Annotated in this window: 57 protein-coding genes and 1 tRNA gene (2 of these 58 running past the window's edge); 11 read left to right on the top strand and 47 right to left on the bottom strand. The window is 69.3% G+C overall.

Going from position 1 to position 56,306, the window contains the following annotated elements:
* Nucleotides 1-1,182, bottom strand: partial view of an NDMA-dependent methanol dehydrogenase gene (gene mdo, locus H4281_RS30125; RefSeq protein WP_182894269.1) — the 5' portion only. Its footprint begins 111 nt before the window's first position; 1,182 of the gene's 1,293 nt are visible here — the first part of the coding sequence; it begins with the start codon at nt 1,180-1,182; its stop codon lies off the left edge, out of view.
* A gap of 444 nt (nt 1,183-1,626) precedes the next feature.
* On the opposite strand from mdo, the gene nicT reads away from it, so the two are divergent.
* Nucleotides 1,627-2,772, top strand: coding sequence for a Nickel transporter NicT (gene nicT, locus H4281_RS30120; RefSeq protein ID WP_182894268.1), 1,146 nt, complete (start codon nt 1,627-1,629; stop codon nt 2,770-2,772).
* 209 nt (nt 2,773-2,981) lie between these two features.
* Here the strand turns inward: nicT and H4281_RS30115 are convergent, their stop codons facing one another.
* Nucleotides 2,982-3,791 carry a hypothetical protein gene (locus tag H4281_RS30115; RefSeq protein ID WP_182894267.1) on the bottom strand — a complete coding sequence of 270 codons (810 nt, stop codon included), beginning with the start codon at nt 3,789-3,791 and terminating at the stop codon, nt 2,982-2,984.
* A 269-nt stretch (nt 3,792-4,060) separates the two neighbouring features.
* Between H4281_RS30115 and H4281_RS30110 the strand changes: the two genes are divergently transcribed.
* Nucleotides 4,061-4,630, top strand: a complete 570-nt coding sequence (locus tag H4281_RS30110; RefSeq protein ID WP_182894266.1) for a D-alanyl-D-alanine carboxypeptidase family protein — start codon at nt 4,061-4,063, stop codon at nt 4,628-4,630.
* A 4-nt stretch (nt 4,631-4,634) separates the two neighbouring features.
* Nucleotides 4,635-5,270 (top strand): TetR/AcrR family transcriptional regulator, encoded by a 636-nt coding sequence (locus tag H4281_RS30105; RefSeq protein WP_182894265.1) that lies wholly within the window; start codon nt 4,635-4,637, stop codon nt 5,268-5,270.
* 178 nt (nt 5,271-5,448) lie between these two features.
* On the opposite strand, the gene H4281_RS30100 is transcribed toward H4281_RS30105, so the two are convergent.
* Nucleotides 5,449-5,892, bottom strand: coding sequence for a MarR family winged helix-turn-helix transcriptional regulator (locus H4281_RS30100; protein WP_182894264.1), 444 nt, complete (start codon nt 5,890-5,892; stop codon nt 5,449-5,451).
* A gap of 165 nt (nt 5,893-6,057) precedes the next feature.
* Here H4281_RS30100 and H4281_RS30095 point away from each other — a divergent pair, with 165 nt between their 5' ends.
* Nucleotides 6,058-7,278: an MFS transporter gene (locus H4281_RS30095; RefSeq protein WP_182894263.1), complete on the top strand. Its 1,221-nt coding sequence runs from the start codon at nt 6,058-6,060 to the stop codon at nt 7,276-7,278.
* A 1,206-nt stretch (nt 7,279-8,484) separates the two neighbouring features.
* On the top strand, nt 8,485-10,104 hold the full coding sequence (locus H4281_RS30090) for an alpha/beta hydrolase (protein WP_182894262.1): 1,620 nt from the start codon (nt 8,485-8,487) through the stop codon (nt 10,102-10,104).
* A 582-nt stretch (nt 10,105-10,686) separates the two neighbouring features.
* On the opposite strand, the gene H4281_RS30085 is transcribed toward H4281_RS30090, so the two are convergent.
* The 8 genes from H4281_RS30085 to H4281_RS30050 form a co-directional block, all read right to left on the bottom strand.
* Nucleotides 10,687-11,205, bottom strand: coding sequence for a hypothetical protein (locus H4281_RS30085; RefSeq protein WP_182894261.1), 519 nt, complete (start codon nt 11,203-11,205; stop codon nt 10,687-10,689).
* Nucleotides 11,205-11,807 carry a hypothetical protein gene (locus tag H4281_RS30080; RefSeq protein WP_182894260.1) on the bottom strand — a complete coding sequence of 201 codons (603 nt, stop codon included), beginning with the start codon at nt 11,805-11,807 and terminating at the stop codon, nt 11,205-11,207. Before H4281_RS30080 ends, H4281_RS30085 begins: the two co-directional genes overlap by 1 nt.
* A 4-nt stretch (nt 11,808-11,811) precedes the next feature.
* Nucleotides 11,812-13,158, bottom strand: a complete 1,347-nt coding sequence (locus tag H4281_RS30075; protein WP_182894259.1) for a putative T7SS-secreted protein — start codon at nt 13,156-13,158, stop codon at nt 11,812-11,814.
* Nucleotides 13,155-13,526: a DUF6317 family protein gene (locus H4281_RS30070; protein WP_512699000.1), complete on the bottom strand. Its 372-nt coding sequence runs from the start codon at nt 13,524-13,526 to the stop codon at nt 13,155-13,157. The genes H4281_RS30075 and H4281_RS30070 overlap by 4 nt, the downstream gene beginning before the upstream one ends.
* Before the next feature lie 117 nt (nt 13,527-13,643).
* Nucleotides 13,644-14,390, bottom strand: a complete 747-nt coding sequence (locus tag H4281_RS30065) for an ESX secretion-associated protein EspG (RefSeq protein ID WP_182894257.1) — start codon at nt 14,388-14,390, stop codon at nt 13,644-13,646.
* A 3-nt stretch (nt 14,391-14,393) separates the two neighbouring features.
* A complete protein-coding gene (locus tag H4281_RS30060; RefSeq protein WP_182894256.1) occupies nt 14,394-15,692 on the bottom strand; it encodes a hypothetical protein in 1,299 nt (432 codons plus the stop codon).
* Nucleotides 15,692-16,303: a DUF3558 domain-containing protein gene (locus H4281_RS30055; protein ID WP_312872206.1), complete on the bottom strand. Its 612-nt coding sequence runs from the start codon at nt 16,301-16,303 to the stop codon at nt 15,692-15,694. Before H4281_RS30055 ends, H4281_RS30060 begins: the two co-directional genes overlap by 1 nt.
* A 4-nt stretch (nt 16,304-16,307) precedes the next feature.
* The gene (locus tag H4281_RS30050; RefSeq protein WP_220508008.1) at nt 16,308-16,919 is read right to left on the bottom strand and encodes a PE domain-containing protein; all 612 of its coding nucleotides are present in this window, start codon (nt 16,917-16,919) and stop codon (nt 16,308-16,310) included.
* A 1,799-nt stretch (nt 16,920-18,718) separates the two neighbouring features.
* Between H4281_RS30050 and H4281_RS30045 the strand changes: the two genes are divergently transcribed.
* The gene (locus tag H4281_RS30045; RefSeq protein ID WP_246412397.1) at nt 18,719-19,099 is read left to right on the top strand and encodes a hypothetical protein; all 381 of its coding nucleotides are present in this window, start codon (nt 18,719-18,721) and stop codon (nt 19,097-19,099) included.
* A 1,598-nt stretch (nt 19,100-20,697) separates the two neighbouring features.
* On the opposite strand, the gene H4281_RS30040 is transcribed toward H4281_RS30045, so the two are convergent.
* Nucleotides 20,698-21,372, bottom strand: a complete 675-nt coding sequence (locus H4281_RS30040) for a class I SAM-dependent methyltransferase (RefSeq protein WP_182894254.1) — start codon at nt 21,370-21,372, stop codon at nt 20,698-20,700.
* A 407-nt stretch (nt 21,373-21,779) separates the two neighbouring features.
* On the bottom strand, nt 21,780-22,856 hold the full coding sequence (locus tag H4281_RS30035; protein ID WP_182894253.1) for a FadR/GntR family transcriptional regulator: 1,077 nt from the start codon (nt 22,854-22,856) through the stop codon (nt 21,780-21,782).
* A gap of 41 nt (nt 22,857-22,897) precedes the next feature.
* On the opposite strand from H4281_RS30035, the gene H4281_RS30030 reads away from it, so the two are divergent.
* Nucleotides 22,898-23,131 carry a transposase gene (locus H4281_RS30030; protein ID WP_182894252.1) on the top strand — a complete coding sequence of 78 codons (234 nt, stop codon included), beginning with the start codon at nt 22,898-22,900 and terminating at the stop codon, nt 23,129-23,131.
* 76 nt (nt 23,132-23,207) lie between these two features.
* Here the strand turns inward: H4281_RS30030 and H4281_RS30025 are convergent.
* Nucleotides 23,208-23,283, bottom strand: a tRNA-Asn gene (locus H4281_RS30025).
* Nucleotides 23,284-23,448: 165 nt separating this feature from the next.
* On the opposite strand from H4281_RS30025, the gene H4281_RS30020 reads away from it, so the two are divergent.
* The gene (locus H4281_RS30020; protein WP_067586600.1) at nt 23,449-23,628 is read left to right on the top strand and encodes a hypothetical protein; all 180 of its coding nucleotides are present in this window, start codon (nt 23,449-23,451) and stop codon (nt 23,626-23,628) included.
* Between the two features lie 12 nt (nt 23,629-23,640).
* Here the strand turns inward: H4281_RS30020 and H4281_RS30015 are convergent, their stop codons facing one another.
* From H4281_RS30015 to dnaG, 4 genes are read right to left on the bottom strand one after another with little or no spacing between them, the layout of a single operon-like run.
* Nucleotides 23,641-24,216, bottom strand: coding sequence for a methyltransferase domain-containing protein (locus H4281_RS30015; protein WP_182894251.1), 576 nt, complete (start codon nt 24,214-24,216; stop codon nt 23,641-23,643).
* Nucleotides 24,216-24,983, bottom strand: a complete 768-nt coding sequence (locus H4281_RS30010; protein WP_182894250.1) for a trans-aconitate 2-methyltransferase — start codon at nt 24,981-24,983, stop codon at nt 24,216-24,218. The genes H4281_RS30015 and H4281_RS30010 overlap by 1 nt, the downstream gene beginning before the upstream one ends.
* A gap of 51 nt (nt 24,984-25,034) precedes the next feature.
* Entirely contained in the window at nt 25,035-25,556 is a 522-nt protein-coding gene (locus H4281_RS30005) for a hypothetical protein (protein ID WP_182894249.1), read from the bottom strand.
* 1 nt (nt 25,557) lies between these two features.
* Nucleotides 25,558-27,471, bottom strand: a complete 1,914-nt coding sequence (dnaG, locus tag H4281_RS30000) for a DNA primase (RefSeq protein ID WP_376771962.1) — start codon at nt 27,469-27,471, stop codon at nt 25,558-25,560.
* Nucleotides 27,472-27,522: 51 nt separating this feature from the next.
* Between dnaG and sigJ the strand changes: the two genes are divergently transcribed.
* Entirely contained in the window at nt 27,523-28,464 is a 942-nt protein-coding gene (sigJ, locus tag H4281_RS29995; protein ID WP_182894247.1) for an RNA polymerase sigma factor SigJ, read from the top strand.
* 21 nt (nt 28,465-28,485) lie between these two features.
* On the opposite strand, the gene H4281_RS29990 is transcribed toward sigJ, so the two are convergent.
* The 13 genes from H4281_RS29990 to H4281_RS29930 all read right to left on the bottom strand — a co-directional run bounded on the left by H4281_RS29990 (nt 28,486) and on the right by H4281_RS29930 (nt 41,947).
* A complete protein-coding gene (locus H4281_RS29990; protein ID WP_182894246.1) occupies nt 28,486-29,052 on the bottom strand; it encodes a carboxymuconolactone decarboxylase family protein in 567 nt (188 codons plus the stop codon).
* Nucleotides 29,053-29,115: 63 nt separating this feature from the next.
* A complete protein-coding gene (locus H4281_RS29985; RefSeq protein WP_246412423.1) occupies nt 29,116-30,849 on the bottom strand; it encodes a glycosyl transferase in 1,734 nt (577 codons plus the stop codon).
* 92 nt (nt 30,850-30,941) lie between these two features.
* The gene (locus H4281_RS29980; RefSeq protein ID WP_182894244.1) at nt 30,942-32,015 is read right to left on the bottom strand and encodes a serpin family protein; all 1,074 of its coding nucleotides are present in this window, start codon (nt 32,013-32,015) and stop codon (nt 30,942-30,944) included.
* A gap of 34 nt (nt 32,016-32,049) precedes the next feature.
* The gene (locus H4281_RS29975) at nt 32,050-33,348 is read right to left on the bottom strand and encodes a deoxyguanosinetriphosphate triphosphohydrolase (RefSeq protein ID WP_182894243.1); all 1,299 of its coding nucleotides are present in this window, start codon (nt 33,346-33,348) and stop codon (nt 32,050-32,052) included.
* Nucleotides 33,349-33,480: 132 nt separating this feature from the next.
* A complete protein-coding gene (locus H4281_RS29970) occupies nt 33,481-34,128 on the bottom strand; it encodes a YdcF family protein (protein ID WP_370648200.1) in 648 nt (215 codons plus the stop codon).
* A gap of 87 nt (nt 34,129-34,215) precedes the next feature.
* Nucleotides 34,216-34,821: a response regulator transcription factor gene (locus H4281_RS29965; RefSeq protein ID WP_182894241.1), complete on the bottom strand. Its 606-nt coding sequence runs from the start codon at nt 34,819-34,821 to the stop codon at nt 34,216-34,218.
* Nucleotides 34,818-36,047, bottom strand: a complete 1,230-nt coding sequence (locus H4281_RS29960; protein WP_312872204.1) for a sensor histidine kinase — start codon at nt 36,045-36,047, stop codon at nt 34,818-34,820. The genes H4281_RS29965 and H4281_RS29960 overlap by 4 nt, the downstream gene beginning before the upstream one ends.
* A gap of 23 nt (nt 36,048-36,070) precedes the next feature.
* Nucleotides 36,071-36,811: an ABC transporter permease gene (locus tag H4281_RS29955; protein WP_182894239.1), complete on the bottom strand. Its 741-nt coding sequence runs from the start codon at nt 36,809-36,811 to the stop codon at nt 36,071-36,073.
* Nucleotides 36,808-37,737, bottom strand: coding sequence for an ABC transporter ATP-binding protein (locus H4281_RS29950; protein WP_182894238.1), 930 nt, complete (start codon nt 37,735-37,737; stop codon nt 36,808-36,810). The genes H4281_RS29955 and H4281_RS29950 overlap by 4 nt, the downstream gene beginning before the upstream one ends.
* A gap of 153 nt (nt 37,738-37,890) precedes the next feature.
* Entirely contained in the window at nt 37,891-39,279 is a 1,389-nt protein-coding gene (locus H4281_RS29945) for a glycine--tRNA ligase (protein WP_182894237.1), read from the bottom strand.
* 85 nt (nt 39,280-39,364) lie between these two features.
* Nucleotides 39,365-40,024 carry a class F sortase gene (locus H4281_RS29940; RefSeq protein WP_182894236.1) on the bottom strand — a complete coding sequence of 220 codons (660 nt, stop codon included), beginning with the start codon at nt 40,022-40,024 and terminating at the stop codon, nt 39,365-39,367.
* 171 nt (nt 40,025-40,195) lie between these two features.
* Nucleotides 40,196-40,834, bottom strand: a complete 639-nt coding sequence (locus tag H4281_RS29935; RefSeq protein ID WP_182894235.1) for a class F sortase — start codon at nt 40,832-40,834, stop codon at nt 40,196-40,198.
* A 3-nt stretch (nt 40,835-40,837) separates the two neighbouring features.
* Nucleotides 40,838-41,947 carry a hypothetical protein gene (locus H4281_RS29930; RefSeq protein ID WP_182894234.1) on the bottom strand — a complete coding sequence of 370 codons (1,110 nt, stop codon included), beginning with the start codon at nt 41,945-41,947 and terminating at the stop codon, nt 40,838-40,840.
* Nucleotides 41,948-42,822: 875 nt separating this feature from the next.
* On the opposite strand from H4281_RS29930, the gene H4281_RS29925 reads away from it, so the two are divergent.
* Nucleotides 42,823-43,194 carry an ArsR/SmtB family transcription factor gene (locus tag H4281_RS29925; protein ID WP_182894343.1) on the top strand — a complete coding sequence of 124 codons (372 nt, stop codon included), beginning with the start codon at nt 42,823-42,825 and terminating at the stop codon, nt 43,192-43,194.
* A 2-nt stretch (nt 43,195-43,196) separates the two neighbouring features.
* Nucleotides 43,197-43,610 (top strand): Fur family transcriptional regulator, encoded by a 414-nt coding sequence (locus H4281_RS29920; RefSeq protein WP_162473063.1) that lies wholly within the window; start codon nt 43,197-43,199, stop codon nt 43,608-43,610.
* A 506-nt stretch (nt 43,611-44,116) separates the two neighbouring features.
* Here H4281_RS29920 and H4281_RS29910 read toward each other — a convergent pair.
* The 16 genes from H4281_RS29910 to H4281_RS29835 form a co-directional block, all read right to left on the bottom strand.
* Nucleotides 44,117-44,872: a TIGR03943 family putative permease subunit gene (locus H4281_RS29910; protein ID WP_182894233.1), complete on the bottom strand. Its 756-nt coding sequence runs from the start codon at nt 44,870-44,872 to the stop codon at nt 44,117-44,119.
* Nucleotides 44,869-45,888: a permease gene (locus H4281_RS29905; RefSeq protein ID WP_182894232.1), complete on the bottom strand. Its 1,020-nt coding sequence runs from the start codon at nt 45,886-45,888 to the stop codon at nt 44,869-44,871. Before H4281_RS29905 ends, H4281_RS29910 begins: the two co-directional genes overlap by 4 nt.
* Nucleotides 45,889-46,542: 654 nt before the next feature.
* Complete coding sequence (locus H4281_RS29900; protein ID WP_037813576.1) at nt 46,543-46,962, bottom strand: YbjN domain-containing protein; 420 nt, start codon at nt 46,960-46,962, stop codon at nt 46,543-46,545.
* A complete protein-coding gene (locus H4281_RS29895; RefSeq protein ID WP_182894231.1) occupies nt 46,959-47,777 on the bottom strand; it encodes an isoprenyl transferase in 819 nt (272 codons plus the stop codon). The genes H4281_RS29900 and H4281_RS29895 overlap by 4 nt, the downstream gene beginning before the upstream one ends.
* Nucleotides 47,778-47,803: 26 nt before the next feature.
* Nucleotides 47,804-48,580 carry a DNA repair protein RecO gene (gene recO / locus H4281_RS29890; protein WP_043837421.1) on the bottom strand — a complete coding sequence of 259 codons (777 nt, stop codon included), beginning with the start codon at nt 48,578-48,580 and terminating at the stop codon, nt 47,804-47,806.
* 49 nt (nt 48,581-48,629) lie between these two features.
* Complete coding sequence (locus H4281_RS29885; RefSeq protein WP_182894230.1) at nt 48,630-49,091, bottom strand: CD225/dispanin family protein; 462 nt, start codon at nt 49,089-49,091, stop codon at nt 48,630-48,632.
* A 46-nt stretch (nt 49,092-49,137) separates the two neighbouring features.
* Nucleotides 49,138-50,193, bottom strand: a complete 1,056-nt coding sequence (locus H4281_RS29880) for an RDD family protein (RefSeq protein ID WP_182894229.1) — start codon at nt 50,191-50,193, stop codon at nt 49,138-49,140.
* A 175-nt stretch (nt 50,194-50,368) separates the two neighbouring features.
* Entirely contained in the window at nt 50,369-50,824 is a 456-nt protein-coding gene (locus H4281_RS29875; RefSeq protein WP_182894228.1) for a DUF2752 domain-containing protein, read from the bottom strand.
* The gene (locus tag H4281_RS29870; RefSeq protein WP_182894227.1) at nt 50,815-51,144 is read right to left on the bottom strand and encodes a CD225/dispanin family protein; all 330 of its coding nucleotides are present in this window, start codon (nt 51,142-51,144) and stop codon (nt 50,815-50,817) included. The genes H4281_RS29875 and H4281_RS29870 overlap by 10 nt, the downstream gene beginning before the upstream one ends.
* A gap of 76 nt (nt 51,145-51,220) precedes the next feature.
* Nucleotides 51,221-52,120, bottom strand: coding sequence for a GTPase Era (era, locus tag H4281_RS29865; protein WP_037813591.1), 900 nt, complete (start codon nt 52,118-52,120; stop codon nt 51,221-51,223).
* Nucleotides 52,117-52,455 (bottom strand): cytidine deaminase-like protein, encoded by a 339-nt coding sequence (locus H4281_RS29860; protein ID WP_182894226.1) that lies wholly within the window; start codon nt 52,453-52,455, stop codon nt 52,117-52,119. Before H4281_RS29860 ends, era begins: the two co-directional genes overlap by 4 nt.
* A complete protein-coding gene (locus H4281_RS29855) occupies nt 52,448-53,773 on the bottom strand; it encodes a hemolysin family protein (RefSeq protein ID WP_182894225.1) in 1,326 nt (441 codons plus the stop codon). Before H4281_RS29855 ends, H4281_RS29860 begins: the two co-directional genes overlap by 8 nt.
* 9 nt (nt 53,774-53,782) lie before the next feature.
* Nucleotides 53,783-54,334 carry an rRNA maturation RNase YbeY gene (ybeY, locus tag H4281_RS29850; protein WP_043837412.1) on the bottom strand — a complete coding sequence of 184 codons (552 nt, stop codon included), beginning with the start codon at nt 54,332-54,334 and terminating at the stop codon, nt 53,783-53,785.
* A complete protein-coding gene (locus H4281_RS29845; RefSeq protein WP_182894224.1) occupies nt 54,331-55,377 on the bottom strand; it encodes a PhoH family protein in 1,047 nt (348 codons plus the stop codon). The genes ybeY and H4281_RS29845 overlap by 4 nt, the downstream gene beginning before the upstream one ends.
* A gap of 94 nt (nt 55,378-55,471) precedes the next feature.
* The gene (locus H4281_RS29840; protein WP_182894223.1) at nt 55,472-55,849 is read right to left on the bottom strand and encodes a histidine triad nucleotide-binding protein; all 378 of its coding nucleotides are present in this window, start codon (nt 55,847-55,849) and stop codon (nt 55,472-55,474) included.
* A gap of 404 nt (nt 55,850-56,253) precedes the next feature.
* Nucleotides 56,254-56,306, bottom strand: the 3' portion of a protein-coding gene (locus H4281_RS29835; RefSeq protein ID WP_182894222.1) for a 16S rRNA (uracil(1498)-N(3))-methyltransferase. It continues 700 nt past the right edge of the window; 53 of the gene's 753 nt are visible here — the last part of the coding sequence; the start codon falls outside the window, past its right edge — the gene reads right to left on this strand; it ends in the stop codon at nt 56,254-56,256.

The raw sequence follows: 56,306 nt of genomic DNA, 5'->3' as shown, positions 1-56,306 counted from the left end.
GTGGTTGGTGATGCGGTCTGCGTCCGCGTCGTCGCCCTTGATCGTCTTCGCTCGCTCGTAGTACTTGGTCGGGCCCTGGCCGAGCCGGTTCTTCGAGTAGGAATCAGCGGTGACATCGGTGAACTTCTCCGGAATGCCGACGTCGCGCAGCAGCCGGACGGCCGCGGCCAGCGCCGCGTCCGCAGCCTGCACATCGGTCTTGCCGTAGGTGTCGACGCCGAGCGCCTCGGCGATGTCCGCGAACCGCTTGTACGCCGCCGGCATGTTGAACGCCCACACGCGAGGCAGCGCGATCGCGTTGTTGAGGCCGTGGTGGGTGTCGTAGAACGCGCTCACCGCATGCGAGATCGAGTGGATGATGCCCAGCCCGCCGGAGTTGAACGCTTGGGCGGCGATGTACTGGGCGTACATCATGCCCTCGCGCCCGGCCAGGTCCTGGCCGTTCCACACCGCGGCGCGCAGGTTCTGCCCGGTCAGTTTGATCGCGTGCAGCGCGTTGCCCAGCGACGGCTCGAAATTCAGCCGGGACACGTACGGCTCCGAAGCGTGCGCCAGCACGTCGAACCCGCACTGCGCGGTGTAGTCGATCGGGCAGTCGTAGTAGAGCACCGGATCGTCGATCGCCAGCGTGGTCACCGACGCGTCGTCGAACGCCACGTACTTGTGCGGGTTCTCCGGGTCGGTCGTGGTGTCGGTGATGACGTACGCCCACGATGTCTCGGAGCCGGTGCCCGCGGTGGTGGAAACCGCGATGTGCGGCGGGTTCTTCGGGTTCTCCGACTTGTTGAAGCCCTCGAACTCGTTGACGTTGCGGCCGTCGTGCGCCACCGAGATGCGCGCGCCCTTGCAGGCGTCGTGCGAGGAGCCGCCGCCGATCGAGACGAACGAATCGCACTTGTTCTCCTGGTACAGCGTCACGGCGTCCATGACGTTGTAGTCCTTGGGATTGGACTCCACCTGGTCGTACACGACGACCTCGAGACCGTGGTACTTCATCGACTCCACGATCTTGTGCACGATGTCCGTCCCGCGCAGGCCGGAAGTCATGACCAGCACCTTCTTGAAACCCATCTTGAGGGCTTCCGGCCCGATCAGCTCGTGCGAGCCGGGGCCGAGCAGCGCCCGCGGGAACGGGTGGAACTCCTTGATGGGGAACGGTTTCAACAGCTCGTCGACCTGCATGATGGCCCTGGTCCTCTCCGCACGCCCGAGACGTGCGTGCTGCGGCGGCTGCTCCGGGACCGGCGGCGGAAGCGGCCGGCGGAGCACGGACAACCGGAAAGCTAGGCACCGCAGCCGGTTCCGGGAACCCGGCGCGGGCCGATCCCGACCGACCGGCGCCCCGGCTCCGCACGATCGGACGGGACAACCCTGTCCGATCGGTCAGGTCGCGCGGCCCTCCCGCGCGAAATCCGGGCGGCGGCGGCCTGATCCGCCGTCCCCGGGCTCGCCCCCAGCGGATACCGCAGGCACCCGGCGACCGCACCTGCCCACCCGGACAGGCAAGGCGCGACCGGTCGCACGGCGAACGGCCGCGCTGCGCGGACCTACGGTCGGATCGAACTGCCGCGGTCCGGCACCGCGCAGTCGTCGCCGTTGCCAGTCCCCTGATCGAGGTGGTCATCGATGAGCTCGGCCCAGCGTCCGCGGCTGTCGCGTCGCGAGTGGACACACGTCGGCGGGATGGCCGCTTTCATCGCCCTGCTGCACCTCGTGGGCTGGGGGGTGCTTCTGCTGGTCGTGGTCCCCGGCCATTACCGGCTCGGCGCGGGCGTGTTCGGCGTCGGCACCGGCGTGACCGCCTACGTGCTCGGGCTGCGGCACGCGTTCGACGCCGACCACATCGCCGCGATCGACAACACCACCCGCAAGCTGATCGCCGAGGGCAAGCGTCCGCTGTCGGTGGGGTTCTGGTTCTCGCTCGGGCATTCCACGGTGGTGGTCGTCCTGACCCTGCTGATCGCCTCCGGGGTCCGGGCCCTGGGAATCGAGCTGACCGACGGCGATTCCCCGCTGCGGCAGTACGGCGGGCTGGTCGGAACCCTTGTCTCAGGCGGGTTCCTGTGGCTGCTCGGCATCGTCAACCTGGTCGTGCTGACCGGCATCGTGCGGGTCTTCCGCCGGATGCGCCGCGGCGAGCACGACGAGCACGCGCTGGACACCCACCTCGAAAATCGCGGCTTCCTCAACCGGATCCTCCGCCGGACGATGCGCGCGGTTTCCCGGCCCTGGCAGATCTACCCGATCGGCGTGCTGTTCGGGCTCGGCTTCGACACCGTCAGCGAGATCGCCCTGCTCGTGCTGGCCGGCACCAGCGTCGGGGCGGGCCTCCCCTGGTACGCGGTCATGTGCCTGCCGGTCCTGTTCGCCGCGGGCATGTCACTGCTCGACACGATCGACGGGTCGTTCATGAACCTCGCATACGGGTGGGCGCTGTCCCAGCCGCTGCGGAAGGTCTACTACAACCTCACGCTGACCGGCCTGTCCGTGGCCGCGGCCTTGCTCATCGGCACGGTCGAGCTTCTCTCCGTCCTCGCCGGCAAACTGGGCTTCACCGGCGGGCTGTGGGACTGGGTGACCGGACTCGACGTCAACCGGCTGGGGTTCGGCATCGCCGGACTGTTCGCTGGCGGCTGGCTGTGCGCGATCGGGGTGTGGAAACTCGGCCGTCTCGAGGACAAATGGCAGCCAGCCCCCGAGACCGGCCGCGGATCGGTTCCCGCCGAGCAGGCGTCGCGGGCCGAGGCCATCGCTTGCCGAAACCGGCGGTGAGACCGACCCTCCGCTGATCTGGGCTTTGCTCCCCGCTTGAGGCCCGCTTGTTCCTCAATCGCCCCGTGGACTCAGACGAGCCTCGAACCTTCGACGAACGTGCACTGTGGACAACGGAACAGTCGATCGCCACCTGCCTCCAAGTTCACGTCGTCGACGGCGTCCGAGCAAGCGCGGCGGCAAGCGCTCGTGCCGGAGGTCCGTCGCGGTCAGCCTCGCAAGGTCAGCAGGCGCCGGGGCGGGTGGTAGTCGTACTGGTAGCCGGGGTCGCGGAAGCCCAGGCACAGCGCGAACGGCCTGTCGCCGAATTCCCGTTGAAGGGATCGCCAGTTGCGGGCAAGGTATTCAGTCGCCGCCCACGTCGTGTCTCCTCGACGTCCCAGGCAAAACACCACGGTCGTGCCGCGCGCGGTGTCGTGCACTTTCTCGACGACCGCGAGGTCCAGGGAATCCGACGTGACCAGCTGGCCGAGGTCCGCTCCGTTGAGCACCTCAACGTACTTCGCTTCCTGCGACAACTGCTCGTCGCCTGCGTCCGAGTGTTCGCTGGAAATTCTGAGGCTTACCAGATTCTCCTGCAGATACAGCCTCCGGATGCTGTTGCGGGCAGCGGCGCCGACGACGATGAGGTTGCCGCTGAGACCGGAGAAGTGCCTGGGGTCGTCGCTCGACGAGGGGCTCACCTCAGTGCGGAAGTCGTACCGGTGACGTCCCAGGTAAATCGCGTCGACCAGACCGCGGACCAGATCCGGCAGCCGGAACGACGCCGAGCCGAACAGGCGCGTAATCGCCTCGGATGCGCGCAGTTCATGCAAGGAAATCGAATAGCCGCGGGGACGGGAGCTTTCCGCGGCGGTCCACAGGTTCGACAGGCAGACGATCAATTGCTGATTCGTCCGCAAGCCGAAGAAGCCCCGGAAGCGCCGCTGCGCGACACGGGCCATCGCTGCGACCGCGAGACCTAAGCCGAGCCAGAAAACGACGTTCGCGATGACGTTGGTAGCGATCTCCAGCAGCATCCGAACAGCATCACCGCCGCGCCGACCCCGCCCCCGGCCAGTGACCCAATCGTTAACCCGCGCGCGCCACAACCCGAGCTGTGCACGCGGCTCGTCGAGGTCTGCACCGCTTGCCGCCGGCGCCCTGTTACACCTCGGCTTCGGCCGTCGAGCGTTCAAGCCGACAACCTGGCCTCTTGAGCAGTTGCTCAAATCTTGTCTATGCTCTGATTTGAGCAACTGCTCAAAGCGGGCTGGCGGTCGTGTGCACGACCGGAGCGGGGGTAGCAATGACCAGCGTCCGTCCCGATCCCGGTTGGGCACACCGCCGTGATCGTTGGTACGCGGCGATTACCCGGGTGCTGGCGGCAGCGCTGCTGCCGGTGGCGTTCGTGCTCACGCCGCGCCGGGCTCGGCGCACGGCCTGCCAATGGGCCCTGGCGGTGCGTTTTCCCGCCGAGGACCTCGCCGGCCTGACACCGGCGACCCGTGCCGCGTTCATCGCAGCGCGCACGCAGGCGTTATGGCGAGACGGCGAACTCATCGGGCTCACCTCGGGACACCGGGATGCCGGGGAGCAGGAACGCTTGTTCGCCGCGGAAGTCCGCCGGAGCGGGTCGACGGCGGCGGCCCGGCGGCGGGCGCTGCCGCCGCACGAGTCCCGGCACGTCGCGGGGACCGCCCTGGACGTACGACCTTTCGAAGGCGCGCGCTGGCTGGAGCGGCACGGCGCGCGCTATCACCTGTATCGGGTGTACGACAACGAGTGGTGGCATTTCGAGCACTGGCCCGACGGCCGGCCGGAACGGCTTCCTCATCCGGGTGCTCTCAACCACAGGCTGCCGCGGCCTCTACGGTGATGCTGTGGCCGACACGCGACAACGCCTGATCGACGGCGCGATCGAGACGATCCGCACCCACGGCCTGGGCGGCACCACGGCACGGAGCATCGCCGCCACCGCCGGGGTCAACCAGGCGCTGGTCTTCTACCACTTCGGCACCGTCCACGACCTGCTGCAGGCCGCGTGCCTCACCGCGACCCAGGCCCGGGTCGCACCGTTCGCCGAACGCCTCGACCAGGTCGCCGACCTGCGGCAGCTTCTCGCGCTCGGCCGCGCCCTGCATGCCGACGAACGTGCCCAGGGCAACGTCACGGTGCTCGCCCAGATGCTCGCCGGCGCCCAAGCCGACCCCGAACTCGCCGAAACCACCGCGACGGCCCTGCAACTGTGGATCACCCCGATCGAGCACGCCCTGACCAGGCTGCTGGCCAGCTCGCCGGTGTCCGAGGCGATCGACACCGCGGGCCTCGCACGGGCGGTAAGCGCCGGGTTCATCGGACTGGAACTGTACGAAGGCGTCGATCCAGGAGGCAGCCAAGCAGCATTGGACGCGCTCGAGCGGCTGGCCGTGCTCATCGAGGTGGTCGACGACCTCGGACCGATCGCACTCCGCGCGCTCCGCGGCAAACTCCGCAGAACAACCAGGAAAGTGCGGTAGCGCGACCACCGCAGCTCTCCGCACATTCTGCTGACAGCTTGGTCTCGCGACCGCGGATCCAGCGGCCAAAGCCAGCCCGCCGCGGGAAAACGTCGCCGTCTTCGCTGGCCCCAAGGGCAAGATCAGGACTGCGACGCTGCTCCGCCGTCGGTCCCCGCCTGCTCCTGGCGCCTCTGGTTCAGGCCGAGTCTTCCAGGGCTTTGACGAGAAGACGAGACAGCCGGCGGAACTCCTCGGCGTCGGCCCGGCCGAACTTCTCCAGCGCCGGAGCCAGCCGGGCCTCGATCCGGACGAAGGTCTCGTCCACCAGCTGGTGCCCCTTGGCCGTGAGATGGTTGTCCACCACCCGGCCCCGGGCCGGGGAGCGCTCCACCAATCCCTCCTCTTGCAGGGTCCGGACGAGGCGGCTGACCGCCTGCGGCGTGTGGACCGCGGCGCGCGCGAGTTCCGAAGCGGAGGCACCGGGTGCCCGCTTCAGCTCCCGCAGCACCGTCCACTGCCCGAGGGTGAGCCCCAGAGGGTGGATGACCTGCTCGATCCGGTCGGCGAAATGGTGCCGGACGATCCTGGACAGCGCACCGATCTCGATCCCCTGCGGCAGCGGGTCGCCCGGGTTCTTCATGGTTGACAGCGTACCCGCCGCGTTCTACATTGAACTCAGATTCAATATAGAACTTTGATTCCATCCAAGTCGGCCACTCGACCGGGCGGTCACGCCCTGCACCGGCCGGCCCGGGGAGCCGACTCGGCTTCCGACCCTGCCCGCGTCCTCGTCCGGAGACAGACCATGTCCGCAACCGCCCAGCCGAATACGCAACAGCGAGCACTGCCCGGCCGGCTGGTCGTCCTGCTGGCCGTTTCCTGCGGGCTGACCGTGGCCAACCTCTATTACGCCCAGCCGCTCCTGGAGACGCTGCGCCGGACCTTCCAACTGCAGGACTCGACCGCCGGCCTGCTGATCACCTTGACCCAGCTCGGCTACGCCGCCGGCATGGTGTTCCTGGTCCCCCTCGGCGACCGCATCGAGAACTCCCGACTGGTCTCCGTCCTGCTCGCTGTCACGGCCCTGGCCATGGCCGCCGGCGGACTCGCCCCCGCATTCACCGTCCTGCTCGCCGCCGCGCTCGTCGCGGGCGCCGCCTCCGTCGTCGCACAGATCCTGGTCCCCTACGCCGCCGACCTCGCCCCCGATCACCTGCGCGGTGCCGTGGTGGGCAAGGTCATGAGCGGACTGCTCGCGGGGATCCTGCTCTCCCGCACCGTCGGCAGCCTGCTCGCGGATGTCGCTGGCTGGCGCGCCGTGTACCTGGTCTCCGCCGCGCTGATGGCGGTCCTGTCCCTGATCCTGCGCCGTGCGCTGCCCCGCCGGGCGCCCACCAGCACCCATTCGTACGGCGCGCTGCTGCGTTCCACCACCAGCCTGGTTGCCGTGCATCCTCGGCTGCGTCGCCGGTCCTTCTACCACGCCTGCATGTTCGCCGCCTTCAGCGCGTTCTGGACGACCATCTCTTATGTCCTGGCCGCGGCACCGTACAACTACTCCCAACTCCAGATCGGCCTGTTCGCTTTCGTCGGCGCCGCCGGCGCGCTCGTCGCACCTCTCGCGGGCCGCCTCGCCGACCGAGGGCTCGCCCACGGGCTCACTCCCGTGGCCTGCCTGCTCGCCTCAGCCGCTCTCGCCTGGGCCGGCCTGACTGCTCACCAGATCGTCGCTCTCGCCGCCGCCGCAGTCCTCCTGGACTGCGCCGTGCAGTGCTCCCTGATCTTCGGACAGCACATCATCTACCAACTCGACGCAGCCGCCCGCGCTCGAATCACCAGCGTCTACCTCGCCACTTTCTTCATCGGCGGCGCCATCGGCTCCCAACTCGGCACCCTCGCCTACCACTGGGGCGACTGGCATGCGGTCACCCTCACCGCGGCGGCCTTCCCCGCCTTCGCCGCGCTCGCCTGGACCACCGACCGCACCCACACCGGCAGGAAACGCCGGGCGGCGGACACCGCGTGAACGCAGCCGTCAATTTATCCGCCGATGCCGGGGCGCGATGGCAGCGGAGCCGAAGAGGCGACCGGAAATGGCACGGGTGCCACCTCGAGAAAACCAGACACGAGGAACGTAGCCGGCAACCGACAGACCGCCGGAAATCTCCACGCCGCCCCCCCTGAGTCTTGCCAGCCTTATTCCACAGCTGATCTTTTCTGCCCCAGCAGACCACGCCGCAGGGCCACGCTCCCCCTGACCGGGGCCGTACTTCCCGCAGCGAGACAGACTGTCCTCAATCCGCTCGACGACGCACTCCGAAATGGCCTGCCGACGCCTGACCCTCGCTCGGAGCGATTCCGGAATCACGGTCGCACGTCACCACAAATCGCATAATTCGGCTGGTTTTCACGTTTCGGTCATCGTTCGCGTGAAACGGGTGCAATCGCGCGGAGCGACCTACTTCCCGTACCAGGTTCCGCCGGAATCCTCATTTCCCACCGCACTGGCGCACAGAATTTTTCCGCGCGAACCAGCTGACCACCGAAAGGAACACCGAGATGAGCACCAGTTCGTCCGCCCCCGTGCGCGAGGGCGGCTCGCTGCACGCCCGCGCGCAGTTCAGCGGGTCAACAACACCTCCAGCGAAGTCCGCACCACGGTGACCGCTCCTGGGCCGAGGTCGGAGAACCTGTATGTGCACCAGGCCGCGGCTTCCGGCTGTCGCTGTGCCAGCCCGTAACTTCTTCGGCATTCCGCGAGCAACCGGAACTGAGAGCAGCGTCAGCGACCGTGGTCGTCGCGGACCAAACAGGCTAGCGGCGAGCCGAGTGCATGCCGCTAGCCGGCTTCGCACTGCCCGCGGCGAAGCGGAACCGGCGACCTGAATCGGCGGCGTCGGGGGAACTTCGCCGCACACCGGTCCCCGACAGCTGGACCGCGGACTGACCCGGCGGAAACAGCGCGACCGGCCGCCTCCGCGGACTGCAGCCGGTTCGCCGCGGTCGGTCAATGCCTGCCCGTCTTGGCATGCCGCACGACCACGGATGCCGCACGCCAAGACGGAGAAACCGCGGTTCCGCTGTTCTCCGGACCGCGGCAGCATCGCCGGGACTGTCCGGTACCAATTCGATCGCGGCGCTCCGCGCCACCGACCAACGGCGGTTGTCCAGTCCTGACCCGCGCTATAGGAATAGCCCGTTCACTGGCGAAATACCCAAAAGGGGCAACCGTATGAGACGACTCCGCTACGCGGTGGTGATCCCGGCGATCGCCGGGACTTTGCTGGCCGGGTTCACGCCCGCCATCGCGGGCCAGGAGGCTGCCGCCGGCAAGCAGCCGCCGAACCCGGCCGCCGTCCCCGCGCGGTACGCGAGCCAAAAGCTGGACTGGCACCCGTGCGCGGTCCCCTCCGAGCTGCCGACTCCCCCGCCCGAGGGCGCCAAAGACATGGAGTGCGCGACCTACCGGACGCCGCGCAACTGGTACCAGCCGAACGCCCAGATCGACCTGACCATCGCGGTCAGCCGGCTGAAGGCGACCAAGAACGCGACAGCCAGCGTCGTCACCAACCCGGGCGGGCCGGGCGCTCCCGGGCGCAACTTCCCGGCGCGGCTGCGCAACCAGGCCAAGCTGCGAGAGCATCAGGAGATCGTCGGATTCGACCCGCGCGGCACCGGCAAGAGCACCAACATCACCTGCGGCGGCGCCATCGGCACCGGCTCGGACCTCGACCCGCGCGACCGCAGCAAGCAGAACCTGAACCTGATCCTCCAGGCGACGAAATACGCGGCGCTGTCCTGCCAGCAGAAGTCCGGCGAACTGGGCCCGCTGATCAACACCGACCAGACGGTCAAGGACATCGACCTGCTGCGCGTGCTCCTCGGCCGCGACAAGATCAACTGGGTCGGCTACTCGGCGGGCACCTGGATGGGCGCGCACTACGCCCAGGCCTTCCCCGCGCACACCGGCCGGTTCGTCCTCGACTCCGCGACGGAGTTCACCACGACCTGGCAGAAGTCGTTCGACGCGCAGCCGCTCGGCTTCGAGCGCCGCTGGCGGCAGGACTTCCTGCCGTGGATGGCGAACTACGACAAGCTCTACCACTTCGGCACCACCGGCGAGGCGGCCCGCCAGACCTACGAGCAGGTCCGGTACGCCCTCACCCAGAACGCGGTCACCCTGCCGGACGGCTCGCACGTATCGGCCAACGGCCTCGACTCGTTCATCGCGGCGCAGATCTACTCGAAGCGCGCCTTTCCCGGACTGGCCGACTACCTGGTCAACGTCCGCGCGCTGACCCAGAGCACGACTTCCGCCCCAGCCAAAGCGGCGGCCGCGCAGCGGGTCAAGGCCGCCGACAAGAGCACCGCGACATCCGGCCCGCAGCCGCTGATGGTGCCGGCCGACGGCGACTCCTACGACGCCTCGTTCTGGACGATCCCGTGCAACGAGGGCCCCTGGACCGGCTCGCCCCAGAGCGCCGTCAAGCAGTCGCAGAAACTCATCGACCGGCAACTGCCGCTGCTCGGCGCCGGCTGGTTCATCCAGCCGTGCCTGTTCTGGACGAACCCCCCGGCCCCGCTGCCGGTGCTCAACGGCAAGGGCGTTCCGCCAGTGCTGATCGTCGAGTCGGAACACGACCCGGCGACCCCGATCGAGGGCGCGCGCCGCGCGCACAAGGCATTCGACAACTCGCGGATGCTGACGATCACCGGAGAAGGCGACCACGGCATCTACGCCGGCGGCAACGCGGGCGTAGACAACGTCGTGGAGGCCTACCTGGTCGACGGTGTCGTGCCGAACGACCAGAACCTCCCCGGCATGCCATTGCCGGTTCCCCCGGGAGCCTGACACCACAAGGGCCTCTCCGGCCTTGAGAAATCGGCATTGTCGGCCGGGCAGCGGGACCCGCTGCCCGGCCGGCGCGTTGTCCCGCCAAGCCGCGACGGGCTTCTCTCGATCGCGCCGGGCAATAGCGGACGAGGCACCGGTCGCCGCGGCAAAGGGCAGCGGCTCGTGTGCTGCTGATCTTCGTTCGCACAGCCGAAGAAAGCCAGGCGGTGTGTCCTATCTGGACTGATCACATCAGTGCCGATCCAGCGCCGATGAGCCCGCTCGGGCATGTCCCGCAGATGACGGCGCGCGGTTCGCTAGAGCGGCACAGCAGGACTCCCGCCCAGGCCGGCCGCAGAGACCGTTCGCCTGCCGTGCGCACTGAGCGGCTCGACCGCAACGGATCGCGCAGTCGGAGCACCGGGAGTCGTCGCGATCCGCACTCGGCCGGCCCTGTTTCCGGGCAGTAAAAAAGCCCAGGTCTCAGACCTGGGCTTTGGCTCCCCCGCTTGGACTCGAACCAAGAACCCTCCGGTTGAGTTCCATGCGCGCTGAGATCGTCATGACCGCTGGCAAGCAGTCGATGCCGACGCGGCGGCCCTATGTCGCGGGAAGCATCAGCATCGAACCGTCTTCCCAGTACAAGCTCGCCGGGGCAGGGCTCCATTGCGGTCGCTCGGCTCCACGGCCGCTCCAGACGACGGTCGGCTGCGCGCCGAGACCGGTGAGTTCGACGATCGCGAGCTGGGTCTTGCCGCGGACGACGGCGATCTCGCCGGGATGCTGCTTGAGGGCTTCGGCGACGCGGTATGCCTCGCCGGTTGCGGGTCCGCTCGGGATCGCGGCATGACGTTTCGGCCCGTCGCGTTTGAAAAGCCGGAACAGGGCCCAAACCGTGACGAACGGCCAGGTGATGGTGGAGGCCACGTCCACCAGGAACTCACCGATCTCCACCAGGCACCCGCGCGGACCGTTCTCGCTCGCGGCACCGCGTTCCCGTTTCCCGCGGCGGTCCCGTCGCGAGCCGACCGTGACCCGGCCCATCCCGGTGACCTGGACCGGTTCGCGCCAGGCCGCTTCGAAGTACTGCTGCGCCTGCGTGATCAGGTGTTCGTCCATCAGCCCACCCAGGAGACGGTGTCGAAAATGTCGAGCGCCAGCACGACGACGTGTTCCCAATCCTGCCAGTTGTTCGAGCACACCCCGACCATCGCGACCGACGTGCCCCGGGGATCCGGTATCCACGCCGCCACTTGCCGTTGCAGGACAGGGATCTCGATGCCGTCCGCGTCGTTGCGCAGGATCGTCTTCTCCTCCTGAACGGTGACGACCGCTTTCCCGGCGGGAAGGTCGAGCAGACGCGCCGTCCGACCCTCGACCGAGGCGTGCACCGCAAGCAGGCCCTCGACGGCGACGTCGACCGAGTCATGGGCGGAGGGAATGCACGAGCAGGCCAGGACCGGCATGATCGGCCGGTCGGGGACGTCGGGCGAACGGTAGACGGCGATCGCCGCGTAGCCGATGCCCTGCGAGCCCATGGTTTCGCCGTACAAGGCGTAGGTGTTGGCGAGCATCGCCGCGTTGGGGTCGTCCGCGGCCAGCCCGAACGCGCCCGCCACCCGGCCGTCGAGTTCGCGCTTCTCAACTCCGTCTACCTCGATGTCCTCGACCGGCAGTTCGACGAAACCGTCCGGGACGGTGAAGGTGAACTCACGGGTCATCCGGTCACCGTCCCTTCACGACCCGGTCGAAGATCTGGCCGGCGGATTGCGTCGGCCGGCCGGTGACCGTGTCCTTGACGAAGTCTTTCGCGGAGTCCTCGGCCCGTTCCAAGTAAGGCTCGGCGACCCACTTGGCGGCCATGCCGCCCGCCTTGGTCGCCGCACCCCAGGCCGCCGCTCCCGCAGCGCCGGCGCTGTGCTCCATCTTGAGGATCGGGCCGCCGACCCACTTGTCGAAACTCGCTCCCCAGCCGAACGCGGTCTGGACAAGTCCCTCGTCGTGCAGGATGTTGCGCGCCGCACCGGCGCCTTTGGCGACGGCTTGCACCACGCCCTTGGCTTCTTTGGCCGCTCCGATGGCGCCCTTGACCACCTTCGGGCCGACCTTGGCCGCGCCGATCGCCCCCTTGGCCGTGCCGCCGCCGGGAATCATTCCCACCGCGTCGAACGCGATGCTGGACCAGCTGACGTTCGCCCCGGCCGCTTTGGCCAGCCCGTGCGCCGCCATCGCCCCGGCGCTGAACCCGATCGCCGCCGCGGCGACCACCTCGCCGACGATCGGGATGGCCGCCGTGAACGGAGCGATCGTGCTGAGAACCGTGCCGATGGTCGAGAGGACGTCGCCGATCTTCGCGATGACGTCCGCGTGCTCCTTGACCCAGTTCCAGACCTTGCCCGCCAGGTTCTTGATCCCGTCGGCGATCTTGCCGATGGCGTCGCCGATCTTGTCGAGCAGGCCCGGCTCCTCCGGGGCCTCGTCCTTGGCTTTGCGCAGCGCGGCGGCGACCTGACCGGACAGGTCGAGATGCTGGGCCTGCAGGCGCTTGGCGTCCTCCCGGATCGCGTCCAGCCCCTGCTGCGCCTGGTCCAGTCTCTGCTGGGCATGCCCGAGCGCTTCCTGCGCCTGCTGGAACTGCGCCGGGTCAGGGAAACTCTGCCCCGCCAGCCCCAGATCGGGATTCGACCGAGCGGAAGCGACCTGCGACTGAGCCGCCGCGGCTTGCCGCTCCAGATCAGCGGCATGGCTCTGCATCGTGCGCAGGTCATCGGCCCAGTTGGTCAGCGTTCCCGACGCCCCGGACAGCGACCGGTGCGCTTTGTCCAGATAATCGGGAACTTCGCCGACGGTCTTCTGGAACGCCTGGGCTCCGTCGCCTTCCCAGAAACTGTCCGACTTCCCGAGCTTGGTCAGGTCTTCGTACGCGCGGCCCATCTCGGCCCCGACCTTGCCCAACGTGGCCGCCACCTCGGAGACGGTCGCGACGACCCCGGGCGCCGGGTCGAACCCGAGAGCCGGGTAGCTCCCCGTCTGCACCGGGGCGGCGGCATCAGCGATGCGGTCCCGGTTCATGCTTTCCGCCCGTCCAACCGGTCGTTGATCGCCGACCGCGCCGGCGGCACCGGCGCGGGCTGCTCTGCTTGACCGCCGGCTTTCCCCAGTGTCTCGGTCACTTTCTGTTCCATGTCCGCGTAGACCTGCCTGGCTTTCGCCAGCCCCTCCGCCACAGTGCCCGAGAACTCGGCGACCTTGCCGATGCCGTATTCCCACCGTTCCTGGAACTCGCCGCCGGCGGAGTCGATATCACGACTCCCCATGTCGGACGCGGACGAGTTCTTGAGCGCGTTGTTCGCATTCGTCATGCGCTCTTTGGCCTGTTGCAGCGTCGTGACGAGCGTGTCCATTTGCTCCAGGTTGACCCGGTACCCTCCGCCTGACATCTATGCCTCCCCGCATCAGCGTCGCACCTCATCCGAACACATCCGGGCAGTCCGCGCGGCCCGCCGCGCTGCAGCGACCCGGCCGGGCTGCCTCCCGACCTCCACACCCCCGTCGCCTCAGCGCAGGTCGTCCAGCAGTGTGCGCAGCTGTGCGACCATGGTTTCCGGCCTGGCCGGGGCGACACTGACATACCGCTCTCCGCCCGGCGTGCCGGAGACGGAGAACAAGTAGCGGCCCGCCGCGGTGTCGTAATAGGTGCAGACGTTGCCGCCACTGGCTCTGTGCCTGCCGAACCGGTCGCGAGCAGCCGCCGAGAACTGCCCGGCCCCGGTGCGCGGCAAACTGGCCACATCCACGACCCGACGAGCCTCCCGGTGCGGCACGGCACCCCCGAGGACGCGTTTCAGCTCGGCTTCCCTCACCGACAGCCCCGGCCCCGCGCCCGGAGGCACGCGCGGCAGTTCCCCCACCAGCTCCTCGGCGAGCGCGTCCGGCCGAGCCGGCCGGATCAGCACCCGATTCGAGGATGGCACGAAGCAGGCCAGCACCGCGTCCGAACCGTCCGCCGTGACCACCAGGCGATACCGACGCTCCGCAGTAGCGTTCACAGTCGCAGACAGCTCACCGGCACCGCGGCACAGCACCGTCATCGTCCGCGCGAAGTCCGAGGTCAAGCCCCCACGGCTCCACACGCCTTGCTGAGCCAGCGCCTGCACCGCGGCATCACGGCTTTCCCTGGCCGCATCCGGATCGCGCCACACCGGCTCGCCGGACAACGCCGTCGGCAGCGACGCTCCGATCTTTTCGGCTGCCACCGGCAGGCAGTCCCCAGGCAGCACCACCTCACGATTGAGCACGAGCATCCGTCAGGCGCCGATCACTGGCGGGACCGCCTTGGGGAGCTCGCCGACGAGCGCGTCGTCCGGGTCCTGCTCAAGCAGGTAGTCGGCGGTCTTGTGTTCCGTGTCTTCTTCGCCCTTGCCGCCTTTGCCGCCCGCGCCCATGCCGCCCATTCCCGCCGCACCAGGACGCCCGGCCGCTCCCGACGCAGGCGTGCCAGTCTGCGCCGACGCGCCTGCGTTCAACGCACCCGACCCGGTGCCGGCACCCGCGCCGCGGCCAGCGCCCCCGCTGCTGCCGCCGGCGCCGTATCCACTGCCGCTGCCGTAACCGCCCGCGCTGCCGCCAGACCCGCCAGGGCCGAAGCCTCCCCCCGGCACGAAACCAGCGCCCGGCCCGAAGGACATGCCACCGCCGGTCGGGTTGTTGCCGCCGGAACCGCCGGTCTGACCGCCGACCGGGCTCCAGTAATTCGCGTCGCCGACGGTGCCGCCGGACGGCGGCACGTAACCGGAGGCGCGGGTCCCGTCGCTCGGGACATACGAGCCGGTGGGCGTACCCGGCCCGAGCGCCGGACCACCAGCCGAGCCGTCCGAGTGCGTCCCGCCGCCGGAGCCCCCTGTCCCGCCCGGCCCGCCGGTTCCGACAAATCCGCCGGATCCACCGGGCCCGTCGCTGTAGCCGCCGGAACGCGGCACACCCGATGTGCCCCCGTGCCCGCGACCGCCCGGCGTATAGGGCGAGGGGCCGTTCCCGATGCCCGAGCCGCCCGGCTGGCCGACGGAGAAGTCGCCACCCGCCGCAGGCATGGTCAGCTGACCATACTGAGACGGGCCGGCCCACTGGCCGGAATTGTTCTGCGACTCGCCGTAATAACCGTGGTAGCTGTCCACGACGACCTGGGCTTTCTCGTCCCACTGCTTGATCTGGTCGGCCCGGTTGCTCAAGAACGAGAACCACGTGCCGCTGACCAGGTCGTCGCTCGGCCGGTCGCCGATGTCACCGACCGACTGGACCTTCGACTTCAACGTGTTGTACGAGCCGCCCTGGCCGCTGTAGAGCCCGTCAACGGCTTGCAGATGCTGGCCGCTGACCTTCGACGCCTGCACGAGAGGACCGGCGCCGGCGTTCGCCTGACCGGCCGCGTCACCCTGCCAGTACTGGCTCATCTTGCCCTGCAGTTGCAGCATCTTGTCGGCGACGTCGTTGTGATCCGTCGAGAAACCGCGGCTCATATCCGAACCGTGGAACAGGTCATCGGAGCCCTTGCCGCTTTTCACCAACGCGATGATCTCCGGAGCAGAAAGAGACTGCGGATCATCCATCACGCACCGTCCTTCAACTTGGCTACTACGAGTTCCGCAGCCTTAAGCACCGCAGGACACGGTTTTCCGTACAGCGGTGAACTCGTCTGAAGGTTGTTGGAAACCGCGAAGACCTCGCCGTCGGTGATTCCGACAGAGATCTGACACCCGATGGTCTTGCGATCGTCCGAGACGTCGACGTACGCCGCAGGATATCCCGCGACCTCCGCCGGCTCGAAATAGGCGCTCCCGCCGTTCCGGCCGTTTTTGTAGATTGTCGCCAGCCCGCCCTGGTTCGGGATGAACGTAACACCGATACTGTCGCCGTTTTCGCCATTCCAGGTGCACGCAGGGCTGTTGCTGTCTTTGCTGCTGGTGCGCAAGCCCCCGATGAACTGCCCAGCCTGCTCTTTAGTCAGCAGGGAGCAAGGATCCTGTTCGTACTTGGCGGCATTGAGCGGAGCGCTCACTTTCGGCACGCCGGGTGCCGTATCCGACGACGTCGGGGCTGTGCCGGGCGGAACCGAACCCGCGTTTGACGGGGCAGGGCTGGGCGTGCCGGGCGTGGACGAGCAGGCCGCAGCCAGGAACAGGGTCGCAGCCGCGGCGGCGAGAGTGCTGGTTTTGGTCACCTGATCATCCTTGCTTGCGCAGGCGGTCATGGTTCGCCTGGTCCTGCTTCTCGTAGGCATCGATCGCCTTCTTCAGCTGGTTTGCGTAACCCTGCGCATACGCTTGCTGTTGCCGCAGGCTGGCCAGGTATGCATTCGCGTGGCTTCGCGCAGCCTCGATCTGAAGCTTGCTACCCGGGTCCCCGGCCGGCGGCTGCAGCGCCGGCAGCTTCCGCGCCTTCTGAATCATGCCGTTGAGCTTGTCGGCGATAGCCTCCCAGTCCGGGAGCAGCGACCGCATCGTGTCGATGTCCATCTTGAAGCCGCCGCCAGCCACCGCGGCGTTCGCGCTGATGTCCTGCATCGCGTTCTGAGCGGCGTACACCGCCGCTAGCGGGCTAGGCGCCACCGTGGTCGCGATCTGCTCGGCATTGCGCTGGGCCTGTCGCTCAGGCGTGAGATACCCGGCATGGGCGTACACCGGGGCGTTGCCGCCCGCGCTCGGCGGGCCGCTGGTCACGACCGGACCGCTGGTCGGCAGCGGCATCGGCGGCGCACCCGGCGGCGGTGCCGCCGGCTGGTCCGTCGAAGTGATCTGCTGATTGACGCGATCAAGCCCGCTCTGCCCGTCCGGCATGCCGACAGCCCCTCCTCCATGACGGCCGCCGCCCGATCGACAGACAGCTCCCGCCGTGCCCTCCGCTCGCGACGAACTCCGCCGCCCCCCGTTGCGCGACCGTGCGTGGTCGCCCGGTCACTTTAACTGCGGCCACCTCGCGATGTCAGCAGAACGCAACAACTGCGAGCTGCGGCACGCGCTGGACCAGCCGAAACACCGACGACGCGCCGCCCGGTCGTCACCGGCTACCGACAGCTAGGCCACCCACGTCGATCACAGCACGGAGTACCCGGTGCCAGGGAACAGGTTCAACGGGCCAGGATTCCCGACCTCGGGCGGCAGCGTCGGGCAGAACTCGCAGACCCGCAGGGGTTCTACGAGCGCAACATCCTCGCCAAGAACCTCACATGCCGGGCCTGGAACAAAGTTATGCAGTCGGCCGCCTGCCGAGACTTTAGCGCAATTGCCCTCGGAAGCTCCTTTCCCTGCGTTGATGGAAATGGTGAAGATGGATGAGAAATGAGATGCTAAACAGCGCTCTTTGAAAAACCATCAGAAGCAATTAGAGGTCAGCGTGCCCGGCAAGTCGTTTGGTGGGTCGCGCTTGTTGTGGGCGCTGCTCTGTGTCGCAGGGATGGCGTTAGACGGATGTTCCTGACCTGCGGGGCAGCGCGGCTGACCCCTCACTGCCAGAATGGCCGGGACACGTCCCTGACCTGCGGTTATCGAGAACCTGCAGGGTGCGTGTCGCAGTTGACTGCACTTGAATGCAGTTCGGCGCTGTTTGGTGTCACATGAACCATGGCTCTGCTCCAAATTTGCTCCAGGGAAATTCGTGATAATGCGCGCTGCACGATTCCTTCACTGCGGCGTCCGGCGGGGCTTCGGGGGTGGCGTCTCGTCATCTAGCTTGAGGAGCAGGGCGAGCAAGCCGCGCGGCTGCCGGCGTCAATTCGGGCGGCCCGGACGGCAAGGTCAGCTCGATCTCCTTGGCATGGCTGGTGCCAGGATGGCTCATCTGTACAGGCCAGCGTCCGCGGCAGGCTGAGGCAAGATCTCGAACGGTTGAACTCGGAGTCGTTGCGTCGGGTTTCGGTGCGATCGGTGCGGCGCATTGCTCGGGATCTCTGTCGTTGTCAAGTTACTGGATGGGCAGTTCAATCACCATTATCGTGATCCTGAGCCGTCTCGCGGACTGGCGAGATCACTTTGATCTGCTTGCTGGGGTTTCGTCGACCTTGGGTCATCAGTTCGCCATAGGGAATCCCTCCCCGCAGCCGATCTTCCGATCGTCACATGACCAGGGGTGAGATTGAAGTGACGCTCCGGCATATCGCCCACGTGGCGAAGGCGCCTGCGAACACGTGAACGATAGGAGTTCTTTCGCGACGGAGTTCGGCTGAACACGATCGGCCGTATGCTGCGGGAAGCGGCAGGCTCGACGCCAACCGACTGCGAGGACGAGGTCGGGTTGGTGGCCGTGGCGGGATCCGCTGCCCAGGTGCAGGGATGCCTCGGACACCCACGTCGGACTCAGCGCACCCCCTCTTTGGAACCTGCCCCACGGGATCCAACAGTGTCGAGCATCCGGGGCCGGCAAACATGAGCGGCACCAGGCGACGTTTTCTGGCGGCGCTGGGATCAGCGTATTGTGGAAAGAATCAGCGTAGGTATCCGGTCAATCATTCGTTTTCTTGCGGTGTCGTTTTCTCTGCTAATTTCGCCGAATCGTGTAGCTCCGGGCGTCTGCTCATGATGGACAATTCTTCTGAACACCCGGATGCGGTGCGGCGACGGTCGGTGGTTCGGAGGGCGTCATGGCTGGTGCCGATGGGAAAGACCCGTGGCGCGTCATGGACGCGCTGTGGGGAACGGCCGCGCCGCCGGCGGAGCGGGACACGGCCGGCCCGGTCGCGTTCTACGGGCGTTGCTCGACCGAGGACAACCAGGACCCCCGCACGTCGCGCGCGTGGCAGTTCGGTGTGGCCCGGCGGTTCGTCGAACCGCTGGGCGGGCGGGTGGTGGCCGAGTTCTTCGACGTGGGCCAGTCCCGGTCGGTGCCATGGCACCGACGCGCCGAGGCCGCGCGGCTGCTCGAGCTGTTGAAGAGCCCGGACCGCGGCTGGCGTGGTGTTGTGGCGGGGGAGGGCACGCGCTGTTGGTCGGACTGTCGGATCAGACCGAGATGCTGGTGCTGATCCAGGGCACTCCCGGCAGCAATGCGACGAGGGCGGCCACGAACGTGACCAAGGCGCTTTTGTCGACCATGCAGGGCGGGCAGTGAGACGGCCGGACAGCCGATGTCCGCGCAGCAGATCTGCGACAACTTCGCCATCGGCGTCGATCTGGGCGGGATTCGCACATCTATTTCGATCACCGCGCACATAAGACACAAGTCGGCACCCGATCGCGGTTCACCGCACGACGATTGACGTCCGACCGCAGAATCCCCGGACGACGCACAGTCTGCGGCTTCAGCACTGCGACGTTTCGCCCCTCAGCCCGCATTGATCGACTCAACCGCAACGAACTCGACGGCCGCCCGGCATGAATCGCGCAGAGATTAAGTCGAAGCCACGGCACGCGGCAGCAGATCTGCTTGCTCACGCCTGACGCGGTCCCAGAACTCGATCGTCAACCCGACGCTGCCACGGCCCTGGATACACACATCAAGCGACGAGTCGACATATCGAGCGGAATCAACCGCGCCAAGATCGACAGCGGCCAACTGCAGCGCCGACCCACGGCTTCGAACCGCCACCCGGCAACCGCGGCGGATCACCGGCCGCCGACCGCAGACCGCTTGGACGACCGTCAAAATCGACGCTAAATCACCCCTACTCCCGGGTAGCAAAAAAGCCCAGGGCGCTGACCTGGGCTTTGCTCCCCCGCTTGGACTCGAACCAAGAACCCTCCGGTTAATTGTTGTAAACCATTTCGAATCGACATCATTCGATCTAGCCGGAAATTTTGCAAAAGTTTATTACCTGATTCGCTCTCGATCGCCTTCAGTCGGCGCTTAAATCGACAGTAATCGCCCCTCGCTCGACTGGCGACACACGTCGTTCGCCCCGCCACCGCTCGTCCGCCCGGCTGCCGCTCTGCATGCAGGAAGGCACTTCCAGCGCCGCGCCGAAGGCCTGAGAGGTACTCCAGGACGGCCTACTCGCTGTGCCCTCGAACCGGTTTGTGGCGCACGCTGTACCACGGATCGGATGCCAGCGTCTGGCGAACCTGGTCGAGGGCTCCCGTTGCTCCGGCGTTCTGCACGGCTTCTGCCAGCGTGCGACGCACACGAGGATCGGGATCGCCGGCCAGGTGCATACCAATTCTGACGCCGGAGAACTAGTTACTGGCCCACGCCAGAGCTGCCGCCGACCGGGGCAGTCCAGTCCTGGTGCACGACTAGGAGGGTGTACGAGCCAGCCGGGCTGCGAGAAATTGCGCGCGACTGCGGGCGTCGCCGGAGACACCAGTGATCCGGAAAGCGCTGAGGGGATGGCCGCTGAGGACAGGCAGGAGATCTCCACCACTTTCCGACCTTGGGAAATCGCGATGGCGGAAGCAGAAACCAGTCAACTCCAAGCGCCTCGGACGAGTGCCAGGCACCGCCTTTCGACACCTCCGACACGCTCGCCTTCGAACTCCTCAACGCACGCCAGGTCGCCACAGCCGCCCCCACTGAGGCACTACCAGTCAATGAGCCAGCCCTCACTGGCCGCCCTTGGACCCTGGTGAGCTCCCCGTCCTTTCCTTTACGGGCAGTTCGGCGGACAGTGACCGTGCCAGCGCGCGGCTATTGGGCAGGTTTGGTCGCCGTTACCGCCCGACACGGCGGGAACATGCCGCCGAGCAGGCCGCTTCGGCCGACCTCCGTCATGCCGGCCTCGACAGCCAGCCGCGCGTACTGAGCTGTGCCGGAGAAGTCGATGAGCAACAACCTCCCGCCAGGACGGAGCACCCGGAAAGCCTCGGAGACGCATTCGGCGCGGCGGCTGTCGGGATGCAGGTTGTGGACCGAGAGGCAGCCTGTGACGAGGTCGAAGGAACCCGAAGGAAAGGGAAGCTTGGCCATGTCGCCGTCGACCAGTTCGATCTTGTCTGCGACCCCGGTTCTCACGGCGTTTTCCAAGCAGGTCTTGCGATCCGATCCGGCCTGGTCTCGCGTGCGCCAGAGGTCGATGCCAGTAGCCCTTCCCGTAGTGAGCCGTGCGGCGACACCGATGAGCAGGAGCCCGCTGCCGCACCCGAGATCGAGGACGACTTCGTCGCCGCGCAGGGCAAGCCGATCGAGCTGCTGTTCACGTGCTCTGCGCTTCCCGCGCAGCGAACTGTGGAGCATGAGCGCCGCGGTGCCTGAGCCTCCCACGATAAGCAGTACGCCAAACCAGGCGAAATCGATGATCCCAGCCAGAGACACTGCGGTAATCGCAATGCCGACGAAACCGAGCGCCGCGTTCGCGACGATCACCGGCGGAGCGTCGATCCCGAAGTAGGGTCGTGCTTGCTGCGAGGACACCATGGCGTGCAGGACTCCGTAATTCGTTGGTGACACCGGCGATTTCCGCAGTTTAGCGACGGGTTGCGCGCGCCACTTCAGGGAAACCCCTTAGGGGAGCCGGCCGACCCACAGGTTGGCGGCATCGAACCAGTAAGCGGAATTCGCATGAAGATCGACGGAGTGTCTCGAACTGGACAGTATGTACGTTTGCAGATGGGCCTCTCGGCTGAAATACTGCGATTCGTAGCGCTGCAGGGAATCCGCTATGCACAGTCGACCATGGTCCCGCACAGCAGAGCGTCCCGCTGGCCGTTGGCGATGAGGACTGGACAAATTTGGACCGGTGTTCACGTCTCCGTGGTTCGCTTTTCGCTGACCTAGAAACAAATATTTGAGAAATAAGCAGCTATTGACCGCGCCGAGCGCGGTGTCAGCTTTCCGGATTGCACAGCGCTGCCGATAGCCGTACGACCGCATCCGGAAGTCGGCCCGCAGTCGGCTCGAACCGGGTCCCGTCGGCGGGCCAGCGTGAAACTTGCGGGACTCGAGCGACGGGGCCGGAACTCGGACCACCCCAATGTTGCGGCAGATGGTCCTTGACGTCGCACGCGCACACCTGCCGTTCCAGCGCCGAGCAGCCCGGCCAAGGTGCGGCGCGAGTGCCCGGAGAACCGCTGCTTCCGAACCGCGAACTGCACCGACCGGCTTCGTCGGGCCCGATCGAAGAACGCGTGGTCTCGACGGTATAGCGGCCGCGTCCGGGAAACGTGGGCCAGCGGAACGGTAGGCCATCTCGTTCGCTTTGCTACTCGCGGGCCGAGTGCCTCCAGGCTCACGTGGTAGTTGCAGACAGCGGCTGCGGCGGAGAACGCCTTGTGCCTGCGGACCCGCTCTGCTGCTGTGGCGGCATCGCGCTGGGCGCGGTGCGATTTCTGCGCCGAGGACGCCAGTTTGGGCCACCTGGCCGGTCGATTCCCGTTCACCAGGTGCTCGGTGACGGCGTCGCGCACGGAGCACATGAGGTGTGGCAGCAGCGGGTTGCCTCTGGCGAGCGCGACCGCGACGTGGAATTTGCCGTCCAAGGCGAGGTACGTGCCGCCATCCGCGTCGGCGGCGTCTATCTGGCCCAGCAGCGTCTCGAGGCGAGCGAGCTGCTCGTCGGTGCGTTCGGCAGCCGCAACACGTGCTGTCTCTTCTTCCAGCAGACGACGGGTGTGCAGCACGTCTTCGAGATCGAAATGCCCTAGCGCCGCGTACGGCCGCATGAGCCGGGAGATCGTCGGGCCGAGGCGGTCGCTGATCTTCGCACCGCCGCTTGCGCCGATGACCTGCAGCGACTCGCTCAACGCGCGTTCGCTCGGCAGCCGGTCGTCCGCCCACAGGCCACGGTCGCCGCGCGACTCACTCACGCCGAACTCGCCGCCGCGCTGACCGAACGACTGGACCGCTTCCACGCAGACAGCGGACCGCCATCTTCGAACCGGTCGCGGGCCGGATGCGCGAGGCGTTCGACGAGTGCGGATACGGGTGGGTCACGAGCCACGTGTTCCGGAAGACGGTCAGCACGCACCTCGACCAATCCGGTGTGTCCACAACGGAAGGCGCTGATCAGCTCGGCGACACCCCCACCGTCTATGAAGAGCGCTACCGGAAGAAGCGGCGCAAGGCTACGAACAGGGCCGCGATGGAAGCTTTGGAGTCGATCGAGAAGGCCCCGGAGGCGAAGTGAATCTTGGGAGTTTGCCTGGGAACTGATCAGTACCAGGGCAAGAAAGAAGCCCCAGGCCGTATCTGGCCTGGGGCTTTGGCTCCCCCGCTTGGACTCGAACCAAGAACCCTCCGGTTAACAGCCGAATGCTCTGCCAGTTGAGCTACAGGGGATTGTGCTCCGCCGGTCCGGATCTCTCCGGGCTGACAGGAAGAACTTTAGCCCATGCCGTTCCCGCCTCGCACAGGGGGGTCGGTTTTCGGCGGCTCCGCGCGGACGGCGGTTGTGTTGGACAATGGACAGTCGGAAGTCCTGCTGAGAAAGAGGTGTAGCCGCCGATGAAGAAGTTCCTGCTGGGCGTGGGCCTGGGGTACGTGCTGGGCACCAAGGCCGGCCGGGGACGGTACGAGCAGATCGTGCGCACCTACCGCAAGCTGGCCGACCATCCGATGGTCCAGGGGGCCGCCGGGGTGGCGCGGGCGAAGCTGGGCGAGAAGTTCGGGCGCGGGAACGGCTGAGCGGAGCCCGGCTCAGGACGGTTTTCGCCAGGTGAGCGAGTACCGGCGCAGCACGTGCCTGCGGTAGCGCACCCCGGGCAGCAACCGCTGCGCTGTCGTGCGCACCTCGCGGTAGGTCATTCGCGGCTGCATCGCCGGCATGCCCTCCGGGCCGTGTGCGCGGCGGACCGTCTTCACGATTCGCACGATCGGGGCGGCTGCGATCGTCGCTGCCCAGTCCGTCGCGCTCGCGTCGCGGGCCAGGCCGACGACCACCAGTGCGCCGCCTGGGCGCAGCATGTCCCGCATCCGGGTGAGGGCTGCTTCGAAGTCCAGGTGGTGGATGGTGGCCACCGAGCAGATGAAGTCGTAGGCGCCCAGGTCGGCGGTGAGAAAGTCGCCCTCGACGAAGGTGTCGTCAGACTGCGCGCGGGCCTGAGCGACCATCTCCGCGGACTTGTCGATCCCGGTGACCGAAGGCACCGCGGAAGCCAGTTTCCGCACCAGCAGGCCGTCTCCGCAACCGACGTCCAGCGCGGTCGAGCAGCCGGCGGGCACCGCACGGAGAATGCCCGGATGGCGGGCGACGTTCGTATTCCAGTACGACATCAGCCAGGGATTTTAGCGACGAGGAAAATCCGCCGGAATTCGAACCAGGTGGTGCCGTCCGGGCGCGGCGGGTAGGCCTCGTCCAGCAGCGGGGCGAGGTCGTCTTGGAAGGCGGCCCAGTCCTCGTCGCCCAGGGCGGCGCGGATGGGGCGGAGCGCGGTTCCGGTGATCCACTCCAGGACTGCGCGCGGGCCGGAAAGTTGTTGTACGTACGTGGTTTCCCAGGCGTCGACCAGGCATCCGGCGTCGGCGAGGAGGTTCGCGTAGTCGCGGGGTTCGCCGACGGCGTCTTCGGCTCGCAAAGAAACCGACGAGAGGCGTGCGGCCCACGCCGGAGAGGCCGCCAGCTGACGGCTGATGGCGTGCGAGGGGGCCGAGAAATTGCCGGGGACCTGCACCGCCAGGACTGCTCCGGCGGGGAGTTCCGAGGCCCAGCGGCGCAGCAGGTCCTCGTGCCCGGGCACCCACTGCAGGACGGCGTTCGAGACGACCACGTCGGTATCCGGCTTCGGGGCCCACGTCCGGACGTCGCCGACCTCGGCGGCCACCCCGCGCTCGCGGGCCGCGGCGACCATCTCCGGCGAGCTGTCCATCGCTTCCAGGACCGCGTCGGGCCAGCGGAGAGCCAGGTCGAGGGTCAGGGTGCCGGGGCCGCAGCCGAGGTCGACCACCCGGCGGGGCGAAGTCGTCGAGATTCGCCCGATCAGGTCATAGAACGGCCGTCCGCGCAGGTCGGAGTAGTCGAGGTACTTCGCCGGATCCCACATGAGCAGCCTCCCGCCAGTAACAGTACAACCGTACTGAGTACGAGCGTACTGCTACTCGGCGCGGTTGGCCAGCTTCTCCGCGACCTCCGCCGCGACCGCTTCGACCAGCGCCGGGTCGGTGCCGGGATCGGGACGGACCTGCAGCTCGACTCCGTCGCGGCCGGGGACCTTGCGCTGGACGAACCACGCGCCGCCCTCGGGGAACTCGTGCCGGTGCCGTCCGCGCACCGAGCCGTCGACCCGCAGCCGCACCTGCTGCGGCACCTTCCCCGGCTGCGGCAGCCGGAAGCGCACCGGCTCGCGGTCGGCCAGCACCGCGACCGCGCCGGCCCGCCCGGTCTCCTCGGATTCGGTCAGCGTGAACACGCCCTCGCCCCAGGTCGCCTTGCCCACCAGGTGCCAGCCGACGCGCCGCGCGCCCTCGCCGGACGGGATCCACAGGCCCAGCGACGTCACGACGAGGTGCCCGCCGCCCTCGACCGCGGCCGCGGCGACCGGGTCCTCGCCCCGGTCCAGCTCGCCGGGAAAACCCGGGGGCACGCCGCCGCCGAAGAACCGGTTCAGCAGTCCCACGTCACTCCCACCCGCTCGCCGCCTGCTCGCGCAGCGACTTCCGGTACTGCTCCAGCGCGACCAGGTCGCCGAACAGGGCCCGGTAGTCGTCCGGGGCCTCGACCGGCGACAGCCGCTGCAGCTTCGATTTGATCTCGCCGATCTGCCTGCCGACGAGGTTCTCCTGCACGCCCGCGAGCACGCCGGAGATGTAGCGCGAGTCCACTTCTCCCAAGGCGCGCAACGGTTCCACCGCCAGTTCGCTGAGCACGCGGCGGACCGTCCCTTCCGGACAGTGCACCGACGCGGCGTCCAGCAGCGCGGGCCCGGTGAGCCCGGACGCCGCCCCGCCCGCCTTCAGCACGGCCAGGTGCACCGCGACGTACACCGGGTGCGTGAACGCCTCTTCCGGCAGGGAGTCGTACTCCGGACCGGCGATCGCGGGCTGCTGCAGCGCGGCTTTGAGCGCTTCGCGCTGCCCGACGAACCTGGGGTCGTTCGGCGCGGGACGCGGCAGGTCCTGCTTCTCCGGCTCGGGCGCGGGGGCCTCCTGCCGGGCCGCGGAACGGCGCGGCTGCACTTCGACCGGCCCGCGCCGCGCCGCCGCTCCGGCCGCGCCGCGCACCCGGTTGACCACCTGCGCGACGTCCTGCCAGCCGACCCACCACGCGAGCTTCGACGCGTACCCGTCCCGGCTCGCCCGGTCCTTGATCGCGGCGACCATCGGCACGGTCTTCTGCAGCGCGGAGACCTGGCCGTCGACCGAGTCCAGGTCGAACTGCTTCAGCATGCTCTTGATCACGAACTCGAACAGCGGCGTGCGCCGGGCCACCAGGTCGCGCACCGCGGCGTCGCCCTTCGCGATGCGCAGCTCGCACGGGTCCATCCCGTCCGGCGCGACCGCGATGTAAGTCTGCCCAGCGAACGTCTGGTCGCCCTCGAACGCCTTGAGCGCCGCCTTCTGCCCCGCCTCGTCACCGTCGAAGGTGAAGATCACTTCGCCGCGGAAGGCGTCGTCGTCCATCATCAGCCGCCGCAGGACCTTCATGTGGTCCTCGCCGAACGCGGTGCCCGACGACGCGACCGCCGTCGGCACGCCCGCCGCGTGCATCGCCATCACGTCGGTGTAGCCCTCGACCACGACGACCTGGTGCCGTTTCGCGATCTCCCGCTTGGCCTGGTCGAGGCCGAACATGACCTGCGACTTCTTGTAGATCTGCGTTTCGGAGGTGTTGAGGTACTTCGCCGAGATCCGGTCGTCGTCGAAGAGGCGCCGCGCGCCGAAGCCGACCACGTCGTTGCCGACGTCGCGGATCGGCCACACCAGCCGCCGGTGGAACCGGTCCATCGGGCCGCGCTGGCCCTCCTTCGACAAACCGGACGCCAGCAGCTCCTTCACCTCGAACCCGCGGTTGAGCAGGTGCTTGGTGAGCTTGTCCCAGCCGCCGGGCGCGAACCCGCAGCCGAACTGCTTGGCCGCCGCGGCGTCGAAACCGCGCTCGGTCAGGAAGTCCCGCGCCGCGCGCGCCTCCTCGGTGCCGAGCTGCTCGATGTAGAACTCGGCGGCCGCGCGGTGCGCCTCGATCAGCCGCGACCGGGTGCCGCGGTCGCGCTGCACCGACGCGCCGCCGCCCTCGTAGGTCAGCCGGATCCCGACGCGGTCGGCGAGCCGCTCGACCGCCTCGACGAACGACACGAGGTCGATCTTCTGAATGAACTTGATGACGTCGCCGCCCTCGCCACAGCCGAAGCAGTGGAAGGTCCCGTGAGTGGGGCGCACGTTGAACGACGGGGTCTTCTCGTTGTGGAACGGGCACAGGCCCTTCAGGCTGCCCCCGCCGGCACGGCGCAGCGCGACGTACTCCCCCACGACCTCGTCGATCCGGTTGCGCTCACGCACCTCCGCGATATCGCTCTCCCGAATCCGTCCTGCCACGCCGACCACAATAGTTCTCCCTCCCGCCGCGCCGTGCGGCACACTCGGGACATGAGCACACCGACCGCGCTGGAGGAGCTCGCCGCCGAGTTCGCCGTCCACCGGCCGCACCTGATCCGAGCGGCCTACCGGCTCACCGGCACCCGCGCGGACGCCGAAGACGCGGCCCAGGAGGCCTGGCTGCGGCTGTCCGGGCTCGACGACGCGGGCCGCGCCGGGATCCGCGACCTGCGCGGCTGGCTGACCGCCGTGGTCGGCCGGATCTGCCTCGACCGGCTGCGGTCGGCGGCCGTGCAGCGCGAGAAGTACGTGGGCGAATGGCTGCCCGAGCCGATCGTCACGCCGATCGGCGCGCCGGCGAGCGAGGATCCGCTCGAGGCCGCGGTGCGCGACGACGGCCTGCGCATGGCCGCGATGGTGGTGCTCGACCGGCTCACGCCCGAACAGCGCGTGGCGTTCGTGCTGCACGACGCGTTCGCGGTGCCGTTCGCCGAGATCGCCGGCGCGCTCGGCTGCAGCCCGGCCGCGGCGCGCCAGCACGCGTCGCGGGGCCGCCGCGCGGTCGAGGACTCCGACCCGCCCGCCCGGCTCGAACTGGCGCAGCAGCAGCCGGTGCTGGAGAAATTCGTCGTGGCGCTGCTGGCGGGCGACATCCGCGCGGTCACCGAACTGCTGCACCCGGACGTGGTCATGATCGGCGATTCCAACGGCCGTTCGCGCACCAGCCGCCGGATGATCGTCGGGCCGGACAAGGTCGCCCGCTTCGTGCTCGGGGTGCTGGCGAAATACGCGCCGGGCACGATGGAGAACGGGCGGCCGGTGCTCGTCAACGGCGACCTCGGCCTGTGGCTGCCGCAGCTGCCCGCCGTCGACGGCTACCTGGCCCTCGACGAGCGCGTCCAGACGTTCAGCGTGCGCGACGGCCGCATCGCCGGCGTCTACGACCAGGTCAACCCGGAGAAGCTCACCCGGATCACCCGGCCGGAGCAGTGACGCTCCGGCCGGAGCGAGAGATCACGGGATCGGGACGCGGCAGGCGTCTCCGGAGGTGAAGCCCTGGTCGACGATGCCGAGCGCGCTGTTCATCCGCGCCCGCGAGTTCTCCAGGCCGATCTGATAGGTCAGCTCGACCACGCCCTTCTCGCCGAATTCGGCCACCAGCTCGGCGATCTGCTCGTCGGTGACCGTGACGGCCGGGCCGGACATCGCGTCCGCGAGCGCGAGCGCCAGCCGCTCCTGGCGGGTGAACAACGGCGACGTCGCGTACTCGTCGATGTGCTTGAGCCGGTCGATGTCGAGGCCGTCGTGCCGCTGCAGCATGGTGCCGAAGTCGACGCACCACGAGCAGCCGATCCGCGTCGCGACGCGGTAGACCGCGAGTTCCCGCACGTTGGCCGGCAGGTGCTTGGACGCCTTCTCCGCCATCAGCTCGTGCGCGATGCTCGTCCGCAGCAGCCCGCGGTGGTGCGCCACGACGGCCATCGGCTCCGGCACCGCGCCGTACCGCTTGCCGGCGATCCGGTAGAAGAGCTTGAGCACCGGGCCGCCGTCCGCGGCTCGTTTGACCGGGATACGAGGCATGTCGGGTCCTCCTTCTGAGTGGTTCGAGGGAGGAACGGGACAGCCGCGCGAGATGTGACAGCGTCAGCGGCGTCCCGTGATCGGGCGCACATCCCAGATCCACACGCCGTCCACGAACTGCGCGGGTTTGCGCAGCAGGAGGTCGACGGTGGCGCGGTAGGCGTCGCTGTGCTCGCGCGGGATCAGCACGAGGACGCTGGCGTTCCAGTAGCGCAGGTCCTCGATCGCCTGGTCCCGGTCGGCGTCGGTGATCTCCTGCGCTTGCTTGGAGTCGCGGACCCGGTCGAACAGCGTCGAGGTCGGCCGCTGGTAGGAGCCATAGCGGCCGCGTTTGTCGTCCGGGCCCTGCGGTCCGACGAAGTAGCCTTCGGGCATCGCGTACCGCAGGCCGACGTCCATCTGCCAGTGCAGCGGCTCCGACTCCCCCGAACTCGGCAGCGGCACGGGCACGACGGTGCCGCCGGGCGCGACGTAGGTCTGCCAGGTGCCGTCGGCGAAGAACGCGGGCGTCGGCGGGCGCTTCTGCACGAGCAGCTGGGTCGGCGCGATCGGCAGCAGCACGGCCGCGACCGCGCCGAGCCAGATCAGCCGCACCGGCAGCTTCAGTTCGCCCTTTCCGGCCGCGGCGAACACCCGATCGGTCGCGATCGCCAGCAGCGCGCCGATCGCGGGCACGCACGCCATCGCCAGCCGCGATTCCAGCAGCGATTCGAACAACGGCAGGTCCGCGAGCAGTTTCCACGGACCGGGCACACCGGTGTTCTCGTGCAGCACGGTGATCTCGGAGCCGAGCGAAAGCCACGCCATCAGGAACATCGAGATCGCCAGCGAACGGGCCACGACCTCGCGCCACAGCCACGCCGTGACCACGACCATCAGCACGATCAGCGGCCAGCCGAAGAACGCGTTCTCCTCGGTGCGGTTCAGCGACACCGCGGCCGCCGCCTCCGGCTGCCCGGACACCGACTGGGTCGCGAACCGGGTCATCGCGGCGGTGTCGTTGCCGACCTGGCCGTGCTCCAGCCCGGTGTAGCTGTCCGGGCCGAAGAACTGCCACCACAACGGGAACGCGACGACCACGAGCGTCAGCACCACCGCGATGCCGCCGCCGAGCAGCACCGGCCGCACCATCGCCTTGACCTCGCGACGCCGCGAAACGCAGTAGGAGACCGCGAAGATCAGGAAGCCGAGCGCGAAGATCAGCAGCGGCTCTTCGCCGAGGAAGATCTGGTACGCGGTGAGCACGCCGAGCCAGATCCCGTTGCGCACCGGGCGGTGGCCCTGCGCCAGCTGGATCACCTTGAGCGCGATGAACGGCAGCAGGAACCACGCGACGAAGTTCGGATGCGCGTTGGCGTGCGAGATCATCGGCGGCGCGAAACCGGCGAACGCGCCGCCGATCGCCGCGGACACCCGGTGCCGCACGACGTGCCGCGAGAACACCCAGTACCAGGCCGCCGCGCTGCCGGCGAGGCTGCCGGTGAGCACGATCGCCCAGGTGACGGTGGGGCCGAAGGCGAGCGTGATCGGGGTCAGCGGGACGCCGACGCCCAGCATGGCCGTGTTGGCCATCATGTTCACGCCGAGCGGGTAGTTCTGCAGGCTGCTGGTGAGCGGGTTTTCCAGGTGCTGCACCGATTTCGCGGTGACCGCGAAGAACCATTCCCACAGGTTCTGGTCCGACGCGCTGTTCCACAGGTAGCCCTGTCCGAGGTCGGCCCACAGGCCGCCGAACAGGAGCACGGAGAACGCCAGGTACGCGCCGATGATCCCGGCGTCCGCCCAGGACCGGCGCATCCGCGGCCCGGCGGCGGCGAGCGCGGTCGCGCCGGGTTCGCGCGGCGGCGCTTCGGGTTTCGCTTCGGGATTCGCTTCGGGCCGGAACACGCTCACGCGGGGCGCACCACCCGGGCGAAGAAGTACACCGCGCCGGTTTCGGCGTGGCGCACCAGCAGCAGGAACGGCCGGTCGACCCGGACCTCGAGCGGCTCGCCGGAGATGAGCGACATCGTGCGCATCTGGACCGCGGTGGCGGCCGCGCCTTCGAGGCCCTGTTCGTCCAGCCGGAGCACGGCCTGGTGCAGGATGCTGTCCACCCACAGCGGACGGTCCGGCGTGAGACCGGTGAGATCCGCGTCGTCGGTGAACAGTTCGCGCACGCCGAGGCCCTGCAACGCCCGTTCGAGGTCAGCGCGCACGTCGAGGGAGATCTTGGGCAGCGACAGCTGGATCTTGCGCTGCTTCGGGCTTTCCACGAGCGCGCGCAGCGATTGTCCGTCGAGCGCGGCTTCGGCGCTCTCGAGGTCGCCGTCCGGCAGCAGGATCACCGTCTCGACGCCGCCCTCAGCCGCCAGCCGGACGACCTGCCAGCCGTCTTCGTGCGCGTAGCCGACGGATTCGTCCAGATGCATCGTCGGCACCGGACGCACGCCGTCGGGCGTGTGGAAATCGGCGTCCGCGGTGGCGTGTTCGGGGAACGGGTGCCGCCAGGCGGTCTTCAGGTACAGCGCGTTGACCAGGCTGGCGCGCGTGTACGGGTGGATCGAGCCTTCGGGGAGCAGCTCCGGGATCAGCCCGTGAGTGGTCTGGTCCACGTCGGCGTTGATCCGCTCGCGCGCGCCCTCGGGATCGGTCTCGAACGGCGCGGTCTCGGCTTTGCCGCCGGGCCAGCGCACGAGTTCGGCTTGGAAGCTGTCCTCGACGGTGATCCCGTCGGCGGCCCAGAGCGTGTTCGCGACGGCCAGCTGGGCCTTGTCGCCCAGCTCAGCCGCTGTGTGGAGCAGCCCGCTCTGGTCGCGGCCGAGCACAGCGGCCAGTTCTTCCGCGGTGCGTCCGCGCGCGGCCTGTTCGGCTAGACCGAGCGCGCTCGCCGCCGAGTAGGGCGAGAAGCACGCGTCGGTTCCCGGGGGCGCGGTCGCACCGTGCAACGCCAGGGTGAAAGTGAGGTGGCTGTCCAGGGCCATGCGGCGACCGTACCGGAACGGGTGGTTCCGCGGCTCACGGTTCGGCAGGCGGCGCCGTTCCGTGCCGTCCGGTGTGCCATCGATGCCATTCGTACGCCTGCGCGTCGGTGAGCGACGCCACCTGGTCCACCACCACCCGCAGCCGCGCCGCGTCGTCGGATGCCGCGTTCCACGCGGGCGCCAGCAGCGGGTCCAGCGCTTCGGGAGCGCGCCGGCACAGGGCCGCCACCAGCTCGGTAATCACTTCCCGCTGCCCGTCCTGCATCGCCAGCCGGCGGCGATCGCTCATCACGTACCGCAGCGCCAGCGCCTTGAGCAGCGCCACCTCCGCCCCGACCTGCTCCGGCACCGCCAGCCGCGCCGCGTACCGGGTGAGCGGGCCGTCGCCGTAGCCCGCGCGAGTGCCGGTGACCGCCGCCGAGGCGAACCGGCCGACCAGTTCGCTGGTGAGCCGCTTCAGCGCGACCTGGGCACGCAGCGAACCGTCCGGCTCCGCGCGCACCAGTTCGGCGACCACCGGCAGGTCGAGCAGTTCCTTCGCCGCACCCTCCAGAGTGGACACCGACAGCGTGGAGAAATGCCGGGCCGCGGCCTCGGCGACCGCCGCGCGTTCCTCCGGATCGGCCAGCAGCCGCAACCGGATCCGCCCGGCCAGCACCCCGTCCTCGACGTCGTGCACCGAGTACGCCACGTCGTCCGACCAGTCCATGATCTGCGCTTCCAGGCACCGGCGCAGGCCCGGCGCGCCCTCGCGGATCCAGCCGAACACGGGGGTGTCGTCCGGGTACACGCCGTATTTCGGCTCCCCGGACCGACGCGGCCACGGATATTTCGTGGTGGCGTCGAGACACGCCCGGGTGAGGTTGAGCCCCGCCGTCGCCCCGTCCGGGCCGACCGCCTTGGGTTCCAGCCTCGTCAGGATGCGCAGCGTCTGCGCGTTGCCTTCGAAGCCGCCGCACGCCTGGGCCGCCTGGTCGAGCGCGCGTTCGCCGTTGTGGCCGAACGGCGGGTGCCCGATGTCGTGCGCCAGCCCCGCGGTGTCGACCAGGTCCGGGTCCGCGCCGAGTTCCTCGGCGATGCCTCGGCCGATCTGCGCGACCTCCAGCGAATGCGTGAGCCGGGTCCGCGGCGCGCCGCTGACCTCCGCGCCCTCGCCCGGCCCGACCACCTGCGTTTTGCCCGCCAGCCTGCGCAGCGCGGCGGAATGCAGCACCCGCGCGCGGTCGCGGGCGAACGCGCTGCGCCCGTCCGGCCGCGCACCGGCCAGCGCCGCGCCCTTGGGTTCCTCGGCCAGCACGCGGGCGCGGTCGTGCTCGCGGTAGCCGTCACTCACCCCGTCAGCTTACTGATCCGACCAAAAGCAGGCCGACCTCCGCACGGCAGGTAACCGTTGCCACGAAAGCCATTCGGCCGTGGCTGTGGTCGGATCAGTAACGATCGGCACAGTGGCGCGGGGACCGACAATTCAGCCCATCGTCGTGCCGAACAGATCGTCCGCGGGCGACTTGGTCAGCTCGTAGAACAGCAGCGCGCCGGTTTCGCGGAAGATGTAGCGGACCTGAGTCGAGCGCTCCTGCACGATCGGCCCGCTGTGCGTCGGCGCGGTCCACGCCTCCAGCCCGAGGTCCTCGGACATCGTCCGCGACCGGTAGGAATGCCACGGATCGCTCACCAGCACCACCGAACGCCACCCGCGCGCTTTCACCTGATCGGCGACCGCGCGGAGGCTGCGCAGGGTGTCGTTGCCCTCGCCGACCGGCAGCGTCGCGGCTTCCGGCACGCCGTGCTTGGCCAGCCAGCGCGCCCCCGCTGTCGCCTCGGTGTAGTTGTCGCGGGTTTTCTTGCCGCCGGCCGTGACGACGGTCTTCGCGACGCCGTCGGCGTAGAGCTGCCGCGCCTTCTCCAGCCGCGCGGTGAAGATCTCCGACGGCTTGCCGTTGTATTGAGCGGCGCCCAGCACGACGATCGCGTCGGCAGGCGTCCGGTCGTTCTCGCGCGCGACCTGCCACACGCGGAACGCGGTGCCCCCGATGACCGCGACGAGGGCCAGCACCGCACCGAAAACGATGCGGCGCACCCAGTTTCCCGCAGTAGGACCTGTCCACGCCTCCATGGCAGCCATCCTCGCAGAGCCGCTGCCGGGTGCCGGGAAGGCACCCCGATGCAGCCCACCCCAGCATGCACGGCAGCGGCGAAAGCGCTAAAGCCAGCCGCGCTCCTCCGACAATCGCACCGCCTCCGCGCGCGTGCGCGCACCCGTCTTCCCGATCGCCGACGACAGATGGTTCCGCACCGTTCCGTCGGACAGGAAAAGAGCCTTCGCGATGTCCGCGACCGTGCTGCCGTCCTTGGCCGCGCTGAGCACGTCGCATTCCCGGGCGGTCAGCGGGCTGGTTCCCGTGGCGAGCGACTCGGCGGCCAGCGCCGGATCCACCACCCTCAGTCCACTGTGGACTCGACGCACCGCCTCGACGAGCTGCTCCGGCGGCGCGTCCTTCACCACGAACCCGGCCGCGCCCGCGGCCATTGCCCTGGCCAGGTAGCCGGGGCGGCCGAAGGTCGTGCAGATGATCACCCGGCACGCCGGCAGCGCGGTTTTCAGCTCGGCCGCCGCGGTGAGCCCGTCCATGCCGGGCATCTGCACGTCGAGCAGCGCGACGTCCGGCGCCGTTTCCTTCGCCGCGGCGACCACCTCGTCGCCGGTGCCGACCTGGGCCACCACTTCGATGTCGGCCTCCAGGCCGAGCACGGTGGCCAGCGCTCCGCGCACCATCGCCTGGTCGTCGGCCAGCAGCACCCGGATCACGCCAGTCCTCCAGCGGGTTCGGCCCGCACCGCGACGGCGGATCCGTCCGGGCTCGGCTCCGGGACCTCGGCCCGGACGACCCATCCTCCCCCGGGCCGCGCCCGCGCCGACACCGTGCCTCCGATCGCGGCCAGCCGTTCGGACAAGCCACGCAACCCGTTGCCCGGCACGACCTCCCCCGTGGCGCGGCCGTTGTCCTCGACCTCCAGCCAATCCCGCCCCAGCCGCACCTTCACCTGTTTCGCGCCGGAATGCCGCAGCACGTTCGTGATCGCCTCGCGCAGCACGTAACCGAACGTGCCCTGCAACTCAGCGCGGACGTTGTCCACGGCGTGCGGCAGGTCGGCGTCGACCTCCGCCGCACGCAACGCCGCTCGCGCCCCGGCGATCTCCGCGGGCAGCGACACCTCGCGATACTCCGACACCGTCGCCCGCACGTCCGACAGCGCCGAACGGGTGAGCCCCTCGACCTCGCGGATCTCCTGCACCGCCCGGTCGACGTCGCCGGAGCTTTCCAGCACCCGCCGCGCCAATCCGGCTTTGACGGTGATCGTGGTGAGGCTGTGCCCGAGCAGATCGTGCAGATCCCGGGCGACCCGCTCGCGTTCGTTGGCGACGGCGAGCGTCCCGATCTCCTTGTTCGCCAGCTCCAGCCTGCGGATCACCCGGATCAGATTGGACATGAAGAACATCGCCGACGTGACCGAGACGACCGTGATGACGTCGCCGAACTGCTCGGGCAGCGTCCCGCGCAGGTACAAGACCAGCACCAGCAGCCCCAGCGCCGACCCGTCGAAGATCACCGCCCAGGCCGCCGGGAACAGGAAGGCCAGCGTCGCGGTGGCGTAGAGCAGGATGTACGGGCTCGCGTGGACGATCAGCGCGCACAGCAGGCCCAGCGCCAGCATGACCCCGCCGAACCAGAGCTTCACCCGCCGGGGCTTGCCGAAGACCGCCGGGAACACGACGTAGCAGAGCGAGTAGACGCCGATCAGCGCGAAGAGCAGGATCCGGAGCCACAGCGGCCCGGGGTCCTGGATCAGGCTTCGGGTCGCGGGGATCAAGTACGGCAGCAGGAAGCCCACCGCGAAAATCGGCCAGCCGACCTTGTGCGGACCGCGTCCCGGGCGCGTCGGCGGGTCGTCCCACCAGGACGCCCGGTCGTTGAGCCCGAACCGGTGCTCCGGGGACCCGCCGGTCGTCGCCTCACGGCCGAGTGGCCACACGTCGTTCTTCCCTTCCCGCCCGGTCAAACCCGGGCGCTGTCCTTACGGTATCGCCTGACCACGACAATCCCGAGCACGAGCGTCCACGCGGCCAGCACCCCGACAGCGGCCGGCAGGCTCACGAGCAGCTGGTTCGCGACGACCGGCCGGACCAGTCCGAGGACCCAGTAGGTCGGCATGATCTGCGCGACGTCGTGCATCCAGGACGGCATGCCCTCCAACGGAATCCAGAGCCCGCCCAGGAAACCGATGCCGAGGGTGACGATCATGCTGATCGGCTGCATCGACTCGGGCGTGCCGAACTGGCCCAGCAGCAGTCCGAGCAGCACCAGCGGAATCGTGCCGAGGAAAATGCCGAGGAAGATCCGCAGCCAGCCCGCCGGGTCGAGGTGCACGCCCTGGGAGAACGCGGCGACGGCCGGCACCAGGATCAGCGCGGGCAGCCCGGCGAGCATCCCGGACAGCGCTTTGCCGCCGAGGTAGCCCGCGCCGGACAGCGGGGTCAGCCGCAGCTGCCGCTGCCAGCCGCCCGCCCGTTCGATCGCGAGCCGGGCGCCGTTCGTGGTGGCCGCGGCGAAGGTGCCGAAGGTCATCATGTTGACCATGAGCACGCCCGCGACCGCGACGTGGTCCGGCGCGGACTTGTCGGTGAACACGTTGGCCTGCAACAGGAACATGACGACCGGGAAGGCCACGACGAAGATCAGGAACCGCGGCGAGCGGAACAGCCTGCGGGTTTCCACGACGAGGTAGGCGGGGTTCATCGGACTGCTTCTTCCGTTTCGTCGGAGGTCAGGGAAAGGAACGCGCCTTCGAGGCCGACCGCGCCGATCTCGATGTCGCGCACGGCCGGGACAGCGGCGAGGAGCGCGCGCAAGGTGGTGTCGGAGTCCGAACTGGACAGTGCGACGCGTTCGCCGCGCAGTTCGAAGGAGGTGACCGCGGGCAGCGTCGAAACCAGCTGGTCGCTGACCCCGGCCGGGAGCACCGCGCGGATCGTGCGGCCGCCGGCGAGGGCGCGAACCTCCGCGACGGACCCGTCGGCGACGATCTCCCCGGCCCGCATCAGCACGACCCGGTCGGCGAATTCCTCGGCCTCTTCCAGGTAATGCGTCGCGAACAGCACGGTGCGGCCGGTGTCGGTGAAGGAGTACATCGACTTCCAGAACTCGCGCCTGCTGCCGACGTCCATCGCCGCGGTCGGCTCGTCGAGCACGAGCAGATCGGGATCCGACACCAGCGCGACCGCGAACCGCACGCGTTGTTTCTGGCCGCCGGAAAGCTTGTTGGCCCGCCGGTCGGCGATGTCCTCGACCCCGGCGGCCCGCAACGCGTCCCGCACCGGCATCGGACGGCGGTGCAGTTTCGCGACCAGACCGACGGTTTCGCGCACGGTCAGGTCGTCCAGCAGCGTGCCGCCCTGCAGCATCGCGCCGATCATCCCCGCGCGCACCGCGTCGGCGGGCGCCTGGCCGAACACCGAAACGGTACCCGCGTCGGGCGTGGTGAGCCCCAGAATCATGTCGACGGTGGTCGATTTGCCCGCCCCGTTGGGCCCGAGCAGCGCCACCACTTCCCCCGGCGCGATGGTCAGGTCGACGTGGCCGACCGCGCGCACGTCGCCGTAGCGCTTCGCGATCCCGCCCAGCCGGATCGCCGCCCCCGCCGCGATTTCCTGTGTGTTGTCCATGGCTTGAAGCCTGCCGCGCGCGGGCGGCCGGTACGCAGGCCGAGCGTCACGACCCGGCCGTGACAGGTGTCAGGGGTGCCTGGGGGTGAAACGCCGGACGGCCCCTCCCCGGCTTGTGCGGGGAGGGGCCGTCCGGGACGGGTTTCGCGGCGATCAGCAGCCGATCAGCCGACCGGCCAGGTACGACTCGACCTGGTCGATCGAAATCCGCTCCTGCTTCATGCTGTCGCGCTCGCGGATGGTCACCGCGTTGTCCTCAAGCGTGTCGAAGTCGACCGTGACGCAGTACGGCGTGCCGATCTCGTCCTGGCGGCGGTAGCGGCGGCCGATCGCCTGCGCGTCGTCGAAGTCGACGTTCCAGTGCTTGCGCAGCCGCGCGGCCAGGTCGCGCGCCTTCGGCGACAGGTCGGCGTTGCGCGACAGCGGCAGCACCGCGGCCTTGAACGGCGCGAGCCGCGGGTCGAGGTGCAGCACGGTGCGCTTGTCGGTGCCGCCCTTGGCGTTCGGCACCTCTTCCTCGTCGTACGCGTCGACCAGGAACGCCATCATCGACCGGCCCACGCCCGCCGCCGGCTCGATCACGAACGGCCGGTAGCGCTGGCCCGAAGCCTGGTCGAAGAACGACAGGTCCACGCCCGAGTGGTTCGAGTGCGTGGTCAGGTCGAAGTCGGTGCGGTTGGCGATGCCTTCCAGCTCGCCCCACTCCTGGCCGGCGTTGAACGCGAACCGGTACTCGATGTCGACGGTGCGCTTCGCGTAGTGCGAGAGCTTTTCCTTCGGGTGCTCGAAGTGGCGCAGGTTCTCGGGCTTGATGCCGAGGTCCTTGTACCAGTCAGTGCGCGCGTCGATCCAGTACTGGTGCCACTGCTCGTCGTCGCCCGGCTCGACGAAGAACTCCATCTCCATCTGCTCGAACTCGCGCGTGCGGAAGATGAAGTTGCCCGGCGTGATCTCGTTGCGGAAGGACTTGCCGATCTGGCCGATGCCGAACGGCGGCTTCTTGCGCGAGGCCTTCTGCACGTTGAGGAAGTTCACGAAGATGCCCTGCGCGGTCTCCGGGCGGAGGTAGGCGAGGCCTTCCTCGGTCTCGACCGGGCCGAGGTGCGTCTTCAGCATCATGTTGAAGTCGCGCGGCTCGGTGTACTTGCCCCGGGTGCCGCAGTTCGGGCACGGCACCTCGGACAGGTCGTCCTCGGTGGTCGCCTTGCCGGTGCGCGCCTCGAAGTCCTCGGCGAGCTGGTCGGCGCGGAACCGCTTGTGGCACGAAAGGCACTCGATCAGCGGGTCGGTGAACACGTTCACGTGGCCCGAGGCGACCCAGACCTGGCGCGGCAGGATCACCGACGAGTCGATGCCGACCACGTCCTCGCGGCTCTGCACGACGGTCTTCCACCACTGGCGCTTGATGTTGTCCTTCAGCTCAACGCCGAGCGGCCCGTAGTCCCACGCCGACCTGGTGCCGCCGTAGATGTCTCCCGACGGGAAGACGAAGCCACGGTGCTTGCACAGACTGACGACGGTTTCGATTTTGTTGGCGGGCACTCCACGCTCCGGACGCATGCGGGGTCAGTTATCGGAAGGTCCAGCGTATCCGGCCGGTCCCCGGGGCCTCCGCGCAGGTCGGAGGTCACGAACGGGTGACCGGAGAGGCCGTCACGACGCGGTTGTCGTCGTAGCCCTCCTGGCCGCCCACGTAGTCGCCGCCGCACGTCACGAGCACGAGCCGGTGCGGGCCCTCGGGGTCGAAGAGCTTCGCGGATTCGGCGGCCAGGTCCGACTTGTGGATCGTGCGCACCTCGTCGATCTTGTACTCCCACTGCTTGCCCGCGGTGTCGGCGACGGTGACGACCTGCCCTGCCCTCATCTTCCAGAGCTCCTGGAACGGCCCGGACTTGCCCGCCCAGTTGACGTGCCCGGACAGCAGCGTGACGCCTTGCGCGGCCCCGAGGCCGGATCCCCACCAGGCCGCTTCGGCGAGGCTCTTCGGGATCGGCAGCGCGCCGTCCGCGCCGACCTCCTCGGCGATCAGCTTCGCCTGCCCGCCGCCGGGCAGCTTGACGGTGCCGGGGGTCTGTCCGGGGTCCGGCTGGGTGTTGCCGGCCTGGCTGCTTCCGGCTTGGCCGGCGCCGACCTGCGCGGTGCCGGTCTGCTGCTGCGGTTGCGCCGAATTGTCGTTGCCGGTGAAGAAGATCAGCACGGCGGCGACGACCGCTGCCACTGCGACGACGGCAGCTACGACGATCGCCGCGCCGCGTTTGCGTGCTGGTTGTGCCTGTGTCCCCTGCATCGTGCTCCCCTGCTCTGGATGTTCTCTGGGGAGACATGCGCTGGGACGTCGAAGGGGTTGCACGGACTTTCGCCGTGCTTTCGCGATCTCGGGATTCGCGGGGGTTTCGGACGAAGGGGACCCGTCGCGCGGCGCGCTTCGCGGGCTCGGCCAGCCGGTCCCGTGCCCGGCTCAGTCCGGCCGGGAGACCAGGTCCGCCGTGACGATCCGGTTCTCGTCGTAGCCCTCGGTGCCGCCGACGTAGTCGCCGCCGCAGGTGACCAGCACCAGGCGGTGCGGGCCGGTCTGGGCGAACCAGCCGGGGGCCTGCGCGGGCAGCTGTTCCTTCGGGATCGTGGTCGCGCCGGTGACGCGGTAAAGCCAGCGGCCGCCGGCCGCGTCGACGATGCTGACGTTGTCGCCGGTGCGGACGCGCCACAGGTCGTCGAAGGGACCCTTCGTGCCGGCCCAGTTGACGTGCCCGGACAGCACCGCCGCGCCCTGTTGCGCGCCGAGGCGGGCGCCCCACCACGCGGCGTCGCTGAGGCCGCGCGGGATCGGCAGGATGCCTTTCTGGGTGATCTCGGTGCGCTTCAGCCGGGCCTCGGAACCGTCGGGCAGGCGGATGCTTCCGGGGCGTTGCAGGCCGATCGCCTGGCCGTCCGAGGGCAGTTCGGCGGGCGCGCCGTCCTCGCCCGGCAGCGAACCGGGCGGCGGGTCGGCGACGGAGACCGGAGCCGGGGCGGGCACCCAGGTCAAGACGATCACGCCGGCCGCGATCGCCAGAACGGCGATCACCGCCGACGCGACCGTCAGCACGGTGCGCGGCACGGCCTATTCGCCGCGGGAACGGACGACCCGCGCCGCGCGGCGCCGGCCGAGCACGATCGCGGCGGCCCCGAAGAGGAGACCGCCGCCGAGGAGGCCGAAGCCGAGCGGCAGGCGCAGGTCGTCGGACGGCGCCGCGGCCTGGGGGCCGAGGTAGCCCGCCGGGACCTCGGTGGGCACCGACGGCTGCTGCACGGTGCCCCCGCTGCCCGAGCCGTTGCCCGCCGCGGCGACGAAGTTCTTCGGGATCGAGCAGCTGACGCCGCCGAGCACCATGGTGGTCTGCACGTCGCTCAGCTTGGTGTCCTTGGCGTCGCGCGCGTGCGTGGTGATCTCGACGCGCCAGCCCGCCTGCGCGGTGACGTCGCCGGAGCGCCAGCCGTCCTGCTTGATCAGCTGGTCGAACGCGGAAACGCGGGACACGACGAGGTCCGAGGTGGTCTTGCCGGGGTCGCTCTGCGGCACGTTCGTGGGCGAGCCCATCTTGAGGCCGGTGACGCTGAGCGTCCCGGTGGCGGGCATCGCGACCTGCTTCAGCACGTCGTCCTCGCCGCGCACCCAGACGCGGGCGGCGGTGGTGGCGCCGGTGGCTTTGCCGGGCCCGGAGCAGTCGACCGAACTGCGCGCGCCTTCGAGGACCAGCATCGTGTTGCCGACCGCCTTGAGCTGCTTGCGGCCGTTGTCGCGCAGCGCGTAGTTGGTCTCCGCGACGGCGGTGGGCACGTGCGTGGTCTGCAGCGCGGCGACGACCTGGTGGTCGCGGCTCGCGATGCCGGCCGGGTACGGGCTGACCGAGCTGTCGGCGTACTTGCCGAGGTCGATCTCGTAGTTCGGGCCGAAGGTGTTGCGCTCGCCGTCGTTCTTCGGCACCGCCACGCGGTCCGTGCCGAGCTGCGACTGGCCGGGGGTGAGCGGGGACCGCTGGGTTTCGGTGATGAGCGCGCCGCCGTGCTGCGGGTCGCCGCCGAGCCGCACGGACGCCACGTTGGCGAAAGAGACCGGACCGGTCTTCTCGTCGACGGCCTGCCCGGCCTGGGTCTGCGCCGCGGCGGCCGGGGCCAGCGCCGGCAGTGCCACCAGGGCCGCCACCGCGGCCTTCGTCACGAAACGAGTCATGTCTCCCCACTGCCCTCCGGCAACCCCGAGCGATGCGCCACTGTACGAGACGCGACGAATCGCCCCCGCGACAACCTTGCACCGTCCGCCACGACTTGCGAAGCGGACAAGCCAAATCTTCACGAACTCACCCGATCGGGTCAATCCGGAACGCCGGTCCCCCGGCCCCCGGCGATCACCGCGCCCGGGGAAGGGAACACTACGATGGCGGCGAAGGTTATCGGCAATGACATCCGGCTTCGGAAACGCCGTCCCCTGGTCGTGCTGGCCGAGGGGCGCGGCGGGACGGAGCGGACGGCGGGACGCGAGTGGAGGCAGCGATGACGTCGGCACCTTCGAGCGCCCTGTCCGACGGTGCGGGGGCCGGGTCTCCGGGTTCGGCTGCCGCGGGTACGGCAGGTCCGGCTGCCGCGGGTCCCGCTGCTGCGGATACGGCAGGTCCGGCTGCGGCACGTCCGGCTGCCGCGGGTCCGACGACTCCGGCATCGGCGGGTTCGGCTGCGGCGACCTCGGGCGTGAACCACTCCGGCCCGGCGGAAGCGACTGCCGCAGACTCAACCTCCCCAGCCTCGACGGCAACCGGAAGCGGTGAGGCGCCCGCGGCCCATGCAGCCGCGCACGAGACGACCGCCGCGGGTCCGGCCGCTCCGCACTCCGACGCGATCGCAGAACCCACCGGCCCGGCTGCCGCGGACTCGCGCACCCCGGGACCGGCAACGACCAGGAACACCGAGGCCCCCGTGAAGAACGCCGCCGCGGACCACACCGGGGCAGCCAGTCCTGCCGCTCCGGCCCCGACCGCGACCGAGAACGCCGAGTCTTCCGCCGAACGCGCTTCCGCCTCTGCCGAGGCCGCCGCCGGCGAGCAGGCAGATCTGCCCGCGGACCCGCCGCATCCCGTCGACGCGAGCGGCACGGCCGGCCCGGCTGGGCGGTCCGCCGGTTCCGGACCTGCGGTCATGCCTCCCGGCGTGCTCGCCGACGCCGGCGAACTGCTCCGGGCGCTCGCCGCTCCGGTGCGGATCGCTATCGTGCTGCAGTTGCGGGAGGCGGACCGGTGCGTGCACGAGCTCGTGGACGAACTCGACGTCGCCCAGCCGTTGATCAGCCAGCACCTCCGCGTTCTCAAGACCGCGGGCGTGGTCCAGGGCGAGCGGCGCGGCCGCGAGGTCGTCTACCGGCTGGTGGACGACCATTTGGCGCACATCGTCGTCGACGCGGTCGCCCACGTGCAGGAAGGGAAGTGACGATGTCCTCGGCCCCCAAACCGGTCCCGGTCCCCGGCCGGCGCTCCACGAAGCAGCGTGCGGCGGTGGTCGACCTGCTCAGCACCGTCGACGACTTCCGCTCGGCCCAGGAACTCCACGACGAACTCCGCAAACGCGGCGACGGCATCGGCCTGACCACCGTCTACCGGACGCTGCAGTCGCTCTCCGAGGCGGGCGAGATCGACGTGCTGCGCACCGACTCCGGCGAGGCGATCTACCGCCGGTGCTCGTCGCACCACCACCATCACCTCGTGTGCCGCGTGTGCGGGCGCACAGTGGAGGTCGAGGGTCCCGCGGTGGAACGCTGGGCGGAGAAAATCGCGGCGGACCACGGGTTCACCGACATCAGCCACACCGTGGAGATCACCGGCACCTGCGCCGAGCACGCCAGCTGACGCTCGTCCGCGGAGCTGACCGAACTCGCGCTCAAGCGGGCGCTCGCCGGCCAGCCCGTGCTCAACGCGTTCGCGTGCTGCGCGACGAAGCCCCGGCTCGCCAAGGCCGCTGACGCTGATCAGCGCCGCGCCGACGGTGATCGCGCGCCATTGCTCGGGTGCCGGTCGCGATCAAGGACGACATGGACATCACCGGCCTGCCCACCGCGTTCGGCTGCCCCGGCGAGTTCCCGGCGGCGGGCTCGTGAGCGGGTTTCGGAACAGGCGTCTGGCAAGCGGAGCCGCTGCGAGAGCGTCGGGCCGCAGGGTTTCGCAACTCTGAGCGGTTCGAACCGATCGCGGCGAGGATCCGTTTCGGAGCCGTTTCAAGCGCGGCGGGCCTGAAAGAGCGCACGAAGCAGGACACTCCGGGATCCGTCGAAGAAACTCAGGTGCACCGGGCGGGCCGAGGCGGCGGGCCGCGTTCCGTGGCGGTCGCGGCGGACATGTCGGCGGCGTCGCTCCTTTCAGTATTCATACGGATCCTTCGGCGGCGTGATCCGTTCGACTGTCACCGGGACCAGATCCGGCGTGTAGCTGTTGGCCTCGGTCGCGGTGCCCGGGACGACCTGGCCCGCGACGCGCAGCCAGGTGTCGCTCGGGAAGCGGTCGGCGCCGCCGCCTTTGAGGTGCACGGTGACGGGGGCGGCGTCGGCGGCGCAGCAGCTGATTACCAAGCGGGCCAACAGGGTTTGGCCTCCGGTGTGCACGACGAAGCCGGAGATCTCGACAGTGCGTCCGTTCATGGTTCCGTTGGCGTCCCAGCCCGCGCGCGTGACGACCTCGTTCATCGCCATCGGCACCACTGCTCCGGCGGGGAGCGGCGGGAACGCGGCTGCCGAGGTGGTCGCGGCGCTGGCGGGCAGGCGCGCCTCGGTGCGGGTGACCGAATCCGCGCCGAGTGCGGGCGGGGCGACCAGGAACACCGCAAGTACCGGGACGACGAGGAGCCAGGCTGAGCGCGCGGGGTGATGGTGGTGGCCGTGCGCGTCTGGATGTTCGGCGCCTGCTCCGGATTCGTGCGCTGCTTTCGCCGCGGCGCGCGCGGATGCGATGTCGCGGATGATGGCTGTGGCGCCGAGGAGCAGCATCACCGCGCCGCCGGCGATGATCCATGGTTGCTGGGCTGGTTTCACGTAGCGCAGGTAGTCGCCGTTGAGCGCGATTTTCACCAGGGCGCCGCCCAGGAGGATCAGCAGTACGTTCTGGGTTTCGCGCCTCATTGGACGCCTCCGAGGAAGATCACGCCCGCGACGGTGCCGCAGGCGATCGCCACCACGAAGGTGACCGGTGCGAACCGCGCGGCGAAGGAACGGCCGAAAGTGCCTGTCTGCAAAGCGAAAAGCTTCACGTCGACGGCCGGGCCGACCACCAGGAACACCAGCTTCGGCAGCAAGGGCACCGCGGTGAGCGAAGCCGCGACGAACGCGTCGGCCTCGCTGCACAACGCGAGGACTACGGCGAGGACTGCCATCACCACAACGCCGACGATGATCTGCCCGGACAGCACTTCGAACCACTGCGCGGGCACGAGAACGTTGAGCGAGGCGGAAATCAGCGCGCCGAGAACGAGGAATCCGCCGGCTTCCACAAGATCGGTGCGAGCGGTTTCGGCGAATACGCGCCATCGTTGTCCGGGTTGGACATCGGGCAAGCGGCGCAGCGCCCGCTCGGTGATCCAGGAGAGTTTGCCCCAGCGGGCCCAGATCCAGCCCATCGCCATCGCGGTGGCGAGCGAACCGGCGAACCGCGCGAACACCATTTCCGGACGGCCGGGGAACGCGACCGCGGTGGCCACCAGCACGACAGGGTTCACCGCGGGCGCAGCAAGCAGGAAGGTGAGCGCGGCGGCGGGTGCGACGCCTTGGCCGATCAACCGCCGCGCGACGGGAACGGACGCGCATTCGCAGCCGGGCAAGGCGACTCCGGCCAGCCCCGCGACGCCGACCGCGGCCGACGCTTTCTTCGGCAGCACCCGTTCCAGCGCGCGGGCGGGCACGAAGGCGGCGATGGCGCCGCTGATCAGCACGCCGAGCACGAGGAACGGCAGCGCCTGCACGCACACTGCGACGAATACCGTGGATCCGGTGCGCAGCGCGGGCACGTCGAAGAGGTCCTGGAGCTTGCTTTGCGCGAGGACCGCGACCAGCAGGACGGCACACAGGATCTCGATGGAGCTGATCCGGAACCGCCGCGTGCGGGGGCGTTCCTCGGCGGCGTTGTTGGAAAGGGTTTCCACGAAGGCGATGATGCCAGCCGGGTCCGACAGAACCCCAGCCGCAGGTGGTGCGAGGGGACCCCTCACGCCGGTTTTGCGTGAATGTCACCCGATTGAGGGGGAGGAAGGGGCGGAAACGGGCGGTCAAAGCGGGGTGGTGAAGCGGCTTGGGCGGAAGGGCTCGGCGGCGAAGCGGCACATCGAACAGATGGCAGGGCTCCACACGCAGCGCGCGACACAACCGAGGCAAGCGGCGGAGAGTCAAGAGGCAACGAAGCAGCACACCGCGCGAGGGGCAGGGCTCCGCACGCAGCCCGCGAACCAAGCCAAGCGCGGCCGCGCACGCGGAGGCCAGCGGAGGAAGCCAAGCGGGCAACTGCCAGCGGCGGCACAGACAAGGCGCGAAGTTCGGCCCGGCTGGGGAGATCCGCTGCGCAGGAACAGCACCTGCGAGTGAGGGGTCAGCGAGTTCCGTCCAGACGAGGCGGGACAGCGTCCACAACGCAGCCTAGCCAAGAAGATCTCGCCAAGGACCGAGGCATCAGAGACACTCCCTGCGCCGCGCAGGCCAATCAGACAGGCGAACCCGCCGCCAGCCCGCGCAAACCGAGGCTCAAGACAGCAGCGAACCCGAACCCGCCGCCGGACCGGAAACCCAGAACCGCGAAACCCGGCTCAGGCCTCCACCCCAGGCAACTCGGTCCGCAGCTGCGAAGCAGTGGAGACCACCAGCATCAGCAACGTCCCCAACGGCGACGGATCCATCCCCTCCGCCGGGAACGCGTACCGCAGGGTCACGTCCACCCCGCGCTCCGTGTGGCCCACGCCCAGCGTCCCGAACAAACCCTGTCCGGCCCGTTCGGCGACCGCGACAGCGAGGGCCGGGTCGTCGGGCAGGTCCCAGGCCACCACGCAGGTCAGGCTGAGCACCGTGAGGCCGTCGGCGAGGCGGGTCGCCTGGATGACGCACGGGACGTCGGCGTGGGAGAACGTGATCGCGCCGTCGTCGTCGACGTGGACTTCCAGGTAGCGTTCCAGTGCTTCGCGCGCCCGGGTGAGCAGTGCGCCGGTCTCGGCGGCTTCCGCAGTGCTCATTTCGTGCTCCCTGCCTGGTCCACCGCGCCGCCGAACCGGCGGTCGCGTTTCGCGAAGTCGAGGCACGCCTGCCACAAGTGGGTCCGGTCGAAGTCCGGGAACAGCGTGTCCTGGTAGACCATCTCCGCGTACGCCGACTGCCACAGCAGGAAGTTCGACGTCCGCTGCTCGCCGGACGGCCGGAGGAACAGGTCCACGTCAGGCATGTCCGGCTGGTAGAGGTACTTCGCGACGGTGCGCTCGTCGATCTTGTCCGGGTTGATCTTCCCCGCCGCGACGTCCTGGCCGATCCGGCGCATCGCGTCGCCCAGTTCGGCGCGGCCGCCGTAGTTGACGCACATGGTCATGTTGAGCTTGGTGTTGTTCCTGGTCTTCTCTTCGGCGATCTGCAGTTCCTTGATCACGCTGGCCCACAGCTTCGGCCGCCGCCCCGCCCAGCGGATGCGCACGCCGATCGAGCCGAGGTAGTCGACCTGGCGGCGGATGGTGTCGCGGTTGAAGCCCATGAGGAACCGGACTTCCTCGGGGCTGCGCTTCCAGTTCTCCGTCGAGAAGGCGTACACCGAAAGCCACTTCACGCCGAGTTCGACCGCGCCGCTCGCGACGTCGATCATCACGGCCTCGCCGCGTTTGTGGCCCTCGATCCGCGGCAGGCCGCGCTGGTTGGCCCAGCGGCCGTTGCCGTCCATGACGAGCGCGACGTGCTTGGGCACCAGGTCCGCGGGGATCTCCGGCGGTTTCGCGCCCGAGGGATGCGGGTCCGGAGCCCGCAGCTCGTACCCCGCCGAGCGGGTCTCCCGTCCCCTGCGCAGCACTCGCGGCCTCCTGAAGAATGGACTTCCTACCCGGCCGACCCTACTGGGCCCGGCCCGGCGGCCTCCCGGGCACGCCGCTCCACGAGCGGGAGCGACCGCAGCTGCCGTTCCAGATGCCATTGCAGATGCGCCGCGACCAGGCCGGACGCGTCCCGGCGGGTGATCCCCGGCGACGATTCCGCGACCGCCCACTCCCCCTGCAGCAGCGCGTCCAGCAGGGTCAGCACCTCGGGCGCGGGATGCACCGAACCGGCGATGCGGCAGTCCGGGCACATCGAGCCGCCCGCGGCGACGTTGAACGCTGCGTGCGGGCCGGGAAGTCCGCAGCGGGCGCATTCGGTGATCGCCGGGGCCCAGCCCGCGTAGGCCATGGCCCGGAGGAAGAACGCGTCGAGCACCAGCGACGCGTCCCGCTGCCCGCCAGCCAGCGCCCGCAACGCGCCCACGACCAGCAGGTACAGCTTCAGGACCGGTTCGCCCTCCTCGGCCGAGAGCCGATCCGCGGTTTCCGCGATCGCCGACGCCGCGGTGTAGCGCTGGTAGTCGGCCACCAGCGGCAGCGCGAACGCGTCGACCGTCTCGACCTGGGTGATGACGTCGAGCGACCGGCCGGGATAGAACTGCACGTCCACGTGCCCGAACGGCTCCAGCCGCGCCCCGAACCGCGACGACGTGCGCCGCACGCCCTTCGCGACGGCCCGGACCTTGCCGTGCCGCCTCGTGAGCAGGGTGACGATCCGGTCGGCCTCGCCCAGCTTGTGCGTGCGCAGCACCACCCCGGTGTCGCGGTAGAGGTTCACCACCCCGACATCGTCGCACTTCGCCGTCGATGCCGGGGCGGGACACCCTGGTTCAGCAGTAGCTGCCGGTGCAGTAGTAGCTGTGCACCTCGGACGCGGCCACGAGGCTGATGATGATCAGGATGATCGCGACGACCCAGCCGAGCGCCCCGAGGATGGTGGCGATGAGGCACAGCGTCTTCGTCGTCTGCGACGCCTGCTGGGCCATCGCGTAGTTGCCCTGCATCTTGTACGTCTGGACTTCGTTCGACTTCATGATCGCGAAGATCGCGAGGATCCACATCAGGAAGATGCAGCCGATCGCCCAGCCCTTGTAGTCCTTGATGGCGCTCATGTCGCCGCCGGGCGCGCCGCCGAAGCCGGGCTGGCCGTACGGCGCGGGCTGGCCGTAAGGCTGCTGCGGGTACGGCTGCGCCGGCGTCGCACCGGACTGCGGGTACGGCTGCTGCTGGCCGTAGGGCTGCTGCGGCTGGCCGCCGTAGGGCTGCTGGGGCTGGCCGTAGGGATTGGTCATCTGGGGTTCCCCCGAGTTCCTCGTACTTACCGTGATCCGGTGCGGATCAGGACTGGGCCGGACCGGGCTTCGGCGATTCCGGCTTGATCATCTGCGTCGCTTCCGGCTCGCCTGCCGGGTGCACGACCTGGGTGCGCTCAGCGGCGCCGAACGCTTCGGACGGTGGTTGCCGGGACGCGGGCGGGCGCACGACCTGGGTCGGCTCGGGCTGGTCGAACGGCGTGGGGCCCGGCGCGGGCGGCTGCCCGGGGCCCGGCTGGTTCGGCTGGCCGAACGCGGGCTGCGGCTGGCCGAATCCTTGCTGCGGCGGGGTTCCCGGGGCCGGCGGCTGGCCGAATCCCGGCTGCGGGAATCCGGATCCGGGCGGTGCGGCGGGAAATCCGCCGTACGGCGAGGGTTGCGCGGCGAACCCGCCCGAGGCGGGCTGCCCGAATCCCGGCTGCGGCGCGGCTCCCGGCTGTCCCGGGAAACCGCCGGGCTGTCCGGGAAATCCGCCGGGCTGCCCGAAACCGCCGGGCTGACCTGGCTGGCCGAACCCGCCTTGCCCCAAGCCCCGAGCGCCCGAAGGCCCGGCGTCGGCGGGCACCACGATCGTGCTGAGGATCTTGTCCGAGAACGTCTGCGCCTTGTCGTCCCACAGCGGCCACAGGTAGCCGAGCCCGAAGGCCATGCCGTCCAGCGTGTGCGCGACGTCGCGGACGAACGCCGTCCCGGCCCCGATCGGTTCGCCGGTGGCCTCGCTGACGAGTTTGATGCCGACGATCCGCTTGCCCAGCGACTGGCCGGTGCCGCCGCCGTTGATCCAGCGGTTGAAGACCGTCCAGGCGAGCGTGCCGAGGATCGCGAGCAGGTAGACGATCGTTCCGCCGACGCCGGAGAACAGCGACACGAGCACGGCGATCAGCATCCCGGCGAGCAGCGGGGCGAAGTCGATGAGGTAGGCGCCGGCGCGCTGGCCCCAGTCCGCGTGGACCGGGCCCGGACGGTACGGCTGGCCGAAGCCCGCGGGCGGAGGGTAGCCCGGCGCCTGCTGTCCCGGCGGCGCGCCGAACGACGGTCCGCCTTGAGGCGGGCCGCCGGGCTGGCCGTAGGGATAGGTCATCGAGTGTCCCCCTCGTTGCTGCAAGCTGGGCCTGGCCGTGTCCGCTGTGGACACGTCAGTGCGCGGGAGCGTACCTCGTCCGGCGGGGCGGGGCCGAGCAGGTGTCCGCATCGGGTGACGCGTTCGACGGCACCGCCGCCGAACCGGTTCCGGGGACAGCGAAAACGGGGCTAACTCAGACGGACAGTCCGGTGAACGGCGCGAACGGAAGGTTGCGGACCACGAACCACACGACGAACACGACCGCTGCAACGTGCGGCGTCCAGCGCCAATGCAGCCAGGACCGCATCGTCCGGCCGCGCAGGCGTCCCATCGTCCAGGCGAGACCGCTCCACGCGAAGAGCGCGGCGAACGCCAAGGCCACCGCGTTGTAGTGGAGCGCCGCGGAAAAATCGCCGTGCAGCACGCTGTATGCCATGCGAAGCCCGCCGCAGCCGGGGCAGTCGATCCCGAAAAGCAGCTTGGTCGGGCACACCGGGAGCGGGCCGCCGGGGGTGGTCGGATCGCCGAACCACACCGCGACGCACGCGAGGCCGATCCCGCCCGCCGCGGCCGCCGGGCCCGCGAGAGCCCTTGCCACCGCACGGGTCCCGCGCGCCGGCTGTCCGGTGTAGACGGTGCTCAATGCCACCAGAGCACGTTTCCGGCGACCAGCAGCACGACTATCGCGACGAGCACGTACAGCCCGATCAGGATGGCGATGCTGAGCGCCGACCACATCGCCCACTTGCGCGCCTCGTCCGCCGCGCGGTGCGCTTCGGCCGCGTATCCCTGGTACCACAAGGTGTTCACCTGGCTGGCCTTGACGATCGCGACGATCCCCAGCGGAAGGCAGCAGAACACCGTCGCCAGGATCGCCCACACCAGGTTGCTGTCCGGCGGCGGCGGATACTGCGGCGGGTAGCCGTACGACGGAGGGTACGGGCCCTGCGGCGGATACGGGCCGGTCATGCGGTCCCCCTGGACAAATCGGATACGGTTCGGGTCGACGCTACCCGGCCGCGCCGCCGGGCGCGGGCACAACCGGTCAGAAACCCAGCCTGCGCAGCTGCTTCGGGTCCCGCTGCCAATCCTTGGCCACCTTGATGTGCAGGTCGAGATAGACCTTCGTGCCCAGCAGCCGTTCGATGTGCTTGCGCGCGGTCGCGCCGACCTCGCGCAGCCGTTCGCCCTTGTGCCCGAGGATGATCCCCTTCTGGCTGGGGCGTTCCACGTACAGCAGGGCGTGGATGTCGATGAGGTCGTCGCGGTCCTCGCGCGGGAGCATTTCCTCGACGGTCACCGCGATGGAGTGCGGCAGTTCGTCGCGGACGCCTTCGAGCGCGGCTTCGCGGATCAGTTCGGCGACGAGGGTCTGCTCGGGCTCGTCGGTGAGTTCGCCGCCCGGGTACAGCTGCGGTCCCTCGGGCAGCCGCTGCACCAGCAGGTCGGCGACCGTCTGCACCTGGAAACCGTCGACGGCGGACACCGGCACGAGGTCGGCGAACTCCATCACCTCTTGCAGCGCGACCAGTTGCTCGGCGACCTGCTCCGGTTTCACCAGGTCGGTCTTGGTGACGATGCCGATCACCGGGGTGCGCCGCGCGATCTTCTTCAGCTCGGCGGCGATGAACCGGTCGCCGGGGCCGACTTTCTCGTTGGCGGGCACGCAGAACCCGACGACGTCCACTTCGGACCAGGTCTCGTGCACGATGTCGTTGAGCCGCTGGCCGAGCAGCGTGCGCGGACGGTGCAGGCCGGGAGTGTCGATGATCACCAGCTGCGCGTCGTCGCGGTGGACGATGCCGCGGATGGCGTGCCGGGTGGTCTGCGGCTTGCTGGAGGTGATCGCGACTTTCGTGCCGACGAGCGCGTTCGTGAGCGTCGATTTGCCCGCGTTGGGGCGGCCGACGAAGCAGGCGAAACCGGAACGGTGCGGTTCGGTCACGAGTGAAGCACCTCGACCACGGCGCCGGACGGGTCGGCGAAGATGATCGGGGCGGCCTTGCTCACGTCGCGGACCGCGTGCACGGACGCCTCGGCGACCAGCGCGTCCGCGGTGACGACGGCGGCGGCTTCGAGGCCTTCGGCTCCGCTGGACAGCGCGGCGGCGACGGCGGCCTGCACGGCGGTGAGCTTGAACGAGGGCTGGTCGACCGTGGTCGCGGCGTAGGTGCGGCCGTCGGTGTCGCGGACCGCGGCGCCTTCGTCCGCGCCGGTGCGGGCGCGGGCCGAACGGGCCAGCGTGACCAGCTTCTGGTCCTCGGCGTCGAGGTCAGGCATGTTCGACTCTCCTGTCGTGCTCTTGCGGCTGGGGCGGGCGGGTGCGCGGGCGCGCCGACGACGGCCGGACGACCACGGAGGTGATGCGCATCCGGCCGCGGCGGTCCTTGCCCCCTTCGGCGAACAGCCGAAGACCGGCGACCTCGGCTTCGGCCCCCGGCAGCGGGACCCTACCCAGTCGCTCGGCGAGCAGCCCGCCCACGGTCTCCACGTCGTGGTCTTCGAGGTCGATGCCGAACAGTTCGCCGAGGTCGTCGACGCCGAGCCGGGACGACACGCGGACCGAACCGTCCTCGAGTTCCTCGATCTCGGGGCGTTCGTCGGCGTCGGATTCGTCGGTGATCTCGCCGACGATCTCTTCGAGGATGTCCTCGATGGTGAGCAGGCCGGCCGTGCCGCCGTACTCGTCGACCGCGATCGCCATGTGGTTGTGCGTGCGCTGCATTTCCTTCAGCAGTTCGTCGAGCCGCTTCGAGTCGGGCACGAAGCTCGCCGGGTTCATCACGGCGTCGACCACGGTGCTCGGCCCGTCCGGGCCCATGTACTCGGGCATGAGGTCTTTGATGTTGACCACGCCGACGATGTCGTCCACCGAATCGTCGATCACCGGGACCCGGGTGAAGCCGGTGCGCAGCGCGAGCGCGAGGGCCTGGCGGACGGTTTTGGTGCGCTCGATCCACACGATTTCGGTGCGCGGCACCATGACCTCGCGGGCGACGGTATCGCCGAGTTCGAACACCGAGTGGATCATCTCGCGTTCGGAGTCCTCCACGACGCCGCGTTCCTGGGCGAGGTCGACGAGTTCGCGCAGTTCGACTTCGGAGGTGAACGGGCCTTCGCGGAAGCCGCGGCCGGGGGTGATCGCGTTGCCGAGCACGATCAGCAGCCGCGACAGCGGGCCGAGGACCGTGCCGAGGGCGCGGACCGGTCCGGCGACGATCGTGCCGACGCGGTACGGGTGCTGGCGGCCGATGGTGCGCGGGCCGACGCCGATGAGGACGTAGCTGACCACGACCATGACGACCGCGGACACCAGGATGGCGAGCCACAGCCGGTCGAACCAGGCGACGAAGGACACGGTGACGAGCACCGTGGCGGTGAGTTCGCAGGCCAGCCGCAGCAGGAGCAGCAGGTTGATGTGCCTGCGGCGTTCGGCGACCACCGCGGCGAGCTGGCGGGCTCCGACGCGGCCGTTGCGGACGAGGCCGTCGACGCGGGCTTGCGACACCGTGCCGACCGCGGCGTCCGCGGCCGCGAACACGCCCGCGAGCAGCACCAGCGTCACCGCGACGACGACCTGTGCCGGGGGGTTTCCCATCGTCGGAGCCTAGGGCGTTTCCCCGGGCCGCGGCGCGTCGAGCCCGGCGATGCCGAGCACGCGGTCGTCGACGTCGCGTTGCGCGTCGCGGGCCTGGTGCGCGGCGACCGCGGCCTGGAATTCGCCGAGGATCCGCTTCTGCAGCCCGAACATCTCGCGTTCCTCGGCGGGTTCGGCGTGGTCGTAGCCGAGGAGGTGCAGGCAGCCGTGGACGGTGAGCAGGTGCAGTTCGTCGATCAGCCGGTGACCCGCGGTTTTCGCCTGGTCTTTCGCGAAGGCCGGGCAGAGCACGATGTCGCCGAGCAGCGCCGGTGACGAGTCGGGCGCGTCGGGGCGGCGCGAGGAGTCGAGCTCGTCCATCGGGAAGGCCATGACGTCGGTGGGCCCGGGCAGGTCCATCCAGCGTTCGTGGAGGTCTTCCATCACCTCGAGGGTGACGCACAGGATGGACAGCTCGGCGAGCGGGCTGACCTCCATTTTCTCCAGCGTGTAGCGCGCGGCGGAGACGATGGACGCCTCGTCGACGTCGACGCCGGATTCGTTGGCGATCTCGATGCTCATCGGCGGGTGCCTTTCCAGCCGCCGGTCTGCTGCTCTTGCGCGTCCTGCACGGCCTGCCACTTCTCGTACGCGTCGACGATGTCGCCGACCAGTTTGTGCCGGACGACGTCCTGGCTGGTGAGCTCGGCGAAGTGCAGGTCCTCGACGCCGCCGAGGATGTCGCGCACGACGCGGAGCCCGCTGCGCTGCCCGCCGGGGAGGTCGATCTGGGTGATGTCGCCGGTGACGACGATCTTCGCGCCGAACCCGAGGCGGGTGAGGAACATCTTCATCTGCTCGGGCGTGGTGTTCTGCGCCTCGTCGAGGATGATGAAGGCGTCGTTCAGAGTTCTGCCCCTCATATATGCGAGAGGTGCGATTTCGATGGTGCCCGCCTGCATGAGCCGCGGAATCGACTCCGGTTCGACCATGTCGTGCAGCGCGTCGTAGAGCGGCCGCAGATACGGGTCGATCTTCTCGTTCAGCGTTCCCGGCAGGTACCCGAGCCGCTCCCCCGCCTCGACCGCGGGCCGGGTCAGCACGATCCGCGTGACCTGCTTGGCCTGCAACGCCTGCACGGCCTTCGCCATCGCGAGATACGTCTTGCCCGTACCGGCGGGCCCGATCCCGAACACGATCGTGTGCTTGTCGATCGCGTCGACGTACCGCTTCTGGTTCAGCGTCTTGGGCCGGATGGTCTTGCCACGCCGCGACACGATGTTGAGGCTCAGCACCTCCGCGGGCGACGCGTCCCCGCTGGACAACATCCCCACAGTCCGCCGCACCGTGTCCGGCCCCACCTGCTGGCCGCCACCGGCGAGCTGCACCAGCTCGGTGAAGACACGCTCCGCGAACGCCACGTCAGCCGCGGACCCAGTCAACGTGACCTCGTTGCCGCGCACGTGCACGTCGGCGGCGAGCAGCTCCTCGGCCACCCGCAAATTCTCGTCCCGGGACCCCAGCAGGCTCAGCTGAGCCGCCTCCGGGATCGGGAATCGAACCTGTGCCTCGGCCGATACCCGATTGTCAGGTCGGGCGGCTCCACCCGTCTCAGTTCCGGCCACGTGGCCTCGGTCCTGCTTTCTGCGCACTTCGCAAGTCAACGTACAGGGACCCCATAGATGCTACTTGTCCCCGACACCCGCTCGCAGCCCGGTTTCAGTGCACCCCAGCCTGCGGCTTCCCGAACATCCCCAGCTGCTCCCCGCCCAACACGTGCGCGTGCACATGGAACACAGTCTGCCCGGCATCAGCATCAGTGTTGAACACCACCCGATACCCGCTCTCGGCGATCCCCTCGATCTCCGCGACCTTGCGCGCCGTCAACAGCACCGCACTCAGCAACTCCGGATCAGCCTCCGCCAGCTCGCCCACGTTCCGGTACCTCTTCCGAGGCACCACGAGCACATGCACCCGCGCCTGCGGATTGATGTCGCGAAACGCGAACGTGGCGTCGTCCTGGTACACCACATCCGCCGGAATCTCCCCAGCAATAATCCGCTCGAATAACGTCTCCGCCGCACCCGCATCGCTCATGCCCCCCACCCTACAAACAGGAACCAGCGCACGACACGCAACCAACCAGCGCACTAAAGGCGACCAACGCACGACACGCAACCACCGCACCGTGGGGGTCCGGGGGGCTCGGCCCCCCGGGAGCAATAGCGAAACCAGCGGCAGCGAAGAATCGCGCCAGCGATTCGAAGACGCCGCGGCGCGGTGGAGCCTGGGGGTCGCTCCACCGCCGCCGCGGCTCCGCCGGACCGAGGGGGGAGGTGCCCGGCGGGGCATGGGTTCGCGTACTCAAGAGTAATGCCCGCCTGGGGGCGGGCTGAAACCCTCGTGTTCGCACGTTGCGAAGCAGAGTAGCCGCCGGGGGTGCGGCGCGCCATCACCTGGTGCGGATGTTTAGGGGTTCTGCCGGGTTTTGCGGGTTCTGGTCAGTGCCAGCGGCCGGTGAGGACGCCTAGTGCGCCTAGTGCGACGGCGGCTG

Source organism: Amycolatopsis dendrobii (assembly GCF_014145675.1).
Lineage (GTDB): Bacteria > Actinomycetota > Actinomycetes > Mycobacteriales > Pseudonocardiaceae > Amycolatopsis > Amycolatopsis dendrobii.
This window is presented reverse-complemented; position numbering and strand designations above follow the sequence as displayed.

Coding starts and splice junctions, on each gene's coding strand:
- H4281_RS30070 (WP_512699000.1), bottom strand. CDS start 13,526: ATGTCAGGCGGAGGGTACCGGGTCAACCTGGAGCAAATGGACACGCTC.
- H4281_RS30050 (WP_220508008.1), bottom strand. CDS start 16,919: ATGCCGGACGGGCAGAGCGGGCTTGATCGCGTCAATCAGCAGATCACT.
- H4281_RS29920 (WP_162473063.1), top strand. CDS start 43,197: ATGTCCTCGGCCCCCAAACCGGTCCCGGTCCCCGGCCGGCGCTCCACG.
- H4281_RS30090 (WP_182894262.1), top strand. CDS start 8,485: ATGAGACGACTCCGCTACGCGGTGGTGATCCCGGCGATCGCCGGGACT.
- H4281_RS29990 (WP_182894246.1), bottom strand. CDS start 29,052: ATGCCTCGTATCCCGGTCAAACGAGCCGCGGACGGCGGCCCGGTGCTC.
- H4281_RS29985 (WP_246412423.1), bottom strand. CDS start 30,849: ATGCGCCGGTCCTGGGCGGACGCCGGGATCATCGGCGCGTACCTGGCG.
- H4281_RS30020 (WP_067586600.1), top strand. CDS start 23,449: ATGAAGAAGTTCCTGCTGGGCGTGGGCCTGGGGTACGTGCTGGGCACC.
- nicT (WP_182894268.1), top strand. CDS start 1,627: ATGAGCTCGGCCCAGCGTCCGCGGCTGTCGCGTCGCGAGTGGACACAC.
- H4281_RS30115 (WP_182894267.1), bottom strand. CDS start 3,791: ATGCTGCTGGAGATCGCTACCAACGTCATCGCGAACGTCGTTTTCTGG.
- ybeY (WP_043837412.1), bottom strand. CDS start 54,334: ATGAGCATCGAGATCGCCAACGAATCCGGCGTCGACGTCGACGAGGCG.
- H4281_RS29880 (WP_182894229.1), bottom strand. CDS start 50,193: ATGACCTATCCCTACGGCCAGCCCGGCGGCCCGCCTCAAGGCGGACCG.
- H4281_RS30080 (WP_182894260.1), bottom strand. CDS start 11,807: ATGACCCGTGAGTTCACCTTCACCGTCCCGGACGGTTTCGTCGAACTG.
- H4281_RS29950 (WP_182894238.1), bottom strand. CDS start 37,737: ATGGACAACACACAGGAAATCGCGGCGGGGGCGGCGATCCGGCTGGGC.
- sigJ (WP_182894247.1), top strand. CDS start 27,523: ATGAGCACACCGACCGCGCTGGAGGAGCTCGCCGCCGAGTTCGCCGTC.
- H4281_RS29900 (WP_037813576.1), bottom strand. CDS start 46,962: ATGAGCACTGCGGAAGCCGCCGAGACCGGCGCACTGCTCACCCGGGCG.
- H4281_RS30085 (WP_182894261.1), bottom strand. CDS start 11,205: ATGGACGAACACCTGATCACGCAGGCGCAGCAGTACTTCGAAGCGGCC.
- H4281_RS30015 (WP_182894251.1), bottom strand. CDS start 24,216: ATGTCGTACTGGAATACGAACGTCGCCCGCCATCCGGGCATTCTCCGT.
- H4281_RS29955 (WP_182894239.1), bottom strand. CDS start 36,811: ATGAACCCCGCCTACCTCGTCGTGGAAACCCGCAGGCTGTTCCGCTCG.
- H4281_RS29970 (WP_370648200.1), bottom strand. CDS start 34,128: ATGGAGGCGTGGACAGGTCCTACTGCGGGAAACTGGGTGCGCCGCATC.
- H4281_RS30095 (WP_182894263.1), top strand. CDS start 6,058: ATGTCCGCAACCGCCCAGCCGAATACGCAACAGCGAGCACTGCCCGGC.
- H4281_RS29855 (WP_182894225.1), bottom strand. CDS start 53,773: ATGGGAAACCCCCCGGCACAGGTCGTCGTCGCGGTGACGCTGGTGCTG.
- H4281_RS30030 (WP_182894252.1), top strand. CDS start 22,898: ATGCGCGAGGCGTTCGACGAGTGCGGATACGGGTGGGTCACGAGCCAC.
- H4281_RS30075 (WP_182894259.1), bottom strand. CDS start 13,158: ATGAACCGGGACCGCATCGCTGATGCCGCCGCCCCGGTGCAGACGGGG.
- H4281_RS29885 (WP_182894230.1), bottom strand. CDS start 49,091: ATGACCAATCCCTACGGCCAGCCCCAGCAGCCCTACGGCGGCCAGCCG.
- H4281_RS30110 (WP_182894266.1), top strand. CDS start 4,061: ATGACCAGCGTCCGTCCCGATCCCGGTTGGGCACACCGCCGTGATCGT.
- H4281_RS29860 (WP_182894226.1), bottom strand. CDS start 52,455: ATGCCTGACCTCGACGCCGAGGACCAGAAGCTGGTCACGCTGGCCCGT.
- H4281_RS30060 (WP_182894256.1), bottom strand. CDS start 15,692: ATGGATGATCCGCAGTCTCTTTCTGCTCCGGAGATCATCGCGTTGGTG.
- H4281_RS29980 (WP_182894244.1), bottom strand. CDS start 32,015: ATGGCCCTGGACAGCCACCTCACTTTCACCCTGGCGTTGCACGGTGCG.
- H4281_RS30045 (WP_246412397.1), top strand. CDS start 18,719: ATGGCTGGTGCCGATGGGAAAGACCCGTGGCGCGTCATGGACGCGCTG.
- H4281_RS29910 (WP_182894233.1), bottom strand. CDS start 44,872: ATGAGGCGCGAAACCCAGAACGTACTGCTGATCCTCCTGGGCGGCGCC.
- H4281_RS29870 (WP_182894227.1), bottom strand. CDS start 51,144: ATGACCGGCCCGTATCCGCCGCAGGGCCCGTACCCTCCGTCGTACGGC.
- H4281_RS29940 (WP_182894236.1), bottom strand. CDS start 40,024: ATGCAGGGGACACAGGCACAACCAGCACGCAAACGCGGCGCGGCGATC.
- H4281_RS30010 (WP_182894250.1), bottom strand. CDS start 24,983: ATGTGGGATCCGGCGAAGTACCTCGACTACTCCGACCTGCGCGGACGG.
- H4281_RS30065 (WP_182894257.1), bottom strand. CDS start 14,390: ATGCTCGTGCTCAATCGTGAGGTGGTGCTGCCTGGGGACTGCCTGCCG.
- H4281_RS29840 (WP_182894223.1), bottom strand. CDS start 55,849: ATGAGCGATGCGGGTGCGGCGGAGACGTTATTCGAGCGGATTATTGCT.
- H4281_RS29930 (WP_182894234.1), bottom strand. CDS start 41,947: ATGACTCGTTTCGTGACGAAGGCCGCGGTGGCGGCCCTGGTGGCACTG.
- H4281_RS30100 (WP_182894264.1), bottom strand. CDS start 5,892: ATGAAGAACCCGGGCGACCCGCTGCCGCAGGGGATCGAGATCGGTGCG.